The sequence below is a fragment of the Stutzerimonas stutzeri genome (assembly GCF_019090095.1).
GTDB classification, from domain to species: Bacteria; Pseudomonadota; Gammaproteobacteria; order Pseudomonadales; family Pseudomonadaceae; genus Stutzerimonas; species Stutzerimonas stutzeri_AN.
Genome location: NZ_JAGQFP010000001.1, coordinates 1,829,732 through 1,886,362, shown reverse-complemented (window position 1 = coordinate 1,886,362; position 56,631 = coordinate 1,829,732). Strand labels below are relative to the sequence as shown.

General features: G+C 62.5%; 51 protein-coding genes and 3 tRNA genes (2 of these 54 only partly in view). 24 read left to right on the top strand and 30 right to left on the bottom strand.

Annotation, left to right across the window (positions count from 1 at the left end; all coding sequences use genetic code 11):
- From mksF to mksB, 3 genes are all read right to left on the bottom strand, one after another.
- Positions 1-886: the 5' end (the start) of an Mks condensin complex protein MksF gene (gene mksF, locus KVO92_RS08205; protein ID WP_217475102.1), read on the bottom strand. 1,964 nt of this gene lie to the left of the window's left edge; the window shows 886 of its 2,850 coding nt (coding positions 1-886); it begins with the start codon at positions 884-886; its stop codon lies off the left edge, out of view.
- Positions 883-1,569, bottom strand: coding sequence for an Mks condensin complex protein MksE (gene mksE, locus KVO92_RS08200; RefSeq protein ID WP_217475101.1), 687 nt, complete (start codon positions 1,567-1,569; stop codon positions 883-885). Before mksE ends, mksF begins: the two co-directional genes overlap by 4 nt.
- 66 nt (positions 1,570-1,635) lie before the next feature.
- Positions 1,636-2,877, bottom strand: coding sequence for an Mks condensin complex protein MksB (mksB, locus tag KVO92_RS08195; protein ID WP_217475100.1), 1,242 nt, complete (start codon positions 2,875-2,877; stop codon positions 1,636-1,638).
- Positions 2,878-3,065: 188 nt separating this feature from the next.
- On the opposite strand from mksB, the gene KVO92_RS08190 reads away from it, so the two are divergent.
- Genes KVO92_RS08190 through rimI form a run of 3 tightly spaced genes read left to right on the top strand, consistent with a single transcriptional unit; the run spans position 3,066 to position 5,894 of the window.
- On the top strand, positions 3,066-4,613 hold the full coding sequence (locus tag KVO92_RS08190; protein WP_217475099.1) for a 2-isopropylmalate synthase: 1,548 nt from the start codon (positions 3,066-3,068) through the stop codon (positions 4,611-4,613).
- Positions 4,610-5,431: an energy transducer TonB gene (locus tag KVO92_RS08185; protein WP_217475098.1), complete on the top strand. Its 822-nt coding sequence runs from the start codon at positions 4,610-4,612 to the stop codon at positions 5,429-5,431. Before KVO92_RS08190 ends, KVO92_RS08185 begins: the two co-directional genes overlap by 4 nt.
- Before the next feature lie 10 nt (positions 5,432-5,441).
- Positions 5,442-5,894, top strand: a complete 453-nt coding sequence (rimI, locus tag KVO92_RS08180; protein ID WP_217475097.1) for a ribosomal protein S18-alanine N-acetyltransferase — start codon at positions 5,442-5,444, stop codon at positions 5,892-5,894.
- Between the two features lie 109 nt (positions 5,895-6,003).
- On the opposite strand, the gene KVO92_RS08175 is transcribed toward rimI, so the two are convergent.
- A complete protein-coding gene (locus tag KVO92_RS08175; protein ID WP_217475096.1) occupies positions 6,004-6,546 on the bottom strand; it encodes a hypothetical protein in 543 nt (180 codons plus the stop codon).
- Positions 6,547-6,732: 186 nt separating this feature from the next.
- On the opposite strand from KVO92_RS08175, the gene otsB reads away from it, so the two are divergent.
- From otsB to KVO92_RS08155, 4 genes are all read left to right on the top strand, one after another.
- Positions 6,733-7,509: a trehalose-phosphatase gene (gene otsB / locus KVO92_RS08170; RefSeq protein WP_217475095.1), complete on the top strand. Its 777-nt coding sequence runs from the start codon at positions 6,733-6,735 to the stop codon at positions 7,507-7,509.
- 15 nt (positions 7,510-7,524) lie between these two features.
- Positions 7,525-8,934, top strand: coding sequence for an alpha,alpha-trehalose-phosphate synthase (UDP-forming) (gene otsA / locus KVO92_RS08165; protein ID WP_217475094.1), 1,410 nt, complete (start codon positions 7,525-7,527; stop codon positions 8,932-8,934).
- Positions 8,935-9,013: 79 nt separating this feature from the next.
- The gene (can, locus tag KVO92_RS08160; protein ID WP_217475093.1) at positions 9,014-9,661 is read left to right on the top strand and encodes a carbonate dehydratase; all 648 of its coding nucleotides are present in this window, start codon (positions 9,014-9,016) and stop codon (positions 9,659-9,661) included.
- Positions 9,661-10,572: a DMT family transporter gene (locus KVO92_RS08155; RefSeq protein WP_217475092.1), complete on the top strand. Its 912-nt coding sequence runs from the start codon at positions 9,661-9,663 to the stop codon at positions 10,570-10,572. The genes can and KVO92_RS08155 overlap by 1 nt, the downstream gene beginning before the upstream one ends.
- 26 nt (positions 10,573-10,598) lie before the next feature.
- On the opposite strand, the gene KVO92_RS08150 is transcribed toward KVO92_RS08155, so the two are convergent.
- Entirely contained in the window at positions 10,599-11,525 is a 927-nt protein-coding gene (locus KVO92_RS08150; protein ID WP_217475091.1) for a LysR family transcriptional regulator, read from the bottom strand.
- Positions 11,526-11,727: 202 nt separating this feature from the next.
- Between KVO92_RS08150 and KVO92_RS08145 the strand changes: the two genes are divergently transcribed.
- Complete coding sequence (locus tag KVO92_RS08145) at positions 11,728-12,978, top strand: cation:dicarboxylate symporter family transporter (protein ID WP_217475090.1); 1,251 nt, start codon at positions 11,728-11,730, stop codon at positions 12,976-12,978.
- Positions 12,979-12,992: 14 nt separating this feature from the next.
- Here the strand turns inward: KVO92_RS08145 and KVO92_RS08140 are convergent, their stop codons facing one another.
- From KVO92_RS08140 to KVO92_RS08130, 3 genes are all read right to left on the bottom strand, one after another.
- Complete coding sequence (locus KVO92_RS08140) at positions 12,993-14,588, bottom strand: argininosuccinate lyase (protein WP_217475089.1); 1,596 nt, start codon at positions 14,586-14,588, stop codon at positions 12,993-12,995.
- 62 nt (positions 14,589-14,650) lie between these two features.
- Complete coding sequence (locus KVO92_RS08135; RefSeq protein ID WP_217475088.1) at positions 14,651-15,892, bottom strand: OprD family porin; 1,242 nt, start codon at positions 15,890-15,892, stop codon at positions 14,651-14,653.
- A gap of 153 nt (positions 15,893-16,045) precedes the next feature.
- On the bottom strand, positions 16,046-16,348 hold the full coding sequence (locus tag KVO92_RS08130) for a putative quinol monooxygenase (RefSeq protein WP_217475087.1): 303 nt from the start codon (positions 16,346-16,348) through the stop codon (positions 16,046-16,048).
- A gap of 58 nt (positions 16,349-16,406) precedes the next feature.
- On the opposite strand from KVO92_RS08130, the gene KVO92_RS08125 reads away from it, so the two are divergent.
- Complete coding sequence (locus KVO92_RS08125; protein ID WP_217475086.1) at positions 16,407-16,811, top strand: VOC family protein; 405 nt, start codon at positions 16,407-16,409, stop codon at positions 16,809-16,811.
- A 332-nt stretch (positions 16,812-17,143) separates the two neighbouring features.
- Here KVO92_RS08125 and KVO92_RS08120 read toward each other — a convergent pair whose 3' ends face one another.
- Entirely contained in the window at positions 17,144-17,560 is a 417-nt protein-coding gene (locus tag KVO92_RS08120; RefSeq protein WP_217475085.1) for a putative quinol monooxygenase, read from the bottom strand.
- Positions 17,561-17,690: 130 nt separating this feature from the next.
- Between KVO92_RS08120 and KVO92_RS08115 the strand changes: the two genes are divergently transcribed.
- Entirely contained in the window at positions 17,691-18,575 is an 885-nt protein-coding gene (locus KVO92_RS08115; RefSeq protein WP_217475084.1) for an AraC family transcriptional regulator, read from the top strand.
- Between the two features lie 676 nt (positions 18,576-19,251).
- Here the strand turns inward: KVO92_RS08115 and KVO92_RS08110 are convergent.
- The 7 genes from KVO92_RS08110 to KVO92_RS08080 all read right to left on the bottom strand — a co-directional run bounded on the left by KVO92_RS08110 (position 19,252) and on the right by KVO92_RS08080 (position 23,731).
- Positions 19,252-19,605: a DUF7079 family protein gene (locus KVO92_RS08110; protein ID WP_217475083.1), complete on the bottom strand. Its 354-nt coding sequence runs from the start codon at positions 19,603-19,605 to the stop codon at positions 19,252-19,254.
- Positions 19,602-20,384, bottom strand: a complete 783-nt coding sequence (locus tag KVO92_RS08105; RefSeq protein ID WP_217475082.1) for a hypothetical protein — start codon at positions 20,382-20,384, stop codon at positions 19,602-19,604. The genes KVO92_RS08110 and KVO92_RS08105 overlap by 4 nt, the downstream gene beginning before the upstream one ends.
- Positions 20,381-20,938 (bottom strand): PAAR domain-containing protein, encoded by a 558-nt coding sequence (locus tag KVO92_RS08100; RefSeq protein WP_217475081.1) that lies wholly within the window; start codon positions 20,936-20,938, stop codon positions 20,381-20,383. The genes KVO92_RS08105 and KVO92_RS08100 overlap by 4 nt, the downstream gene beginning before the upstream one ends.
- Before the next feature lie 244 nt (positions 20,939-21,182).
- On the bottom strand, positions 21,183-21,401 hold the full coding sequence (locus tag KVO92_RS08095) for a hypothetical protein (RefSeq protein WP_217475080.1): 219 nt from the start codon (positions 21,399-21,401) through the stop codon (positions 21,183-21,185).
- A 77-nt stretch (positions 21,402-21,478) separates the two neighbouring features.
- A tRNA-Met gene (locus KVO92_RS08090) sits at positions 21,479-21,555 on the bottom strand.
- Between the two features lie 117 nt (positions 21,556-21,672).
- A complete protein-coding gene (gene dkgB / locus KVO92_RS08085) occupies positions 21,673-22,473 on the bottom strand; it encodes a 2,5-didehydrogluconate reductase DkgB (protein ID WP_217475079.1) in 801 nt (266 codons plus the stop codon).
- A 34-nt stretch (positions 22,474-22,507) separates the two neighbouring features.
- Entirely contained in the window at positions 22,508-23,731 is a 1,224-nt protein-coding gene (locus KVO92_RS08080) for an MFS transporter (protein ID WP_254621310.1), read from the bottom strand.
- Between the two features lie 101 nt (positions 23,732-23,832).
- Between KVO92_RS08080 and KVO92_RS08075 the strand changes: the two genes are divergently transcribed.
- The 9 genes from KVO92_RS08075 to KVO92_RS08035 all read left to right on the top strand — a co-directional run bounded on the left by KVO92_RS08075 (position 23,833) and on the right by KVO92_RS08035 (position 33,213).
- Entirely contained in the window at positions 23,833-24,735 is a 903-nt protein-coding gene (locus KVO92_RS08075; RefSeq protein WP_217475078.1) for a LysR substrate-binding domain-containing protein, read from the top strand.
- 95 nt (positions 24,736-24,830) lie between these two features.
- Positions 24,831-25,025: a hypothetical protein gene (locus tag KVO92_RS08070; RefSeq protein WP_217475077.1), complete on the top strand. Its 195-nt coding sequence runs from the start codon at positions 24,831-24,833 to the stop codon at positions 25,023-25,025.
- A 281-nt stretch (positions 25,026-25,306) separates the two neighbouring features.
- Positions 25,307-26,422, top strand: coding sequence for a metallophosphoesterase (locus KVO92_RS08065; protein ID WP_217475076.1), 1,116 nt, complete (start codon positions 25,307-25,309; stop codon positions 26,420-26,422).
- 226 nt (positions 26,423-26,648) lie between these two features.
- A complete protein-coding gene (locus tag KVO92_RS08060) occupies positions 26,649-27,437 on the top strand; it encodes an efflux RND transporter periplasmic adaptor subunit (protein WP_217475075.1) in 789 nt (262 codons plus the stop codon).
- Positions 27,434-28,753, top strand: coding sequence for an efflux RND transporter periplasmic adaptor subunit (locus KVO92_RS08055; protein WP_217475074.1), 1,320 nt, complete (start codon positions 27,434-27,436; stop codon positions 28,751-28,753). The genes KVO92_RS08060 and KVO92_RS08055 overlap by 4 nt, the downstream gene beginning before the upstream one ends.
- Complete coding sequence (locus KVO92_RS08050) at positions 28,754-30,853, top strand: biotin/lipoyl-binding protein (RefSeq protein ID WP_217475073.1); 2,100 nt, start codon at positions 28,754-28,756, stop codon at positions 30,851-30,853.
- A gap of 53 nt (positions 30,854-30,906) precedes the next feature.
- The gene (locus KVO92_RS08045; RefSeq protein ID WP_217475072.1) at positions 30,907-31,707 is read left to right on the top strand and encodes an aspartyl/asparaginyl beta-hydroxylase domain-containing protein; all 801 of its coding nucleotides are present in this window, start codon (positions 30,907-30,909) and stop codon (positions 31,705-31,707) included.
- Complete coding sequence (locus KVO92_RS08040; RefSeq protein WP_217475071.1) at positions 31,695-32,687, top strand: sulfotransferase family protein; 993 nt, start codon at positions 31,695-31,697, stop codon at positions 32,685-32,687. Before KVO92_RS08045 ends, KVO92_RS08040 begins: the two co-directional genes overlap by 13 nt.
- A gap of 22 nt (positions 32,688-32,709) precedes the next feature.
- Positions 32,710-33,213 carry a GNAT family N-acetyltransferase gene (locus KVO92_RS08035; protein WP_217475070.1) on the top strand — a complete coding sequence of 168 codons (504 nt, stop codon included), beginning with the start codon at positions 32,710-32,712 and terminating at the stop codon, positions 33,211-33,213.
- On the opposite strand, the gene KVO92_RS08030 is transcribed toward KVO92_RS08035, so the two are convergent.
- The 3 genes from KVO92_RS08030 to cysC all read right to left on the bottom strand — a co-directional run bounded on the left by KVO92_RS08030 (position 33,206) and on the right by cysC (position 35,174).
- Positions 33,206-33,526 (bottom strand): DUF6916 family protein, encoded by a 321-nt coding sequence (locus tag KVO92_RS08030; protein ID WP_217475069.1) that lies wholly within the window; start codon positions 33,524-33,526, stop codon positions 33,206-33,208. The two genes, KVO92_RS08035 and KVO92_RS08030, sit on opposite strands and share 8 nt — an antisense overlap.
- Positions 33,527-33,757: 231 nt before the next feature.
- Positions 33,758-34,306 (bottom strand): phage tail protein, encoded by a 549-nt coding sequence (locus KVO92_RS08025; RefSeq protein WP_045163371.1) that lies wholly within the window; start codon positions 34,304-34,306, stop codon positions 33,758-33,760.
- 214 nt (positions 34,307-34,520) lie between these two features.
- A complete protein-coding gene (gene cysC / locus KVO92_RS08020; RefSeq protein ID WP_217475068.1) occupies positions 34,521-35,174 on the bottom strand; it encodes an adenylyl-sulfate kinase in 654 nt (217 codons plus the stop codon).
- Between the two features lie 157 nt (positions 35,175-35,331).
- Here cysC and KVO92_RS08015 point away from each other — a divergent pair, with 157 nt between their 5' ends.
- The 3 genes from KVO92_RS08015 (at position 35,332) to KVO92_RS08005 (ending at position 45,302) form a co-directional block, all read left to right on the top strand.
- Positions 35,332-36,168: a sulfotransferase family protein gene (locus KVO92_RS08015; RefSeq protein WP_217475067.1), complete on the top strand. Its 837-nt coding sequence runs from the start codon at positions 35,332-35,334 to the stop codon at positions 36,166-36,168.
- Between the two features lie 177 nt (positions 36,169-36,345).
- Positions 36,346-43,767: a DUF4347 domain-containing protein gene (locus tag KVO92_RS08010; RefSeq protein WP_217475066.1), complete on the top strand. Its 7,422-nt coding sequence runs from the start codon at positions 36,346-36,348 to the stop codon at positions 43,765-43,767.
- 47 nt (positions 43,768-43,814) lie between these two features.
- On the top strand, positions 43,815-45,302 hold the full coding sequence (locus tag KVO92_RS08005) for a TolC family protein (RefSeq protein ID WP_217475065.1): 1,488 nt from the start codon (positions 43,815-43,817) through the stop codon (positions 45,300-45,302).
- 169 nt (positions 45,303-45,471) lie between these two features.
- Here KVO92_RS08005 and KVO92_RS08000 read toward each other — a convergent pair whose 3' ends face one another.
- The 11 genes from KVO92_RS08000 to KVO92_RS07950 form a co-directional block, all read right to left on the bottom strand.
- Positions 45,472-46,170 (bottom strand): DNA-3-methyladenine glycosylase, encoded by a 699-nt coding sequence (locus tag KVO92_RS08000; protein ID WP_217475064.1) that lies wholly within the window; start codon positions 46,168-46,170, stop codon positions 45,472-45,474.
- A 198-nt stretch (positions 46,171-46,368) separates the two neighbouring features.
- A complete protein-coding gene (locus KVO92_RS07995) occupies positions 46,369-47,604 on the bottom strand; it encodes a hypothetical protein (RefSeq protein ID WP_217475063.1) in 1,236 nt (411 codons plus the stop codon).
- 203 nt (positions 47,605-47,807) lie between these two features.
- Positions 47,808-48,908 carry a redox-regulated ATPase YchF gene (gene ychF, locus KVO92_RS07990; RefSeq protein ID WP_217475062.1) on the bottom strand — a complete coding sequence of 367 codons (1,101 nt, stop codon included), beginning with the start codon at positions 48,906-48,908 and terminating at the stop codon, positions 47,808-47,810.
- Positions 48,909-49,044: 136 nt separating this feature from the next.
- The gene (gene pth, locus KVO92_RS07985) at positions 49,045-49,629 is read right to left on the bottom strand and encodes an aminoacyl-tRNA hydrolase (protein ID WP_217475061.1); all 585 of its coding nucleotides are present in this window, start codon (positions 49,627-49,629) and stop codon (positions 49,045-49,047) included.
- A gap of 34 nt (positions 49,630-49,663) precedes the next feature.
- The gene (locus tag KVO92_RS07980; protein WP_217475060.1) at positions 49,664-50,281 is read right to left on the bottom strand and encodes a 50S ribosomal protein L25/general stress protein Ctc; all 618 of its coding nucleotides are present in this window, start codon (positions 50,279-50,281) and stop codon (positions 49,664-49,666) included.
- 124 nt (positions 50,282-50,405) lie between these two features.
- Positions 50,406-51,347: a ribose-phosphate pyrophosphokinase gene (locus KVO92_RS07975; protein ID WP_181298903.1), complete on the bottom strand. Its 942-nt coding sequence runs from the start codon at positions 51,345-51,347 to the stop codon at positions 50,406-50,408.
- Between the two features lie 83 nt (positions 51,348-51,430).
- Positions 51,431-51,505: transfer RNA gene (locus tag KVO92_RS07970), tRNA-Gln, on the bottom strand.
- Between the two features lie 49 nt (positions 51,506-51,554).
- A tRNA-Gln gene (locus KVO92_RS07965) sits at positions 51,555-51,629 on the bottom strand.
- Between the two features lie 17 nt (positions 51,630-51,646).
- Positions 51,647-52,507, bottom strand: a complete 861-nt coding sequence (ispE, locus tag KVO92_RS07960; protein ID WP_217475059.1) for a 4-(cytidine 5'-diphospho)-2-C-methyl-D-erythritol kinase — start codon at positions 52,505-52,507, stop codon at positions 51,647-51,649.
- Entirely contained in the window at positions 52,507-53,127 is a 621-nt protein-coding gene (gene lolB / locus KVO92_RS07955) for a lipoprotein insertase outer membrane protein LolB (protein WP_217475058.1), read from the bottom strand. Before lolB ends, ispE begins: the two co-directional genes overlap by 1 nt.
- A gap of 3 nt (positions 53,128-53,130) precedes the next feature.
- The gene (locus KVO92_RS07950) at positions 53,131-54,858 is read right to left on the bottom strand and encodes a tetratricopeptide repeat protein (protein WP_217475057.1); all 1,728 of its coding nucleotides are present in this window, start codon (positions 54,856-54,858) and stop codon (positions 53,131-53,133) included.
- 184 nt (positions 54,859-55,042) lie between these two features.
- Here KVO92_RS07950 and hemA point away from each other — a divergent pair, with 184 nt between their 5' ends.
- A complete protein-coding gene (gene hemA, locus KVO92_RS07945) occupies positions 55,043-56,308 on the top strand; it encodes a glutamyl-tRNA reductase (RefSeq protein WP_217475056.1) in 1,266 nt (421 codons plus the stop codon).
- Positions 56,305-56,631, top strand: the start of a protein-coding gene (gene prfA / locus KVO92_RS07940) for a peptide chain release factor 1 (RefSeq protein ID WP_217475055.1). Its footprint extends 756 nt past the window's final position; only the first 327 of its 1,083 coding nucleotides appear in the window; its start codon is at positions 56,305-56,307; its stop codon lies beyond the right edge, outside the window. The genes hemA and prfA overlap by 4 nt, the downstream gene beginning before the upstream one ends.

Genomic DNA, 56,631 nt, shown 5'->3' with positions numbered 1-56,631 from the left:
AGTGCTCGGCCTGGATCACCAGCTCTTCCTTGCGAGCGCCGGCATAGTCCTGCCAAGTGCCGAGTAGCGAGTCGAGCAAGGGCGACAGGCGATGCAACTTACCGCGTAGCAATTCACGTTGTGCGACGCCAGCTGCCAGCGCCTCGACCAGCGGGCCGGCGGCGACCAGTGCCTGATAGTCCTGCTCCATGCGGCGCACGTCGCGGAAGGCTTCTTCGGTCGCGGCGATGTAATCGACGCTGCCGGAACGCAAACTGTGCTCGAAGGCGTCGAGGAACAGCTGCTTGAGTTTGGCGGCAGTGATCTCGCGCATATGCAGCAGGTTGATGAACAGCGCACGGAACGTCTTCAAGCTCTGTTCGCTGGTCGAGCGCAATGGGATTAGCGTCATGTCCAACGGAATGGCGGTGTGCCCACCCACCAGCAGGCGGCGCAGTTCATCCGGCTTGGCCTCGTAGGCCTTGATGCCGGCGCGCTCGAGGTTGGCGAACAGCTCACGTTGGCGTAGGCAGGTGCCGTTCTGCTGATAGTGATCGAGGTCCAGCGAGCCCTGATAGACGAAGAACTGATGGCCGAAGCCACCACCCGGTCCGCGGCCGGCTACGCCAATCACGTGCAGCCCATGGGGCAGGGCGACTTCGACGAGGATGTAGCTGGTGTCGCTGGCAAAGTAGAACTTGCGCGACTGTTCCAGGCTGTACTTGCCGAAACTCATGTCCGACATGCGCGCCAGAATGGGGAACTGCAGCGCGTTGATCGAGGCAGATTTGCCGAGGTTGTTGGCGCCGTAGACCGACAGCGGTGTTTCCAGCGGAAAGATGCCCAGGCTGTAGCCCGCGGTATTAAGCAGGGCAAAGCGGCGAATGCCGTAGCGTTCCTGGCTCATGCTTCAAGCTCCTTTTCTTCGGCGATGGCACGGGCGAGCGCTTCGTCCTCGGTTTCGTCGGGGTCGCGGTCGATCAGGATGATGTCGTCCTCTTCCTCCTCGGCAATGAGCTGCGGCGCTGGTAGTGACAGATCACTGCTGTGCAGGCTCGCTGCCAGGTCGCGGTCCTGCTGCACGGACAGGCATACATCGAGGAAGCGGTGCATGGGCGGCAGGAAACGGTAGATGCCGTTGCTGTCTTCGGCGAACCCCAGTTGCGTCAGGCGGCGGATGACCTTTTCTTCCAGCTCGTCCCCAGTGGTGACTTCGGCTTGCAGGAACAGGTCGCGGTACTTGTCCAGCAGCGCTGGCAGCTCGTCACGGCCGAGGGTGCCGCCATCCAGCACCGCGAGCGGATCGCGCCCCTGATCCGCCAGGTGTTCGACCAGAATGAAGGTGAACAACGCCAGGCGCTGGGCGGTCTTGTTGACCTGCGCGCCCATCTGCTCGGGGACGAAATAGTAGAAGCCGCGTGGATCGCAGACCAGCTCGAAGCCGAGCGCCTTGAACAGCGCACGGTACTGGTCCTGCATGTTGGATAACTGGGCATAGCACTCCGGCTCGCTGCGCGACAGGTGATAGCCCTTGAACAGCTCGCGGAAGATCGGCGCCAGCTGGGTCATTTCCTTGAGATCGATGTTCATTCAGGTCGCTCGGATATCGTCGGGGTGGTGGTGGACAAGCTGCGCGTTGTCCACCCTACGTAGGGCTCAACCATTGGCAATGGCCAGCAATGCAAATGAGCTCAGGCTGACCTGATGCTCGCGCGTCAGGTACTCGCGCCGCTCCAGGCGGTCGCGCTGGAAACGCGCATCGCGGGACAAGCGCGAGAACCAGTAGAGCAACTCATCGGTCGCACCCTCCGGTTCCTGTTCGAGCAGCCATTGCATCAGGTCTGGCAGGGGCAAGGCTTGTTCGCAGCGGTCGAGCATTTCACGCGCCGTCAGCGGCGATCGCGGTGCGTCGGTCTTGCGTTTGCTGCCCGCCCGCGGGAATTGCGCCGGCTTCGGCTCGAAACGGGCCAGGGCATAGACATAGGCTTCGACCTGGCTGGCCGAGCCGAGAAACGTGCTTTGCGGCCGGGTGAACAGCGGCAGCGACGCTTGCGGCACGGCGTCGAGCCCCTTCTTGCGGATGGCCGACAGCGCCAGCGCCGCACCACGGGTCACCGCGTTGTGTCGACGGGCTTCCTCGCGCAAAGGCAATAGCAGCTCGCGGGCGTGACGCAAGGTCAGCTGAGCGGTGCTCTGCATTTCCAGGATCCGCGCATGCGTGCGCAGCAACAGGTCGTCATCGACCAGGTGGCCGAGGCGTTGTTGCTCACCGAGCAGCTTCATCAGCACCTGCTCGACGCGATAGACGCCTTGCTCGAAGGCACCATCGGCCGCGACCAGCTGAATCATCGGCTCGACATACTCGTCCCAGGTCGCCAGCACCTCGGCGTAACGCTGCCGCAGCGGAATCTGCCGGTCGCTGGTCTTCGCCCGATCGGCCACGCCGATCAGCGCCTGCTCGTCGTTGGCGAGCTTTTTCAGCACGTCGCGCACGCGCATATCGAGCAGGCGCAGCTGGCGCGCGAGATCCTGGCCGTCGCGGATCTCGAAGGCGTCCTGGATATGCCCGGCCAGGCGTTCCAGATGGCGCAGGTAGGCTTCAATTTCCAGGCACAGGCCGAGGCGATGCTCGCGGCGCAGATAGGCGAGGAAGTCATGAATCTGCGCGTTCAGCTCGAAGCGATTCGGGCTCTTTGCCACCGGGACGAGAATGTCTAGGCGAATCCACTGATCGAGCAGGGCGGTGATGTCGGTGGGGGTGCCTTCAGGTAGCTGCGCGGCCAATTGATGGCGAAGTTCGATCAGGCTCAGCGTGCCGGCATCGAAGCGTTCGCACAGCGGCTCGAGCAACGCCCAGTGTTCGGCAAGGGCACGCAGTACGCGCTTGGGTTCGATCATCTGAATCGGTTCTGTCGGCTGCGAAAATAGTCGGCGATTGTACTGCCTGACCCGGGTGCAAATCAGCCCAAACCGATCGTTGGAAGATCGCAATGAGGCGTCCGGCCTTCCCGCTTTGCTGGTTTCCGGCCACAATTCACACTTGAGGCGCCGCCTGAGTCCGCATGGCTGGCCAAGAGGAGTTCGACATGAGCAGCAACGACCGCGTCATCATCTTCGATACCACCTTGCGAGACGGCGAACAGAGCCCCGGCGCGTCCATGACCGGCGAAGAAAAACTGCGTATCGCCAAGGCGCTCGAGCGGCTGAAGGTGGACGTGATCGAGGCCGGTTTCGCCATCGCCAGTCCGGGCGATTTCGCCGCGGTCAAAGCCGTGGCCGACCACATCAAGGACAGCACCGTGTGCAGCCTGGCTCGCGCCGTCGACGCCGATATCGAACGCGCCGCCGAAGCCCTGGCCGGGGCCAATGCCGGACGCATTCATACCTTTATCGCCACCAGCCCGATCCATATGCAGTACAAGCTGCGCATGCAGCCGGACCAGGTGATCGAGCAGGCCGTACGCGCCGTGACCAAGGCGCGCAGCCTCTGCGCCGATGTGGAGTTTTCCTGCGAGGACGCCGGGCGTTCGGATATCGATTTCCTCTGCCGCATCATCGAGGCGGCGATCGATGCGGGTGCACGCACGATTAACATTCCGGACACGGTCGGCTACGCCATTCCTCACCAGTACGCCGACACCATTCGCCAGTTGCTGGAGCGTATTCCCAACGCCGACAAGGCCGTGTTCTCCGTGCATTGCCACAACGACCTGGGGCTGGCTGTCGCGAACTCGCTGGCCGCGGTCGTGGCGGGCGCGCGGCAGGTCGAGTGCACCATCAATGGCCTGGGTGAACGCGCCGGTAACGCCGCGCTGGAAGAGATCGTCATGGCGATCAAGACCCGTCAGGACCTGCTCGACGTGCACACCCGCATCGAGACCGAGCATATCCTCAGCGCCTCACGCCTGGTTTCCGGTATCACCGGTTTTCCGGTGCAGCCGAACAAGGCCATCGTCGGTGCCAACGCCTTTGCCCATGAGTCGGGCATCCACCAGGACGGCGTGCTCAAGCACCGCGAAACCTACGAGATCATGTCCGCGCAGTCGGTGGGTTGGAACGCCAACAAGATGGTCATGGGCAAGCATTCCGGGCGTGCAGCCTTTCGCTCGCGGCTCGAGGAGCTGGGTATCGTCCTGCCGGGCGAGGGCGAGCTGAACGCGGCCTTCGCCCGCTTCAAGGAGCTGGCCGACAAGAAGCACGAGATCTTCGACGAAGACTTGCAGGCCCTCGTGTCCGATACGCTGGCCGAAGATGTGCAAGAGCACTTCAAACTGGTCACGCTTGAGGTGGCGAGCAAGACCGGCGAGGTGCCGGACGCGAAGCTCGTGGTGAGCGTGGACGGCAACGAGCGGTCCGCCTCGGCACAAGGCTCAGGACCGGTGGACGCGACCTTCAAGGCCATCGAGTCGGTCGCCAACTCCGGCGCCACGCTGCAGCTCTATTCAGTCAATGCCATCACCAAGGGCACCGACTCGCAAGGCGAGGTCACGGTGCGGCTGGAGAAGGGCGGGCGCATCGTCAACGGCAACGGCGCCGATACCGATATCGTCGTGGCCTCGGCGAAGGCCTACCTCAATGCGCTGAACCTGATGCAGGTCGGCGCCAAGGCGCATCCGCAGGTGGTCGGGGTTTGATTACCGAAAGCCGGCGTCGGGCCTTCCTCGACGCCATGCAGATTACCTCCTGGTTGCCGCGCACGGAGCTGCCTTTCGCCGCGCCTTCGCGCCCGGCGCTGTTGCAACGGGTAGAAGCCGAACCGGCACCCGCCATCGAAGCCGAGCGGCCAACGCCGCAACCGGCTCCCGTGACGGCCCAGCCCGCTGCGGTGACGCCCGTTGCCACGACCAGTCCTGCCGCCGATGCGGTTCGTGCGGCCATGCCGCGCATCGCGGTGCCCGAGCCGAAACGGTCGGCCACGAAACCCCGCGACGAGCAGCCCGTTGCGCCCGAACAGACGCTCAGCGTGCCGCCGCCGCGTTTTGCCTTGCAATTGCTGCGCGCCGGGAACTGCCTGCTGCTGGTCGAACTGCCCACCGGTGAATCGTTCCAGAGCCGCGATCCGGCCTACCTGCTGCTCAAGGATCTGCTTCGCGCCGCCAGACTGCCGGACAGCCCGCAGCAGGTCGGCGACGGTGAACCGATCCGTTGGCCACTGCTGCACCGCGGCAGTCTCGATCAAGGCGCCGAAGCAGCGCGGGACTATGTGCAAGGCGTGGTAGCCGCCGAGCTGGAAGGCATGGGCTGCGCCTGCCTCTGGCTGATAGGCCTGCCGGCGCTGCGTTTTGCCGGGGAAGTGGACGCCGAGGCCTGCTACCGCGAGCTGCATATCGAGGGTATCGGCCATGCACTGGCGATGCCCGGCCTCGAACAGTTGATGGAGCAGCCCGGCAGCAAGGCCGCGCTCTGGAAAGCGATGCGCCGCAGCATGGCGCGCTGGGTTACGGGTCTATGAGTAGTACTTGATGAGTGATGCAGTCAGCTTCCGCCGCATGACCGCGGCGGACATCGAAACAGTCCTAAAAATCGAATACGCCGCCTTCAGCCATCCCTGGACCCGCGGGATCTTCACCGACGCCCTGACCGCCTACGAATGCTGGCTCATGTTCGAAGGCGAGCAGCAAGTGGGGCATGGCGTGATCAATGTCATCCTCGACGAGGCCCACCTGCTCAACATCACGGTCAAGCCGCAGAGCCAGGGGCGTGGCCTGGGCTTACGCCTGCTCGAGCACCTGATGCAGCGTGCCCACCAGCGAGGTGGCCGCGAATGCTTTCTCGAGGTGCGCGCCAGCAATACGTCAGCCTATCGGCTCTACGAGCGTTACGGCTTCAACGAAGTGGGACGGCGCCGTGGCTATTACCCCTCCGCTGACGGGCGCGAAGATGCGCTGGTGATGGCCTGCACGTTGATCGACTGAGCCGTCTGACCTGAAGACGACCGAGGCCGCGTGGGCAGCCGTAGCATGGGGAAACCCATCGAGTCGAATGATGGGTTTCACCCATCCTACTTAAGGCGGCGCGGCTCGGTCACTGCCCCGGCGCCTTGTCCCGCCCGGAATCCAGCGGTGCGTCGCCTTCCAGCTCATCGTCGTCCAGCACCTGATCGTTCTCATGCAGCACGGCATCGCCGCCGCTGAGGCCGGTATCCCGGCCGCCCTCCGCCGGGCCGTCCCAGGGTTTGCCATCGAGCGGGTCACGGCGCGCCTGTTCTGCCTCATCGAGATCCACATCGGCACCGATGCGGTGTTCGGAGACTTCACTCAGATCCTGGTCAGCCGGGCCGCCGTGGCCGCGTTCGTTCGGCGAGCGCGAGCCGTCTTCGCGGATCAGCGTTTCCGGTGCCAGATCGTCCATCGTGGTGTCGCCATCGGGCACTTCGCCAGTGGTCATGCCGGCTTCGGCGACGCGCTCCGGCGGGAACTCGTCTTCTATTTCTTCGGCAGGCACTTCATCGCCAATGCGGCCCTTGCGATCGTCGCGGTGCTGGTCGAAATCGAGCTGCTCTATCGAGCCCATGCGGTCCTCGGTGTCGTCGATTTCCGTGGGCGTGTAAGGCTTGCGATCGTTCATGACAACCTCCTGAATGAGCTCTGGTCTTGCAGGTGTGACCTGGCACCGGGATGAAGATTCAGGCTGGCTGCTGGCCGGTTCGGGCTTCATGCACCAAGCTGCTGGGGGCAGCTGTTGCGCCGGCGAGCCTCAACGGTGGCGCAAAAAAATGCGAACCACCCTTAACGTTCCGGAGTCTCAAGGACTATGAACAATCCCAATGAACGGCCCGGGCTAGAGGTCCGACGCTGTGCTTTTTTCTTCGACGTCGACGGCACGCTGGCGGACATTCAGCCCCGTCCAGAGCTGGTATCCATTCCACCTCGCTCCCTTGCGGCGCTGGAGCACCTGCATGTCAGCGAGATTCCCGTCGCGGTGATCTCCGGTCGCCCGCTCAGCCAGCTCGACGCATTGCTCTCACCTCTGAACCTACCGGCCGCGGGCGTACATGGCGCCGAACGTCGCACCGCAGACGGGCAAGTGCGCAACCTGGCCTTCGATCCCCGCGTTTTCAACGCGATCGAACAGGAGCTGGCGCAAGCCTGCGCGGAGCATCCGGGCCTGGTGCTGGAAAACAAGACGGTCGCCTTCGCGCTGCACTTTCGCCTGGCGCCCGAGCTGGAAGACGCGGCTCGCGCGTTGGCCGAACGGTTCGTCCAACGTTACCAAGAGGTGCTGACGCTACAGCCGGGCAAGTGCGTGTTCGAACTCAAGCCGCGCGGTGCCAGCAAGGGCGAGGTGATCCGCGCGTTCATGCAGGAGCCGCCATTCAAGGGGCGGCTACCGGTCTTCGTCGGAGACGACCTGACCGACGAGGCGGGCTTTCGGGTGGTGAACGAGTTGGGCGGGGTGGCAATCAAGGTCGGCGCGGGCGCGACGGAAGCCACGCAGCGTCTGGAGTCGGTGGAAGCCGTCGGCGCCTGGCTGGAAAGCCTGCTCAGTGCCTTGTCCGAACAGCCGGAAAAACCAATAAAACCAGACTGAAGCGAGAACGAGCTCATGAGCCGACTAGTAGTGGTTTCCAACCGGGTAGCACCGATCAAGCCGGGGAAGGTCGCTGCTGGCGGGCTTGCAGTTGGCGTTTATGACGCGTTACGCCAGGCCGGAGGCATCTGGTTTGGCTGGAGCGGCGACGTAAGCAGCACCCCGCAGACCAACACCGAGACCATCGGCAATATCACCTACGTGACGATGGGCCTGACCAAGCAGGATTACGATCAGTACTATCGCGGCTTCTCCAACGCGACGCTCTGGCCGATCTTTCACTACCGGATCGATCTGGCCCGTTACAACCGCCAGGAATATGAAGGCTACCGGCGGGTCAACGCCATGCTGGCCGAAAAGCTCAAGCCGCTGCTCAAGCCCGACGACATCATCTGGATCCACGACTACCACCTGATCCCCTTCGCCGAGGCGTGCCGCCAGCTGGGCATTCGCAACCGCATCGGCTTCTTCCTGCACATTCCCTTTCCGCCGCCGGAAATCCTCACCGTTATCCCGCCGCACAACGAACTGCTCAAGACGCTGTGCTTTTATGACCTCATCGGCTTCCAGACCGAAACCGATCGCTTGGCCTTCCAGGACTACATGACCCGTGAAGTGCGCGGAGTACTCGAGAGCGATGGCAGCCTGACCGCTTACGGGCAGAACTTCCGGGCCGGGGTCTACCCGATCGGTGTGGTGCCGGACGAGATCCAGGAGCTGGCCGAGACCTCGAGGGTGCGGCCACGGCCTCAGCGGCGCACGACCGACGTGGCGCGCAAGAAGATCATCAGCGTCGACCGGCTCGACTATTCCAAGGGGCTGCTGGAGCGTTTTCGCGCGTACCAGGCGTTTCTCGAGCGCTACCCCGAGCACCGCCGCGCCGTCGAATTCATCCAGATCGCGCCCACCTCGCGCTCCGACGTCAAGACCTACCAGACCATCCGCCAACAGCTCGAAAGCCTGACCGGGCATATCAATGGCTGGCTCTCGGACCTGGACTGGACGCCGCTGCACTACCTCAACAAGAGCCATGATCGCCGGGCACTGATGGGCCTGTTTCGCCAGGCGGACATCGGCTTCGTCACGCCGCTGCGCGATGGGATGAACCTCGTCGCCAAGGAATACGTCGCCTCGCAGGACCCGGAAGACCCCGGCGTGCTGGTTCTCTCCCGCTTCGCCGGTGCGGCGCGCGAACTGACCTCCGCGCTGATCATCAACCCTTACGACTGCATCGGCATGGCCGAGGCGCTCGACCGGGCGATGCGCATGTCATTGACCGAACGTAAGGATCGCTACGAGCACATGATGCGAGCGATCCGGGCAGCGGACCTCAACGCCTGGCGCGACAACTTCCTGCGCGATCTGCGAGCGTTCTCCTCCCGCCCGCGCGCGGAAGTCCCGTCGAACCCGTTGTTTGCCGTCTGAAGCTGTGACGCGCCGGTCCGTGTGCCTGTCATAATGCCGACCGGTTCGTAACGCTTCGGAATAAGAAAGGTAGACGATGATGAGCAACGATCTTCAGCAGTTAATCGACAATAACGCGCGTTGGGCCGAAGCCATCCTCGAGGAAGATCCTGACTTCTTTACCAAGCTGGCCAAGCAGCAGGTCCCCGAATACCTCTGGATCGGTTGCTCGGACGCCCGCGTGCCCGCCAACGAAATCGTCGGCATGTTGCCGGGCGATCTGTTCGTTCACCGCAACGTCGCCAACGTCGTCCTGCACACCGACCTCAATTGCCTGTCGGTGATCCAGTACGCGGTGGACGTGCTCAAGGTCAAACACATCCTCGTCACCGGTCACTATGGCTGTGGTGGTGTACGCGCCTCGATGCGCGACGACCAGCTCGGCCTGATCGACGGTTGGCTGCGCACCATTCGCGACCTGTACTACGAGCATCGCGAGCATATCGCCAGTTTCCCGACGGAGGAGGCGCAGGTTGACCGTCTGTGCGAGCTCAACGTGATCCAGCAGGTGGCCAACGTCAGTCACACCACGATCGTCCAGAACGCCTGGCACCGGGGCCAACCGCTGTCGGTGCATGGCTGCATCTACGGCATCAAGGACGGCATCTGGAAAAACCTCAACGTCACCATCAGTGGCCTGGACCAACTGCCGCCGCAATACCGCCTGCGCCCGTTCCGGCCGGTCTGATGCCGACGCGTAACGCTTGGGCCTTTGGCGGCCTGCTGCTCGCCGTGCTCTGCTGGAGCGGCAACGCCCTGGTGGCGCGGGCCTTTCACAACGCCATTCCGCCGCTGACCCTGTCGTTCTGGCGCTGGGTGCTTGCCACGTGCCTGTTGCTGCCGTTCGTGGCGCGGTCCATCTGGACGCATCGGGCAGCCTTGCGCGCGGCGGGCTGGCGGCTGCCCATCGTCGCGGCGCTGGGGATCAGCAGCTACAACTCGCTGTTGTACTCCGCCGCGCAAAGCACCGAAGCCATCAACCTGACGTTGGTAAATACCTGTCTGCCGTTGTTCACCTTTATTGGTGGCGGGCTGCTGCTGGGCGAGTGGCCGGCGCGGCGTGCCTGGTTCGGCATGGCCATCGCCGCGGGTGGCCTGGTCTACCTGATCAGCCGTGGCAGTTGGGCGGCATTCAGCAGCCTGTCGTTCCAGGCGGGCGACCTGATCATGCTGGTGGCGGTGCTGGTCTGGGCGCTCTACACCCTGTCTCTGCGGCGCTGGGCCCATTTCCTCCAAGTGCCGCCCTTGACCCTGCTGGGTGTACTGATGCTGCTGGGCACACCGCTGATACTGCCGTTCTATCTGTTCGAATTTAGCCATGTCGGTGGCTTCACTCCCACTCTGACCAACCTCAGCGTGATTGCCTACACCGCGATTTTCGCCTCGCTGGTCGCCTATCTGTCCTGGAACCACGGCGTCAAAACCGTTGGCGCGGCGAAGGCGGCGATGGCGACGTACCTGATGCCGGTGTTCACCGCGATACTCGGCTGGCTGCTGCTGGGCGAGGGCCTACAGACCTTCCACTGGATCGGTGGCGGGCTGATCTTTGCCGGCCTGCTGTTGGCGACCCGACCTGCCACGCGAATGGCTAGTCGCTAGAACGAACCTCAACAGGGTTCGGCAGATCATTCCCGTAGCGCCTGGGCTCGGTATCCCTTGGCCAGTTGCCGCGCCAGCGCAATGAAGTTCTGCAGCGCCGGCGACTGATTGAATTCGCGGCACACCAGGGTAAGCGGCGCGACCAGCCGTGGGCGGGCACCGACAATGCGTCGGTAGACCACGCTTTCCCGGTGGATGTCGCGCATGGAGGCCGGCACCACCGAGATCCCTTCGCCGGCAGCGACCAGGCTGACGTTGGTCAGCATTCGCTCCACCTCGAAGGCCACGCGCGGCTCGAAGCCGGCTGCCTGGCAGGCGTGCAACAGATTGGCGTACATACCCGGCGCGCCGGGACGGCGCACGAGGATGAAGGACTCGTCACGTATCGCCAGCAAATCCACGGCGTCAGGATAGTCAGTCAACACGGGGTGCCCGATCGGCAACACCAATAGCAGCTCTTCCACCAGCAGACGATGGAACTCGATACCCGCGGGACGACTGACGGGCGCGCGGACGATCCCGACCTCCAACTGACCGGCACTGGCGCGCTCGGTCAGGCGGCCGGCGTTGCCTTCGTCCAGGGTGATGGCTACCGCCGGATACTGCTCGCGGTAGGCGCGGATGATCCGTGGGATCAACGGATGCGCCGCTGCCGACGAGGTGAAGCCGATGTTCAGCGTGCCCTCAACCCCGCTGGCGACACGAGCGGCCCGGCGCGTGCCGTCCTGCACCCGCGCCAGGATCGCCTTGGCTTCTTCGAGGAACACCGCGCCACCGGTGGTCAGGTCCACACCTTTAGGATGGCGCTTGAACAGCTCGAAGCCGAGTTCGTCCTCCAGGGCCCGAATCTGCTGGCTCAGCGGCGGCTGTTGCATGTTCAGGCGTGCAGCCGCGCGGGTGAAATGCCTCTCCTCGGCGACCATCACGAAATAGCGGAGGTGGCGAAGTTCCATATGACGGCGTCCTGCTCGGCGCTCGCCAGTGCGTTCGACTGACGAGCCGCCTTAATGGGGTAGGATACGGGCACTGAAGCGACTCGCAGCCTGTTGAAAAACTGCCTACGTTGGCAATTCGTCGTTAAAAGCAGCCTCGTCTTGCCTGCCTCGTCTTCGTTTTCCAGCAGCCTGCCAAAACAACAACATCGCTCGGCGGCCCATGATTCTAGCCAAGCTGTACCGCAACGACACCGCTCTCATCCTGATCGCGATTGCCCTGGGCCTGTCGCTCGGCATCCTGCGGCCGGAGCTTGCGGTCCAGATGAAGCCGCTCAGCGACGCCTTCCTTGGCGTGATCGGTCACGCGGTGCCCCTGGTGATGTTCGTGCTGGTCGCTTCGGCGGTATCGGCGTTCGGTGAACGCGGGCAGCACACGCGCTGTGCCGGTCGCGTGGTGGTTTATTTCTTGATGATGGCTATCATCTCGCTGATCACCGGTGCGGCTGTAGGCATGCTCTTGGCGCCAGGTGTCGAGGACTTGCCCGCGGCCGCCTCGACCGTGCACGCCATGAGCGATCTGCCGACCGCCGTGCTGACCAGCCTGGCGCAGGTCATCGGTCATACGTTCATCCTTCCGGTGTTGTTCGCCGCGTTGCTGTTCGGCCTCGGGCTGGGCTGGGCGGGCGAGGCGGGCGAGCCGCTGCGGCGCCGGCTGGATACCGCGGTAGCCTGGCTGCTCAAGGCGCTGCGCATGGTGCTGCGATTCGCACCCTTGGCCGCATTCGGCGCGATGGCCTACACCGTTGGCCGCTACGGGCCGGCCTCCGCCTGGCCGTTGCTCAAATTCGTCGGCACTGTCTACTTCGCCTGCGGTTTGTTCCTTGCCGTTGTCCTGGGCGTCGTCGCCCGGCTGGCCGGCGTCGGCTTGTTCCGACTCGTCGCCTACATCAGGGACGAGCTCTGTCTGGTCGCGTTCACCGGTGCGTCGGTGGCTGCGGTGCCGGGCCTGATCGAAAAACTCGAGCATGCGGGATGCGCCCGGCGGGTGGTGCGGCTGGTGCTCAGCACCGGCTACACCTTCAATCTGGCGGGTTCGAACATCTATGTGGCCTGCGCGGCAGTATTCCTGGCACAGCTCGTCGGTGTCCCCCTGGACAGTGCGCATGTGTTGAGCCTGTTGCTGGTGGCGCTGCTGACGTCGCTGGGCTCGACCAGCGCGGCGGGCTCGGCCTTCCTGACGCTGACCGCCACGGTTGCCGGCCTGAATCTGGTGCCGCTGGAAGCGCTCGGCCTGTTGCTTGGCGTCGAGCGGTTGATGAAGTGTCGCTCGCTGACCAATGTGATCGGCAATGCGTTGGCCTGCGTGGTGATTTCAGCCTGGAGCGGTGCGCTGGATCGCACCGCGTTGCGCGAGGCGCTGATGCCCCGTCGGCAGGCAGCGTTTCCCGGCGCGGTGGTCGGGAAACGCTGAGGGCTTGCGGACTCTTAGTTCTTCAACAGCGCATTGAAGGCCTTGTCCAGCTCGGTTTCGGCCTTGCTGATGCGGTCACGACGCACCTTGGTCCAGTGCTGGTCACCAGCCAGCGCCTGGTTGGCCTCCTGGAGCATGCGCTTCACCTCGGCCGGCTGCGGGCCGCCGGTGCCGACGCGGGTCTTGACCATGTTCTGCGGCGACAGCGTGGCGCGGAACGCCGACTCGCTCAGTGGCAGCTCGCGGGTTTTCCACTCGTATTTCTCTGCCGCCTTGGTGAACAGCCGCTGCGCCTCGGCGTAGGGGAAGTTAGCCGGCACGAAGCCTTCCTTGCGCGCATGGCCGACTACCGCCGAGGCGAAGCTGTGACCGATACGGAAGGGCACCTTGTGCTCGCGCTCCAGGGTGTCGGCCAGTTCCATCGAAGTGGTCCATTCCGCTTCCAGCTCCTCCAGCGCGCGCTCGGGATTGATCACCAGCGCATCCATCACTTTGCCGGTGCGGACAAACATCTCGTGAGCGCTGTCGAACAGCCCGAGGCCGTCGAAGGCGAACTTGTAGTCGGTCATCCCGGTGGTCACGTTATGGGCACGCAGCGTGACGGTATGGGCCAGACCGACGACGTCCGAGGCCGATTCCCGCGCCCGCATGATCAGGCCGGGATTGCGCTTCTGCGGCATGGCGCTGCTGGTGTAGGTGGCGCCTTCCTCGAGCAGCATCCACGGGCGGATCTGGTGGTACTGCGTGTGGATGTCGCCGAGCATCGCGCCGATACGGATCGCCGACGACGAGGCGATGCCCGCCGCCTCGATGGGAATGTCGTAGGTCGACACCTGTCCGGCGTCCAGCGAGTTCTCGCGTACATCATCGAAGCCGAGCAGCTCGGACAAGCGCTCGCGGTTGAGCGGCCAGCCGGAGTTGGCCAGCACCGCCGTGCCCATGGGGCTGCGGTTCAGGCGGTCGTACAGCTCACGGATGCGCTGGGCATCGCGCTCGAAAGCCGCCTCATAGGCCAACAGGTAATGCGCATAGGTGATCGGCTGCGCCTGCACGCCATTGGTGTACGCCGGGATCAGCGTATCGACGTTGTCTTTCGCCAGCTCCAGCAGCCGGGCGCGGGTGGCGTTCATCGCGTCGGTGTAGTCGAGCAACTGGCTGCGCAGCGTGGCGAGCCGGTAAGTCGCGTACATGTCCTGGCGGCTGCGGCCGGAGTGGATCAGCGACGCCTGCGGGCCGATCTTGTCGATCATGATGCGCTCGATCTGCAGCACGTCACTGGGCTTCTTGCCGTCTGGCTTGCCGGCCTGGTCGATCACGTACTGCACGCCGCTGGCGATTTCGCGGCCTTGCTTGCGGCTGACGATCCCTTCCTCGGTCAGCATCACGATGGACGCCTTGTTGATCCGGTTGACCCAGGTGAACTGATCGTCGTGCTTGCCGGATTTGGCACCGGAGCGATCGACCGTGGCGCCGATCTTCGCCGCCTCGGCCGCGCATTCGGCGGTGGTGCGGCAGGGCAGGTCGGCCGTATCCGCCGCCTGAACGCTCAGGTGGCTGGTGGTCAGGGCGAAGGCCACGGCGAGCGATAGCAGCGTCTTTTGCATGGTCATGGTGAATCTCCTGTTCAGCGACACCGTCGCCCGTGCGGGCGACGGGAAGGCGAGGGCGGCTATTACAGCAGCGGCAAGGTGTAACTGAGGATGAAACGGGTCTGATCGATGTCATTGCCCGTGCTTCGGTAGGTACCGTTACGCAGCTTCACGCCGAAGTTCTTCAGCGCGCCCTGCTGGAACACGTAACCGATGTCGGTATCGCGCTCCCACTCACGGCCGTTGCGGCCACCTGGGCCGTCGAAACCGTCACCGCGCAGGTAGCGCGTCATGAAACTCAGGCCGGGAATACCCATGGCCGCGAAATCGTAGTCGTAGCGCAGCTGCCAGGACTTCTCGCCGGGGCTGGCGAAGTCCGCCGAGATCATCACGTAGTTCACCAAGTAGGAATTGGTGCCGTTGATATGCGGGAAGCCGGTTTCGCCGCTCATCTTCTGATACGCCGCACCGAACGCGTGTCCGCCCAGCTCGTAGGTGAACTTGGCGCCGAAGGCATCGTTGTCGACGTTGGTGTTGCCCGCCTCGGTAGAGCGCGCGAAACGCAGATCGCTCTTGATCGCCTGGTCCTCGCCCAGTGGCAGCACGTGGGCCAGATTGACGATGTGCTGCTTGTAGTTCTGATCCAGATGGCCGTAGTGGTAGCCCGTGGTCAGGTTCTTGTTCCAGCGATAGCTGGCGCTGGCGAAATCGAACTTGTCGCTGTCCTGCCCACCGCTGATGCCCTTGCCGGACACCTGCATGTCGTCATTGGCGGCGGAGTTGCGCAGGCTGTTCTGCGTCAGACGCCCCGCGCTAAGCGTGAGCCCATCGATCTCCTTGGACGTCAGCATGCCGCCTCGAAAGGTCTGCGGCAGTAGGCGGGAATCGTTCGGCAGTACCGTTGGCAGCTTCGGCAGCAGGGTGCCGGCACGCAGCGTGGTCTTCGAGTAGCGCAGCTTGGCCGCCGCGCCGAGTTGGCTGTACTCGTCCGGTGCTTTGTCATCACCGACCGGCAACAGTCCGGAGTTTTGCCGCTCCGGGCCGGAATCCAACTTAACCCCCAGCAACCCGATGGCATCGACCCCGAAACCCACCGGCCCCTCGGTGAAACCCGACTCGTAGTTGAGCAGAAAGCCCTGCGCCCACTCGTCGCGCTTCGACTGCTTGGCCCCTTCCTGACGATAGTCGGCATTGAAATAGAAATTGCGCAGTTCCAGCGTCGCCTTGCTGTCCGCAAGGAATTCCGCCATGACCACACCCGGCAAACCCGCACCCAGCGCGGCAACCGCAATCGCCGCAGCAAGCGGCTTCGGTGACTTGAGCATCACTGTCTCCTGTTTATTGTTATTGGAGTCAGACGCAGCCGGCACCAGGCCGGGCGTCTGCAGTGATGCTAATCAGCGAGTTAAAAGATTAAAAATATATAGATAGTCTTAAATGGATATCTTTTGGATATCTTATGCGCGGCGGCGTGTTTGTCAGCGCTTGCTGTTGCCGCACACCATATGGCCCTTCATGGCCTCCTGCTTGACGATGAATTTGCCCACCAGCGGGCGGCTCTGCAGATAGTGCTCGGTGGACTTGTGGTGCACGAAAGCCGCTTCGTCGCGGTACAACTCGTAGAGATAGACGAGGTCGGGATCCGCCAGATCCTGGATGACGTCGAACACCAGGCAATCCGGCTCGTGCTCCACCGAAGCGGCGGCATTGACGCGCATCGCCTCCATGAACTGATCGAACGAGCCCGGCACGAGTTGGGTTTTCAAGATAAGACAGTACATGAGTGCTCCATTTTGTATTACTGTGAGCACTTAATTGTATACAAGAAAGGGGAGAGCAATGCCACAGCGTCCCGGCCGCCTGAATGGCTTGCGTCATCTGGCGCTCACCGTGCCGAATCTCGAAGAATGCGAACGTTTCTATGTCGACGTGCTGGGCATGGAGGTCCTCAACCGCGCCAGCAAAGATCTCGTCTACCTGACCTGCGGTAACGACAACCTCTCCCTGGGCCGCGCCCGGGAAAAAAGCAGCGGCGTCCAGGCGATGGATCACTACGGCTTTATCGTCGACAGCCTGGACGAACTGCACGCCTGGTACGAATACCTGAAAGCCCAAGGTGTGACCCTGTTGGACCGCCCCTTCGCTCACAGCGACGGCGCGCATAGCTTTCATCTGCTTGATCCCGCAGGGAATACGGTGCAGCCGCTTTACCATCCGGCGATATCGGGGCAGCGTTTGCGTTGATGTGAACGACGGTCGTGTTGCAGCGAAGTCGCGTTTTGGGGTGGATCTTGATGCCCAATCACCGTCGGTGGCATCGAATCGTACAGTCGTTTTCTTTACGCACAATTGGCGGCTAGGGATAGCAGCGAAGTTACATGAAGTCCGATGGTGTTTGGTGATGCAGTAGGGCAGAAGCAGCTTGTAAGAAGGCTGCTTTCGGCCAGGAGCGGACGGACTTTTTGAAGGGTCGGCCTGCTCTACTCAAGCCATTTAGATGGAGCGATTTCTAGCATGCTAGGTGTCGTGGCGCGATGCGAGTGCTTTACGGGCGTTCCCGCAATCGCAGAGCAGTCTCAGCGCGCGAACACCTCTTTGCTCATGAGTATGTCTAATCGATAGACATGAGCCGGATAGGCGAGTATCGAATTCATCCGCGTTATGTCTCTGAATATTTTTCCACCGCCACCTTCCACGTGGGCCTGCCTTCCTGCCAGATTCGGGAACGCTTCGAATACGCCGAACGTCGTCTGGGAGTACCGCACGCCATACCAAGGCCCGGTTGCCGGCTCCTGCTCAACCCAGGCAAGAATGTCCCTTAGCATCTGCACGACCTGATCCTCGCAGCCAGGGATGGCTTCAATGTGAATGTAGAAGGCTTTGCGACCGTCATCGCCCTGTTCGCCACTAACCTGGACGCCGTGGTGAGGTTGTACTGGTGTGGGCGGAGCCGGGAATGGAACGGGGCCTGGTAGGGTTGTGTTGTCAGTCATGATCACCTCCTATCGAGAGGCTTTAAATATAGAATCGGCATGGCTGGGCGGAGCGCTGGATTCATCCGTTTTCTAGCCTGATCATCCAGAATCAACTTACGTCGCTCAGTCCTTGTGGCAGGATCAGGATATGGCCGAGACGCTACTTGAAATTGTTCGCCGCCATACCGAAGGCGCGTGTGCACGTGACGGTGTTGCATCTACCGCTTGCGGGCTTATTGCTATTCGCAAAACCGCGACTACATCGTTGGAGCATACGCTGCCACGGCCGCTGTTGTGCCTGGTGCTGCAGGGCAGCAAGCGAGTTTTCATTGGTAGCCAACAGCTGGATTACGCTGCTGGCGACTCCATGCTGATCACTGCCAACCAGCCAATGGTCAGCCAGATCATGCAGGCGAGTCCGAGCACGCCTTATCTGTCGCTCGCACTTGATCTGGACCTTTGCATAATCGCCGATCTGGTGCTGGAAATGCAGGCGCAGGCGTTAAGCGTCAAACCTCATGAACATACTTCAACATACCAGCAAGTCGCCGACACAGCGTTGCGTTTGATGCAGCTGCTTGACCGTCCGGCCGCATTGGCCCTGCTACATCAGCAATTGCTGCGCGAAATCCACTACTGGCTACTCACGGGTATACACGGCGCAGCGATACGCCAACTCGGCACGCCTGACAGTCATGTTCATCGCATAGCCCGCTCCGTTGCGGTACTGCGAGCCGAGTACGCCAACGCGCTGCCGGCCGAACGGCTGGCTGCCGTAGCGGGTATGAGCCGCTCTTCGTTTCACCAACATTTCAGGGCGGTCACTTCACTCACACCGCTGCAGTTCCAGAAGCAATTACGACTGATCGAGGCGCGGCGCTTGATCGTGTCTGAAGGCAGGTCATCCAGTAGCGCAGCGTTCGAGGTTGGTTATGAAGGTGCTTCACACTTTGCAAGAGACTACCTACGCATGTTTGGCATATTGCCTGGCAAGGATCGGCTAGAAACCAGCAGACCGCGTCGCCAAAAATAACGCCAATGGTCGCTAGATACAGGAACGACGCCTCCACCATCTGCCGCTTTTGCCGATGAGCCAGGCCAGCACTCAATGGCCACAAAAAGTCAGCAAGCACTATTCAGAATGCTTTCTTCCGCGCCAGGGCTACAGCCTATCGTGGCGGCTTCATTTGATGATTACGAAGCGGTTTTTAAAGAGTCTACGGACGGTGTCAAATTTAAATATATTCACCTTGGTGAAAAATGCATAACACCTAGCAAACCGACTACAACCGAGTAAAACGAAATTGACTGGCCAGCGATGCTCGCCTAAATCGTAGTAGGTTCGTACTTTCCTGGCTTCCTGACCAAAAAGGACAGGTTTATCTACGGGTCTAATGTCGTCCGCTTTTGGCCCAGGCTGTGTAAAAACTCCGACACGCTATCGAAGTTCGCGCTCGTGCTTAAATTCTGAAAAAGATCGGCTGGTGTGTAGACCTAGAATTTACGGAGCGACGCGTTTTTCTGCTCGTTTTTTAGTCACCGCGTCGGAGCCCGAGGTTTTTACACAGCCTCGGCCGGAAGCAGCCAGGTGCTCTTGTGATCACCTCGTTGGGTTAGCGGTGAAAGCCTTCAGGGGCGAGACGGCCTGGGGCGGCTCGATGCGCAGCGCGTCAGTGCTGTCATACAGACCTAAGCTAGTCTTCTGCACATCATGTCCTTTCCAGTTCTCGCTCGATTCGACTCCACTCCCCACGAAGTCGAAAACGCAGGTAGGCGACCAGAACATGGTCGCGCATGCGGCGTAACCTGGAAGCCCGACGAGCCTGCAGGTTGCTGTCGATGGTATCGGCAAGCCAGGTACTGTCAAATGCCGTCCATATGGGGGGGATGGGCGCCTGCAGGTTAGAGTGACAGACTGGCGCCACCTCCTCGAAGAAGGCTGCCTTTACCGCAGTACGGTCGTATCCTGCCAGCTGTCGCGCTATTGCTGGATAGTCGATATCGTTGTCGACGAAGGCGTCCGACAGCGCCGACCATAACCGAACGCGGTCGTCGTGAGTCAAAACACTTCCCACTTAGAGAACTCCTCGAGTTCGTCATCCAGGGCGTCGGCAGCTAGGCTGCCTGCAATCCCGCCAGCCGCACTGCCTGCCAACACCATGGCAATGGCACAGAAAGGAGCGCCTGGGCCGCAGACGAGCGAGACGCCAAGGCCTGCGAGAAACCCGCCAGCAGCGCCGCCGCCGATGATCATGCCTTGGCGTGCAGTCTCCTTTACCTTGTTGTCGGCATTGAGAATTTCGTAGGTAGCAAATGCCGCAGTGACCAAAATGCCTACTTTGCCCATGATGCGGAGGCGATCCGAGCCCTTTGTGAACTTGGCGTTGTCGCGGCCGGAAGATTCAATCACTTCATAGTGAATCTGCCGCTTCTGCTCGATCGTGAGCGTCTCGTAGGGTTTACTGAACTTGCTGGTGGCGTACTTTTCGAACAGTCGAGGGAGGGTTAATGGCGTTTTTTTGTGCTGCTGTGCCTTGGCGAGCCCGGTAACCGAAGTAATCTTGCGGTGCTCCACCATAATCTTGTTGCGCATCTCGTGGCAGAACCCGACCCCTACCTGGCTGCTTATCCTGCCGGCTGCCACGTCCGCCCGTACCTGGGCGGACATCCGCTTGATATTGGCGGCGTAGCTGGCGCGTGTCTGTGCGTCGCTGATGGCATCAAGCGAAAACCTTGTCGCCGCGCCTTCCATGCTTGCGAGAGCCTCGTCGAGTGGCGAGCGGGGCAGGGTATGTCTGCTCTGCGTCTGGTATTGGCCAAGCACCTCAATGCTCCCGGTCATTCTTGGCTAATCCCCATGATGATGGCGAGCAGCTTGTCCGTTACGCTGGGCTGCTCGCCAACCTCTGGTACGGGAATCTCAATACGGGTACAGATTGATCCCGAGGGATTGCTAAAGACCACTCGGTTGTCGCTTCCGAAGGCGCCATCAAGGCTAGATCCGTCATCGAAGTGGGCTACGCACCTCCAGCCGGTGTAACGCTCGGTTGCCGGAATCTGGAAGCCGATCCACTTGTCCGTCGCCAGAAATGACGGAGCGGTGAAGGGCGCCGTGATAACCGCATCGCCGATCAACACGTCTCCCGATCCGCCGATTACGACTCCGCCATGGCTCAACGTGCTGTCCAGCATCGCGGCATTCTTACCGTTGATAAATACGGTGGAGGAGAAAGCGCCGGATATGGTTTGGCCGCAGCCAGCAACATCTCCTAGACGCGCAGCGGGGAGGTTATTGAACAGCACATCCGGGGAGCCGGACTCGATGGCCGGTGTGCCATGTCCGGGGATCGGGCAGGAGGTTGGGTCGCTCAGGCGAGCGGCGGGTTTGCCTGACATGAGAGTCCTTCTCATAGTTCGTCCGGAAATGGATCAGTTGGATCACGGCAGGCCACTGTAGCGGACGGATTAGAGCGTTGCGGTGATCTTCATCGCGCATCGGCTATCAAGGCCAGCCCCATTGAGCTGCTATTCACCATGGAGTTGGAAGCCTGAATCGCATGGTTTTGTAGATGCTCATGACCGCTTGTGGCCGAGAGCTGCCCGTTGAGCAGCCCGTTCCAACCGCGGCATAGATTGATTGCTACTTGCCCGCCCACGGCGCAACGATCTGCACATCCCCAACCAGCAGATGCGCCACCACCATCCAGACCACCACACCAATCAACCCCAACGACAGATGCCCGACCACGATGCCGATGGCGATCTGTTTCCAGAGCCCGGCATGCTGGTTGGCTTGGGTAGCGGCGGGGCGGTAGGGCGTTTCGCGCTCGGCGCGGATGTTGTCGAAGTCGTCTCTCATGGTGCGCTCTCGGTGCGGTTGGCTAAACGGCGGGCACAAAAAAAGGGTTCAGCTTTCGCTGAACCCTTTCTTGAATTTGGTGGCTACGCAGGGACTTGAACCCCGGACCCCAGCATTATGAATGCTATGCTCTAACCAACTGAGCTACGTAGCCAAGTGGCGCGCATTATTCGCGTCGCGCGGTTGTGTGTCAACCCTCCTGATGCGCTTTTTCTACCTGCTTTTTCAAATGCTTATGCCGCCGGTCCGACGACAGCCGGTGCGCTGTCGCTCAATCCCATTTTGGCGCGAATCCGGGGTTGGCCAGGCGCTCGTTGCGGTCCAGCGTGGCGATCTGGTGCATCTCCGCATCAGTCAGTCGCAGCGCTTGTGCTTTGAGGTTGGCGGCGAGGTTTTCGCGCTTGGTGGAGGAGGGGATTACGGCGAAGCCCTGTTGCAGCAGCCAGGCAAGGGCGACCTGTGCAGGGCTGGCGTTGTGGGCTTCGGCGATGCGTTGCAGCACCTCGTCCTGCATCACCTTGCCGTAGGCGAGCGGCATATACGCAGTGATGTGGATGCCGTGGCGGCGGGCAAACTCGATGACCTTGCGGTTCTGCAGGAAGGGATGCACCTCGACCTGATTGGTGGCGATGTGCTCGGCGCCGATGGCGTCGATGGCCTGTTGCATATGGCTGATGGCGAAGTTGGAGATGCCGATGGCGCGGGTCAGGCCTCGCTGCTTGGCGTCCATCATCCGGGCCAGGTAATCGGCGACTGCCAATTCATCGTTGGGCGAGGGCCAATGCACGAGGGTGAGGTCCACCTGTTTCATGCGCAGTTTGCTCAGGCTTTCTTCCAGGCTGGGAATCAGGCGGTCGGCGCCGAGATTGCTGGTCCAGACCTTGGTGGTCACGAACAGTTCGTCACGCGGGACGCCGCTCTCGGCAATGGCCTGACCGACTTCCGCTTCGTTGTCGTAGATCTGCGCGGTGTCGATGTGGCGATAGCCGAGCTCGAGGCCCATCTTCACCGAGTCGATGACTTGCTGATCCTTGAGGCGAAAGGTGCCGAGGCCGAATGCGGGGATGGTCATTAAGGGTTCTCCTTTGGGGTTCTCTAGGGTGAGTTCAATGCGAGGCAGTAAGTACCGGCTCGTGGGTGTGGGTGCCTGGGGTATGGGCTGGTGCTTTACCGGCGTTGCGATCCAGCTGGCCGCTCCAGTAGGTGAGCGCCAGGGCGACCAGCACCACCAGCGAGCCGATCCAGGCGGTATGGATGAGACCCATGGAAGCGACGATATGTCCGCCGAGCCATGCGCCCCCGGCAATGCCAAGGTTGAAGGCAGCGATGTTCAGGCCCGAGGCGACGTCCACCGCCTTCGGCGTGTAGTGCTCGGCCTGGCGCACCACGTAGACCTGCAAGCCGGGCACGTTGCCGAAGGCCACGGCGCCCCAGAGCAGCACGGTGGCCAGTGCCAACCAGGGATTACCGGCGGTGAAGGTGAGGGCGAACAGCACGACCGCCAGGAGCGTGAAGATCAGCTTGAGCGCGCCGATCGGCCCGCGGCGGTCGGCCAGTTTGCCGCCCCAGATGTTGCCCACGGCCACCGAGACACCATAAACGAGCAGAACCAGGCTCACCGCGCCTTCACCGAAGCCGCTGATCTCTTGCAGGATCGGCGCAAGAAAGGTGAACGCGATAAAGGTGCCGCCGTAGCCGATCGCGGTCATGGCGTAGACCAGGAGCAGGCGGGGCTGCTTCAGTACGGCCAGCTGCTGGACGAGGGAAGCGGGTTTGCTGTGCTGAATGTTGCGCGGCACGAAGAGCAGGCTGCCAATAAAGGCGATCACGCCGAGCAGCGACACCGCGAGAAAGGTCTCCCGCCAGCCGAACTGTTGGCCAATGAAGGTGCCGAGCGGTACGCCGGTGACCAGCGCGACAGTGAGCCCGGTAAACATGATGGCAATGGCGCTCGCGGCTTTCTCCTTCGAGACCAGGCTGGTGGCGATGGTCGAGCCGATGGAGAAGAACACGCCATGGGCGAGGCCGGTGACGATGCGCGCCAGTATCAATGACTCGTACCCCGGCGCCTGCCAGGCCAACAAGTTGCCGGTGGTGAACAGCACCATCAACGACAGCAGCAACAACTTGCGCGGGACCTTGCCGGTCAGCGCGGTGAGCAACGGGGCGCCGACCGCAACGCCCAGCGCGTAGAGGCTGACCAGCAGCCCGGCCGAGGGCAGGCTGACCCCGAGGTCTCCCGCAATGGTTGGGATGAGGCCGACGATGACGAACTCCGTCGTGCCGATGGCGAATGCGCTGAGGGTCAGCGCGAGCAAAGCGATGGGCATGGGATGAAACTCCGGTTGGATTGCATGGCGCGCAGTGTCTACCGCAGACTCATGCGGAAAAACCGGGTCTCAGGCCAAACATAATTGACTGCGAGTCACAGATGAAAACCACGCTCGACGAATTGCAGGCCTTCACGGCCGTCATCGATACCGGCTCAATCTCCAGTGCGGCGATACAGCTGGGGCAGACGGCCTCTGGCGTCAGCCGGGCCCTGAGCCGGCTCGAAACCAAGCTCGCGACCACGCTGTTGCGCCGCACGACTCGGCGCCTGGAACTGACGGAGGAGGGGGCGGCCTTTCTGATTCAGGCCAGGCGGATTCTCGAAGCGGTGGAAGAGGCCGAAGAGCAGATGTCGCGCCGGCTGCAGCGCCCAGCCGGGCGGCTGCGGGTGAATGCGTCCGCGCCTTTCATGTTGCATGTGCTGGTGCCGCTGATTGGCGGCTTCCGCGAGCGCTACCCGGACATCGAGCTGGAACTGCACAGCAGCGACCAGATCATCGATCTGCTCGAGCACCGTACCGACCTGGCGCTGCGCCACGGGCCGCTGCGCGATTCCACCCTTCATGCAAGGCCGCTGGGGCGCAGCCGGATTCGGGCCGTGGCCAGCCCGGACTATCTGGCGCAGCGCGGCATGCCGCAGCAGGTCGAGGACCTGGCGATGCACAGCCTGATCGGCTTCACCCAGCCGGAGAGCCTCAATCATTGGCCACTGCGCCATCCGCTGGGCGAGAGCTGGCCCATCGTGCCGAGCCTGTGGGCATCGAGCGGCGAGACTGTGCGCCATCTGGCGCTGGCCGGGCAGGGCATCGCCTGTCTGTCGGACCTCATGACCGCACGCGATCGCGCCGAGGGGACGCTGGTCGAGGTGCTGGCCGCGGCGAATACCGAGGTGCTGCAGCCGATCCACGCGGTGTACTACCGCAACACTGCGCTGGCCGCGCGCATCACCTGTTTTCTCGACTACCTGAGCGAGTGTCTGAGCGAGCAGACCTGGGTGCGCTAGGCGGGCGGGCGCGCTAAACCGGCAAGGGACGACCGGGGCGAACCATGCCCGCCGCGGCCTGCCTAACCAACTGGCACACCTGCGAGGAGGTCCCCATGCTCAGTACAACCCTACCCAGTGATCCGCCGCTGTATCCCTGGTTGGCAGACGAATCCCCGCTGAACGACCTGGATGACGCCGAAAGCGATACCGAGCTGGACGACGGCGATACGCTGCCCGACGAGGTGCTCGAAAATCTGGAGAAGGAGCCACCGCCCCCGGATCCGATACCCGACCCTGGCGTGATGTAGCGGCCAGTACGCGTCGGCTGCACGGCGGCCGACGCGCTCGACCTGTTGCTACTGTCGAAGACATCTTGTAACCGCATCCCGGAATGACTGCTCGTGGAGGCGTCAAGCGTGCAGTGGATATGAGTCAAGCCGCTGCAGCGTCGGCTGGTTTGTGTGCCATCATCGCGGCGCACCAACGCTCCACCCGGTGCCGTCACCTGCATACCCTGCGCGCCCCTCGCCATCGTGGTTGACCGGGCAGTGCACGGGTTTTTCCCTTTCTGAAAAAAGAGACGTCGTGCATGAACAGGCGCTTACTGGCCGGGCTGCTGTTGATCGGCCTGCATGTGTTCGTTGGCATAACGCTGATACCCGCGCTTGCGCTCGGCCCACTTGGCAGTGCGCTGGCCTGGGCCTATCTGGTGCTGTCGGCTGTGCTGATGCGCTATGGCGTGCTGGTGCGAGGCGCGGGTAATGCGCTGCTGGCGTGGTCCGGCTTGCTGGCCATGGGGATCTTTTCCAGCCTGGCGGTGTTCTCGCTGCTGCGTGCATTTGCGTTGGTCGTGGCGTCGTTGCTGGGCTGGGAGTCGGCAGCGGTGACGCGGGGGTCGGCGCTGGCGGTTGTCGCCGCCGTGCTGGCGGTGACGCTGTTCGGGCTGATCAATGCACGCAGAACCGCTCGGCTGGTCGAGCGCGTTATCGCCGTGCGAGCGCTGCCGGCCGGCCTGGACGGATTCAGCATCGTGCAGCTCAGCGATATCCACGTCGGCCCGACGATCAAGCAGGGCTATATCGATGCGATCACCCGACGGGTCAACGGCCTCTCGCCGGATCTGATCGTGATCACGGGCGACCTGGTGGACGGCAGCGTCGCCGAGCTGGCTGATGACATCGCCCCGCTTGGCCGCCTGAGTTCGGTTCATGGCACCTACGTGGTCACTGGCAACCACGAGTATTACTCCGGTGCCGATAGCTGGATCGCCGAGTTCGAGCGGTTGGGCATGCAAGTGTTGCTCAACCGCCATGTCCTGCTCGAGCATGGTGACGCCCGGCTGGTACTGGCAGGCATCGCCGACTACTCGGCTGAACTGTTCCGGCCGAGCCATCGAAGCGACCCAGCCGCCGCGTTCGCCGGCGCGCCCGTCGACGTGCCGCGCATCCTGCTGGCGCACCAGCCACGTTCGGCAACGGCGGCAGTGGAGGTGGGCTGCGACCTGCAACTGTCGGGGCATACGCACGGCGGCCAGTTCTGGCCCTGGATGCATTTCGTGCGCTGGCAGCAACCGTGGGTGGCCGGGCTGCAGCGCCTCGGCGACATGCAGATCTACATCAGTCGCGGCACCGGCTATTGGGGACCGCCGCTGCGCTTCGGCGCACCGTCGGAGATCACGCGGATTCGTCTGGTCAGGGCCACCTAGCTATCTCCCGGCGCCCTGCGAGCCGGGGTCGCCTGGCCTGCGGCTTGCGCCATAGCGGGTCGTTGCCTCAGCTTCTTTATTGCGCGCGAGCTTTACTCGCGCGCCGAGCGGTTCGCTGCTGCTCGTGCGCGATGCCATGGGACGATCGCGCCTGCTCGGCTTTGGCCGATTCTTTCAGGCGCGCTTCTGGCTTAGACTGCCTCGACCACCATGCAAGGAGTGCACTATGCGGCGCAAGTCAGTGCGTTTTCGCCGTTCCCTACTGACGCTGGTCGTGCTGGCCTGCGCTACGTCATTGCGGGCCGAAGAGCCGTTGCTGTCGACAGATATCGATGCGCCCGCGATCGCGGCTGAACGCCAGGCACGCGGAGTGCTGCGCGCGCGCGATCAGGCGGTGTTGGCCAGTGAACTGGCGGGGCGGATCATCGAGATGCCCTTTGCCGAGGGGCAGCCATTTCACAAAGGTGACGTGCTGGTGCGTTTCGACTGTAGCGCCTACCAGGCGCAGCTCAACGCCATGCAGGCCGCGGCGCGGGCGGCGAGCGAGGAGCTGGCGCACAAGAAGCAACTGGCAGCGCTGAATTCGGTCGGTCGCTTCGAGGTCAGTCTGGCCGAGGCACGCCGAGCACAGGCCGAGGCCGAGGCGCAGGTCTATCGCGTCCAGGTCAAGCGTTGCAGCGTCGCGGCGCCGTTCGACGGCCAGGTGGTGCAGCGTCGCGTGCAGCCCCACGAAAGCGTGGCCAGCGGGACGCCGATGTTGGAAGTCGTGGATAACCGCACGCTGGAAATCCATCTGCTGGTGCCGTCGCGCTGGCTGGCCACGCTCAAACCCGGGCAGCGTTTCATCTTCGTCCCGGATGAGACCGGGAAGCCGTTGCAGGCCGAGGTCAAGCGCCTGGGGGCACGCATCGATGAGGGCAGCCAGACATTGCTGCTGATCGCGGCGTTGCCTGCGGATGCCAGCGGTCTGTTGGCGGGAATGAGCGGTAGCGCGCAGTTCGAGGGGGCGCCATGACGGCTGCTCAGCAACACCCGACCGAGCGGCTATTCGCCGAATTTCTCAGCCTTGAGCGGCAGGCCCGTGCGGCGCGTGATATCGATGGCCTGGCCTACGCCCTGGTCAACGACGCCCAAGCGTTGTTCGGCTACCGCCATGCGGCATTGCTGATCGCCGGGCGAGTACGGGCGCTGACGGCGGTCAGCGTGGTCGAGCCTCATGCGCCCTTCGTCGCCTTTGTCGAGAACGCCACCGGCCAGTTGCTCGCCCAGGGGCGCCTGGACAAACCGCAAGTGGTAACCGCCGACACGTTGAATGCGCAGGTTCAGTCCGACTGGCGAAGCCTGTCGGCGGAGGCGGTGTTCTGGTTGCCCCTGGTCGACCATCAGCAAAAGCCCTACGGCGGCTTGTGGATTGCCCGCGAGCGGCCCTGGAGCGGCGCGGAACAGGCGCTGCTGGTGCAGCTCGGCGATTGTTACAGCCATGCCTGGCAATCGCTGCAACCACGCAAGCCCTGGCGGCTGCGCTGGCCGCGGCGCAAGGTCGCGATGGCGGTGGCGGCGGTTCTGGCGCTGTTGCTGCTACCGGTGCGCCAGTCCGTACTGGCGCCGGCCGAAGTGGTGCCCCTCGACGGTCAGGTGGTCGCCGCGCCGCTCGATGGCGTGATCGCCGAGTTTCTGGTCAAACCCAATCAGGCGGTGAAGCAGGGCGACGTACTGGTGCGTTTCGATGCCACCAGCATCAAGGCGCAGGCGGACGTCGCCGAGCGCAGCTTGCAGGTTGCCGAGGCAGAGTTGCGTGCCAATGCGCAGCGGGCATTCAGCGACGCCGAGTCGGGGGCGCGCATCGATCTGTTCACCGCCCGCGTGGCGCAGAAACGCGCCGAGCGCGACTATGCCCGCGAGCTGCTGGCACGCACCGAGGTCAAGGCCGAGCGCGACGGCATCGCGGTATTCGCCGATGCCCAGCGTTGGACCGGTTTGCCGGTGCAGACCGGCGAACGGCTGATGGTGGTGGCCGATCCAAAGCAGGCCGAGCTTCGTATCGATCTGGCCGTGGCGGATGTGCTGGCCTTCGAGCCGGGCGGTGAGGTTGCCTTGTTTCTCGACAGCGATCCCCTGCACCGGCATAGCGCCCGGCTGCAGCGCCTGGCCTATGAGCCGCAGGCCGTAGCCGGCGGCCACCTGGCCTATCGTCTGGACGCCGAATTCGAGCGGGCGCCACCGCGCATTGGCCTGCGCGGCACGGCGAAGTTGTATGGAGAGCGGGGCCCGTTGGCCCTCTATCTGCTGCGCCGACCATTGGCGGCGTTGCGCCAGACAGTGGGGCTGTAGATGCAGTTACCGGCGTTGCGTCCCGATCTGCAATTGTCCACGGCCGCTCCGGCGCGCGACGGTGCGCCGCAATGGACCTTGGCCGACCCGCTGCGCGGGCGTTACTTCAAACTGGGCGCTAGTGCGATGCGGCTGTTGCGCCATTGGACGCTGGGCGACGCCGGGCAAGTATTGCGTGCCGCCAACCTCGATGCTGGCGAACCCCTGGACGCGTCGGACTTGGAGGAAATGCTGCGCTTCCTGCGTGGCCATGACCTGATCGTCGCTCAGGATGCCGAGCAGCGCGGCAGCTTTGCGTCGAAGGCGGCGTCGCAGCGTCAGGGCTTCTGGAAAAGCCTGCTGCACCAATACCTGTTCTTTCGTATTCCGCTGTGGCGACCGGATGCCTTTCTCGACCGGACCTGGCCCTGGCTCAGGCGTTACGGCCCAGGTCTGTTGCGCTATGGTCTTCCCGTGTTGCTGGCCTTCGGGGTGTTCCTGGTTGCGCGCGACTGGCAGCGGTTCATCGCCACCTTTCCGCATCTGTTCAGCCTGGGCGGCGCGCTGGCCTTCGGCGTAGCGCTGGTGTTCGCCAAACTCTGCCACGAGTTCGGCCATGCCTATATGGCCAAGCGCGCCGGATGTCGCGTGCAGAGCATGGGCCTGGCGTTCATGGTGATGTTCCCGCTGTTCTACACCGATGTCAGCGATGCCTGGCGGGTCAACGATCGCCGTTCCCGGTTGCTCATCGGTGCCGGCGGTGTGCTGGCCGAGCTGCTGTTGGCCTGTGTCGCGTTGCTGGCCTGGTCATTGTTGCCGGACGGAGCGCTGCGTAGCGCTGTGTTCATGCTCGCCAGCGCCACCTGGATCACCACGGTGGCGGTCAACCTCAACCCTTTTATGCGTTTCGATGGCTATTTCCTGCTCAGCGATCTCTGGGATGTGGAGAACTTGCAGGCACGTGCGTTCGCCCTGTGCCGCTGGCGGCTGCGCGAAGCCTTTTTCGGCTACGGCGAGCCGGCGCCGGAATCCTGGCCGCCCGCGCTGCGGCGCAAGCTACTGATTTGGGGCTATGGCGCCTGGTTATGGCGGGCGGCTTTGTTCCTGGGTATCGCCCTGGCCGTGTACCACATGTTCTTCAAACTATTGGGCGTGTTCCTCATGCTGGTAGAGCTGACCTGGTTCATCGGCCTGCCGATCTGGCGCGAGCTGCAGGAGTGGTGGCGGCGACGCGCGCAGGCGCAACCGGCACGCGCGCTGCTCGTCGGAGCTGCACTGCTGGGCGTGCTGGTGGTGTTGCTGGTGCCCTGGCGGAGCACCGTGGAAATCCCTGCGATGCTCGAGGCGAGCCGGGTCAGCGCGCTGCACGCGCCGCTCCCTGCGCGGCTGAAGCAGCTCCATGTACACGACGGCCAGACGGTGCGCAGTGGCGACCTGCTGCTGGAGCTGGAGTCGCCGGATCTCGATTCGCGTCAGCAGATCGTGCGCAGCGAGATCGACATTCTGCAATTGCAGTTACGGCGTCAGGCGGGGCGTAGCGAGACGGTGGCAGACAGCGCCATCCTCGAGCAGCATCTGGCCGAAGCGGTGGCCGAATACCGTGGCTTGGCTGCGCAGCGTGAGCGTTTGCAGCTGCGCGCCTCGCACGACGGCGTGGTGCGAGACCTGCCGGCGGACTTGGCGGCGGGTCGCTGGTTGTCGCCGCAGCAAACGCTGGTGCGGGTGGTCGAGGAGCGAACGCGCTTGCGCGGCTACTTGGCCGAGGAGTCGCTATGGCGCATCGAGGCAGGCGCGCAGGGGCGGTTCATCGCCAGTGCCGATCCCTGGTTACCTGGCGTGCCGGTGCGTTTGACCGAGGTGGATGTGACCGGCTCCGCTTATCTGGATCAGCCAGCCCTGGCTTCGGATCAGGGCGGTCCCATTGCGGTGCGCCGCGATGCCCAGCAACGGCCCGAGCCGCAGCAGGCGCAATATGGCGTACGCCTGGTGCCGCGGAACGAGCGGGCGGCGCCACGGCAATCGCTGTTGGGCGTGGTGGTGCTGGAGGGGAGGGGAGAATCCATCCTGGGCGCCATTTGGCGTCGGATGGCGGCGCTGGGGGTGAGGGAAAGTGGGTTCTAGATCGGATCGGTCGGCGGCGCTGCTGCCGATACCACTCAACCAAGGAAACTGGCATGGCTGACAGCCCGCTACCGCTCTGTTCGCGCTTGTCCCTTCGCTGCGAGATGCCGCCGCTGCTCGAAGCGTTGCAGCGGATACCGGTTGATGCCTGGCAAGCGCATTTCAACAGCACCTACTATCAGGGCGACTGGAGCGGAGTGGCGTTGATCAGCCCCGAGGATGCGCCCCTGCCGCTCGCGCCTGGGCGTGGCGCCCCACGTCGCAGTGCCTGGTGGCGGGATGAGCCCGCTTGGCACGAGGTGCTCGGCCACTTTCAAGCTTCGCTGCGCAGCGCGCGCCTGCTACGCCTGGGGCCGGGGTCGGCGATCCAGGAACATTGTGACCACGATCTGGGCCTGCCCGGCAGCGATCTTCGTCTGCATATCCCGCTGCTCAGCCCAACGGGGGTCGAGTTTCTGCTCGACGGCCTGCAGGTACCGATGCGGCCAGGTGAGTGCTGGTTTCTCGATCTGTCCCGCCCGCATCGTGTGACCAACCCCAGCGACTCGCCACGCGTTCACCTGGTGCTCGACTGTTTGCCGCAGGCATGGCTGTTGCGAGCAATCGTCGAGGGCCAGGCAACCACACCCGTGCTGCAACCCAGTGCGGCGATGCAGGCATTCGCACGCTTGCGCCGAATCATCGCGCGCGATGCCGATCTGGCGCAGCGCCTGCGTACCCTGACCGACAAGGGGGAATTCATCGAGGCGACACTTAAGCTGGGGGCGGAGTTGGGGTTGGAGTTTTCTGCGGCTGACGTTCGTGCGGCGATGCGTCAGGGCAGGAGCGAGTGGGCTGCGTTATGGCGAGCCTGACGGTTGCTCCGCAGGCGGTCGACGAGATGCACGGCTGGTTGCCGATCAGGGCCTGGCCAGGCGACGGCGAATGGCGTGTCGACTGGTGCTGGTTTGGCGAGCAGCAATTGACCCAGCCGTTCTATCGCGATGAGGTGGATCTGGCGCTGCGATTGCCGTTCAATCAGGCGTTTCGTCGCGATACGCCATTGGCGGCGCTTCTCGACTGGCAGGCGGCGAGCCCGGGTCTGATGCCCACTGCGTTCGTCTTTCACGCGTCGCGCTGTGGCTCGACCCTGCTGGCGCAGATGCTGGCGCGGCTCGATACACACATCGTGCTGTCCGAACCGCCGCCGCTGGATCAGTTGCTGCGCGCGCATTACCGCAGCGAGCTGCAGGGTGCTGAGCAGCACGCGGCTGTTCGCGCCATGCTCTCGGCGCTGGGCCAGCGTCGTAATGCTCGAGCGTCACACCTGGTGGTCAAGCTGGATGCCTGGAATCTTTATGAGCTGCCGCTGCTCCGTCGCTGCTTTCCCGATACGCCCTGGTTGTTCCTCTACCGCGACCCGCTGGAAATCGCGGCCTCGCATTGGCAACAGCCGGGCATGCATATGGTGCCTGGCTTGATTGGCGAGTCGCCGCTGAACCTGGCGGGCGAACCATCGACGCCGCGCGAGGCCTTCATTGCTCGTCGCCTCGGTCGGCTCCTGCAAACCGCTGTCGATCTGCATCGTCAATATGGCGGTCTGCTACTCAATTACAACGAGCTGCCAATGGCGCTGGACGGCAGGTTGCGCACGCTGTTCGGACTCGATGCCGCTCAGGTCGCCGCGGCCCTGGCGAGCAGTGGGCAAAACGCCAAACGGCCGGAGCAGGTCTTTGTCGCGGATGGCCAGGGTAAGCGTGACGGCGCTTGTGCGTCGTTGCGTGAGGCGGTCAGTCGCTGGGCTGCGGAGCCCTATCAGGACCTCGAGGCGCTGCGTCTGCGGCAGCTGGGTTAAGCGCGCTAATAAGGAGTGTTGCATGAGCGATCTTTCATCCCTGGCGGACGGTATCGGTATGCGTCCGGCCAGGCCGAGCGATGAGCCTTTTCTACAACGCCTGTATCAATCGAGCCGGGCGGATTTGCAATGGATCGATGGCGAAGCCGAACTGATTGATACCGTGGTCGCCAACCAATATCAGGTGCAGCAAGCGGGAATGGGCGCCCATTACCCCAATGCCATGCATTTGGTTATCGAAAAAGCCGGCTCGACGATTGGCGCGGTAACGGTCGATTTCGGTCATAACGAGGTGCGCCTGATCTACCTCGCGCTGATTCCCGCCGTGCGCGGGCGGGGTTACGGGAAGATCGTCCTGCGGGGCGTACAGCGCGCGGCGCAACAAGTCGCCAGCCCGGTTGCGGTCGTGGTGTGGCGCAACAATGTGGAGGCCAGGCGGCTATATCTGGAGTTGGGCTTCCGGGTCGAGGAGACCCAGCCGGTGGCCGACCGCCTGGTCTGGTATCCCTCGGTTGCGCTCAGTTGAACAGAATCTGGAAATAGTGCTGCGTGGGGTCACGATCCAGCGCCGCTTCGCGCAACACCATCAACTGCGAGACTCGGCCCAGTTGCGGCAGCTCTACCGTGCAGCTGCCGTCCATGAATCCGGTTGGCTGCATGGCAGTCAGCCCGACCGAGAACGGCACGCGCGTTTCCGCCGAGGCACTGGGCATGCGGGCGTTGGGCTTCAGATTGACCGAGTCTACCCGGAGCAACAGTGTTTCACCCGTATCCGCGGCGAACTCGCAGACCTGGCCTTGCAGTTGGAGAAAATGCTCCGCGCTGATGAGGTTCAGCATCTTTTTTTCCTTCAGACGTTCGGTGGTGATGGACGGCGCAAGACGCCGCGTCAGTCCATTCAGGCGAGTCAGCTCGGCCGGCTTGGCAGTCCGCCGAACGGCGTAGCCGTGAGCCGAGATGACAGAGCGGCCCCGCAACAGTGGGCTAAGCAGCGACCTGCTCGCACAGGAGCCTGTCCTAACGCCTCTCGCTTTAAGAAGGGCCGCGCAGGTCGATTTTTGACCGCCTGCTTAATTGCGCGAAGGGAATATTCCCAGAATGGCGATGCTGAAGTTCAATGCCAGGTAGGGGTTCATGATATCCACCGGCTGGCTGTTGCCGGCCAGACCAGCCTGTGCGCCACCCATGGTGACCGGCGAGGATAGGGTGTCCGACCAGATGGCTGCAGCCGCCGGGGAACCGCCGATAGAGGCGCCGAGAAATTGATTGGTCGCGCTGGGGGCGAGAGCGGGATTGGACGCCGCGCCGCCCACTTGTACCTGCACGGCGTGGGTGTGCGTAGGTAGCTGACCGCTGGTCAGCACCGTCGAGGGCGAGCCCGAGGCCTCACCGATGTTATGGAGCGGCAACCCTGGCCCCTGGCCCATGCCGATGGGCATACGCCCTTGCAGGTCGGGCAGGTTGAAGGTGGTTTGCCCGTTGCCACCATAGATGGTCCCCAGCAGCGAGAACATCGCGGTGTTTTGGGCAATCGACATGGTCTGGCCGTTACACAATGCCCAGCCGCGTGGTGCGAAGTTGAAGGCGAAGGGTTGAATGGTGCCGATAAATACTTCCATGAATCTACTCCTGGTTCTGGATGGTCACCTGCATGAAGGGCGACATCTCCCGCGGCCATCGTAGTGGCACACTGAAGCGACGCTCGGAGAGTTTTAGTTGAAATGTCGAAGAAGTAAACGTTCGGCTAAAGCCCGGTGCTTGTTACGGCGAAGCGTGCTGGGGTTGCGCGGGCCGTGCGGGATCTTCGTAGGGCTTCGCTATTGCGCTGTTCGGCTAGCCTTCGCAGATGCGCTTCGCACCGTCCCTGTCAAAACTGGCGCCATCGCGTGGCTGCATGAGCGAGCCGAGTAGTCCTTCGCTGGTCATCCACTGCAGCAGCCGCTCGACATTGTCCGCCACACTGCACTTGTCGCAATCGAGTGTCAGTGCCGGGGCTTGCGGTGGTTCATACGGGGCAGAGATGCCGGTAAAACCCGGGAGTTTCCCGGCCCTGGCCAGGGCGTAGTGGCCCTTGGGGTCGCGGTGCTCACAGTTGCGCAGCGAGGCGCAGCACCAGACCTCGCGGTAATCGGCGCCCAGCCGCTCGGCCAAGAGCTGCCGATGCCTCGCCAGTGGGGCGATCATGGCCATAACCACGATCATCCCCGCATTTACCAGCAGGGCGGCTACTTCCGCGGCGCGGCGCAGGTTCTCTTCACGCTCGTTTTCGCTGAAACCCAGGTCGCGACTGAGCCCGGCGCGCAGTTGGTCGCCATCGAGCACCAGACACTGCCCGCCATGCGCGAAAAGCCGTGCTTCCAAGGCATGGGCCAGCGTCGATTTACCGGCAGCGGGCAATCCGGTCAGCAAGATGGCGCTCCCGCGATGACCGTGACGTGCTTCGCGTTGCTGACGGTCGGGAGCGTTGGACGGTCCATCCAATGACATAGCAAAGGGTCTCGTGCTGGGGACGATGGCGGACTACCTGAAGACCGGGCAGTCGATTTATTTTTTTTCCGAGACGGAACTTATCTCTATGCGCTGGTAAGTATCAAATACCGCGGCTACGATTAGGCGATTAATGGAATAAGAAAGAGAGCAGGTAGTGCCGACGTTTCATTTCATCTCGGGTTTACCCCGGTCAGGCTCTACGCTGCTGGCCGCGCTGTTGAGGCAGAATCCGCGCTTTCATGCCGGCATGACCAGCCCCGTCGGAGCGCTGTTTTCAGGGATGCTCAATCAGTTCAGCGCCGGCAGCGAGTTCGGTCCCGTTATCACCCAGGCGCAGCGCAAGCGTTTGCTGACAGGGTTGTTCAGCAATTACTACGCCGAGCAGGCTGATAGGGGTATCGTCTTCGACACCAACCGCCAATGGTGCGCCAAGCTCCCCGCGTTGATGGATCTGTTCCCTCAGGCCAAGGTGATCGCATGCGTGCGTAATGTCGCCTGGGTGATGGATAGCATCGAGCGGCTCTATCGCGCCAATCCCTACGAACATACCAAGCTGTTCGGCGACGATGTCGAGCGCAATACCGTCTATAGCCGCGTCGATACCCTGGCCCAGCGCAACCGCCTGGTCGGGTTCGCCTGGGCGGCGTTGAAGGATGCTTATTACGGCGAGCACGCCAAGTCGTTGCTGCTGGTGGAGTACGACCTGCTGGCGGCGACGCCCGAGAAGGTGTTGCGCCTGGTCTACGATTTCCTCGGAGAGCCCTGGTTCGAGCATGACTTCGATCATATCGAGTACGACGCGCCCGAATTCGACCAAGCCCTCGGTTTGAGAGGGCTGCACAAGGTGCGGCCGAAGGTGGAAGCGGAGGCGCGCCGCACCATTCTGCCGCCCGACCTGTTCGAACAATACGCCGGGCTCGACTTCTGGAAGGACCCGCGTAGCAGTGAAGCCAATGTGATCAGGGTCGCGGAAAGCGCAAAGCATCCATAGCAAGCACGCTTGACCGGCTAAAGGTTCGGTCTGGACACCATTATTTCGAGGGACAGAATCATGTGGTGGGGTAAATCCAAGCAGGCCGAGGCACCTAAGAGCTCTCAGTCGTCCGAGTCGTCGAATGCGCATCGGCTGTCGCGCCCACATCCGCTGATGAGTGCACTCGAACCGCGCATGATGTTTGACGGAGCCATTGCCGCCACCGTGGCCAGCGATGTTCCGAGCGCCGATGACTCCGCGGACAACAGTCATGGCGATGCCACCAGCACGGTAACGAGCCAGGATGCCAGTGACAGCTCTCATGCCGGCCTGGTGCCGGATACGGATGGCGGCCGTAAGGAAATCGTCTTCGTCGACACGCGTGTGCCGGATTACCAGGCCCTGCTGCAGTCCGTTTCGCCGGATGCCGAAGTGGTGTTGCTGAGCACGGATCAGAATGGGGTGCAGCAGATCGCCGATGCCCTGGCAGGCCGTAGCGGTATCGACGCCATCCATATCATTTCCCACGGCGACGCCGGGGTGCTGTTGTTGGGTAACGCGCCACTGTTCGAAGGCAATCTCGGCGATTACAGCAGCCAACTGCAGAGCATCGGCGAGGCCCTGACCACGGATGGCGACATCCTGCTCTACGGTTGCGAAGTGGGTGCGGGCAGCGAAGGGCAGGCTTTTTTATCGCAGCTGGCCAGCATGACGGGGGCCGATATCGCTGCGTCCGATGACGGAACTGGTGGTAGCGCCAAAGGCGCAGATTGGGACTTGGAAATCACCACCGGTGACGTAGCGGCCAGTTATGCGCTGAACCTTTCCCAGCTCGACAGCTACGATCACGTACTGGTGACTACCAGCGTTAACAGCGTCGCCGGGCTCAAGGCAGCGATCGCCACGGGCAACACCGATGGCATTGATGACCTGATCACCCTCACCGGCAATATCACCTTCGCTTCAGCGGCTGACACCCTGTCGATCAACGTTACCGACGGCCATACCATGAGCATCGTCGGCGGCGGCTTCACCCTGAGCGGCAACAATCTGGCGCGCGTGCTGAGTGTCGCTACCTCGGGCGCTGGCTCTGCTGTGGCCATTGATAACCTGACGATTTCCAATGGATTGATCATCGGCAACGGTGCTAATGAAACCGCAAACGCCGTTGATAGCTTGGGTGCAGGCATCTACAACAGCGGTGTGCTGACCATCAGCAATAGCACGATCATCGGCAACAAGGCCTCGGGTGGTGGCGGCGGTGGTGGTGACGTTGGCGGTAACTATGCTGGCGGCGGCGGTGGTGGCGGTGGTTTTGGCTCTACCGCGGGCGGTACGGGCGGTGGCAGCCCAGGAACCGCCTTTGGAGCCACAGCACCCTCGGGTATTACCGGTGGTAGCGGTGCGGGTGGGTCGAGTTTTGCGGGTGGTAGAGGCGGGAACGCCAGTGGCGGTAGTGGCGGCAGTTATAGCGGAGGAGGTAACACCGCCGGTTACACGGCGGGTGGCGCGGGTGGCACCGCCAGCAATGGCAGCACCAGTATCGGCGGCGGCGGTGGTGGTATGGGAGCCTCGGCGGCTGGTGGCAGGGGAGCGGCAGCTACGGGCGGTATCTACAACACCAGCACCGGTCTCCTGACGATTACCAGTTCCACTATCACCAACAACCTTGGGGCGGGCGGTGGCGGTGGCGGCGGGGTATCCAGCTATCAGGCTGGTTATGGGCGCACCGGTAATGGCGGCAATGGTGGTGCGGGTGTCGGCGCCATCTGGAACGCCGGCGGTACGGTGCAGCTGGATAGCTCAACGGTCTCCAGCTTGTCCGGTAACGTTGGTGCTGGCGGTGCTGGCGGTGCTGCTGCCGTTTCCGGAGGCATGAACGGATCCGCAGGGACGGCGATTTCCACCATTCTCACCACGGCCGGTGGTACTACCGATACCAACTACATCCCGAACTCCCCCCCCACGGCTACCAACCTGAACCAGACCGTTACCTATACCGAGGATCCCGGTGGCAGCGTGGCGATCGGCGATATCGTGGTTAGCGATGCCGATGGGGGCGACACCATTACCGCGACGCTGACACTAAACAATACATCGGCCGGCTCCTTGACCACCGGCACCTTCGGCTCGGCCATCTCCTCCTACAACGCCGGCACTGGCGTGTGGTCGGTCACCGGCTCGGTGGCCGACGTGAACGCGGCGCTGGCAGCCGTTGCTTTCACGCCGGTGGCGAACTGGGATCAGGATGTCGCCATCGCCACGCGCATTCGCGACGCTGCCAATACCGGCCCGGCCGATGGCACCATCACGCTGGATGTCACGCCGGTGAACGACGCGCCGACCGCCACCAATCTCACCCAGAGCAAGGCCGCGACCGAAGGCGGCAGTGTGGTAGCGCTGGACGATATCGTGGTGACCGACGTGGACACCGGCGACACCATCACCGCCACGCTCACGCTGTCCGATCCCGCAGCGGGCTCGTTGTCCACCGGCACCTTCGGTTCGGCCACCTCCACCTACAACGCCGGCACGGGCGTATGGACAGTCACCGGCTCGGTGGCCGATGTGAACGCGGCGCTGGCCGCCGTGGCGCTGGCCCCTTCGGCCAACAACGACCAGAACTTCATCATCACCACGCGCATCCGCGATGCCGCCAACACCGGCCCGGCCGACGGCACCATCTCGGTAACCGTTACCGCCGTGAACGATGCACCCGTGGTCACAACGTCCGGCGGTACCAGCGCGTTCACGGAAGATGGCAGCGCCACGGTGATCGACAGCGGCCTGACGCTAAGCGATGTGGACAACACCACGTCAGCCAGTGCCACCGTGGCCATCACGGGCAGCTTCGCCAGCGGCCAAGATGTGCTCGCCTTCGTCAACGACGGCAGCACCATGGGCAACATCAGCGCCAGCTATAACGCTGGCACCGGCGTGCTGACCCTGACGTCGGCTGGCGGCACTGCCATGCTTGCTCAATGGCAGGCCGCGTTGCGCAGCGTCACCTACAGCAACAGCTCGGATACGCCCGGCACCGCCAACCGCACCATCAGCTTCACGGTCAATGACGGCAGCGATAGCAGCAATACGGCGACCAAGCAGGTCAGCGTTATCGCAGTCAACGACGCACCTGTGGCCAGCGTGCCGGCGAATATCCTCGTGACCGAGGATGCGGCCAGCGCGTTGACCGGCATCAGCTTCAGCGATACCGATGCTGGCGGTGGCACCGTCACCGCCACTTTCTCGGTGGCCAGCGGTACGCTCAGCGCAACCAGCGGCGGCGGTGTGACTGTCGGTGGCACCAGCAGCGCGCTGACCTTGACCGGCACGGTTGCCAACATCAATGCCTTCATCGCGGGTAACAACCTGGCCTTCACCACGGAGGCCAATGCTACGGCCAACGTGATCCTGACCGTGGCAATCGACGATGGCGGCAACACGGGCAGCGGCGGAGCCCAGACCGACAGCGACACCGTCACGTTGCAGGTCGCGGCGGTCAACGATGCGCCGGTCATTACTGCGCCGGTTTCCATCGGTGTGGCGGAAGATGTCAGCGCTGCCCTCACCGGCATCAGCTTCGCTGACGTCGATGCCGGCAGCAGCATTGTCGTTGGGACCTTCTCGGTGGCTTCCGGTACCCTATCGGCCAGCAGCGGATCGGGTGTGACGGTGGCGGGATCGGGCTCGGGCAGCCTGACCCTGACGGGTACCGTCGCCGATATCAATGCGTTCATTGCTGCCAGCGGGGTGAGCTTCCAGACCGCACTCAACGCCACCAGCAACGTAGTACTCACGGTGGGCATCAACGACGGTGGCAATGCTGGCAGCGGCGGGGCCCAGAGCGATTCCACCACGGTCACGCTGACGGTCACCGCGGTGAACGATTCACCGGTCAACAGTATTCCCGCAGCCCAATCGACGGACCAAGACAGCCTATTGGTCTTCTCCAGCGGTAATGGCAACCAGGTATCCATCAGCGATGTGGACGTCGGTGGTGGCATCGTTCGGGTGATGCTCACCGCTAGCAATGGCCTGATCACCCTGTCGGGTACTGCCGGGCTGAGTTTCATCACGGGCAGTGGTACTGCCAATAGCGTTATGACCTTCGAAGGGAGCGTGGCCGACATCAACCTGGCGTTGAATGGCATGGTCTTCAGCCCCACTGGCGGATACAACGGCCCGGCTTCACTGCAGATAGCGACTAATGATCTAGGGTTGTCCGGCTCGGGTGGTAACCAGACGGATACCGACACCATCGCGATCAGCGTGAACAGCCTGAACCCGGTCGTCACCTCGGTGAACGTCAGCAACCCAGATGGTGGCTACAAAATCGGTGATGTCATCACCGTGACCATGACCTTCGACCAGGCGGTTACGGTGATTACCGCCGGTGGCTCGCCGACGCTCTTGCTGGAGACCGGCGCTACTGATCGTCAGGCGACCTATGTTTCCGGTTCCGGCAGCAACACGCTGAGCTTCAGCTATACCGTGCAGGCCGAGGACTTGACCGCCGACCTCGACTATCAATCGACTGGCGCGCTGTCGCTGAACGGCGCGACCATCCGCAGTGCGACCAACGACGATGCGGTCTTGACCTTGCCAGTCACTGGCGGGGCCAGTTCGATTGCCGGTCAGCACGATATTATCGTCGACGGCGTAGCACCTACCGCCGGCTCCGTCAGTGTACCTGCCAACGGCACTTACGTAGCCGGGCAGAACCTGGACTTCATCATCAACTACAGTGAGGCGGTTTTAGTCGATACCAGCGGCGGTACGCCGCGTCTGGCTATTACCCTGGACACCGGCGGCACCGTCTACGCCAGTTATGTCTCCGGTTCGGGCACCAGCGCCTTGGTGTTCCGCTACACGGTGCAGAGCGGCCAGCTGGATAGCAACGGCATATCCGTGGGCGGCACCACGCTCGATACCAACGGTGGCACGCTGCGCGATGCGGTGGGCAATGGGGCTAGCACTACGCTCAACGGCGTCGGTTCGACCAGTGGGGTGTTGGTCGATGCGGTCACGCCGACCGTGGCGTCGGTATCGGTTCCGGCCAGTGGCGCCTACAACGCTGGCGATGTGTTGAACTTCACCGTCAATGCCAGCGAGGCCGTGCTGGTCAATACTGGCGGCGGTACTCCGCGACTGGCATTGGATATCGGCGGCGTGACCCGTTACGCGACGTACGTGTCCGGCTCCGGCAGCACGGCGCTGGTCTTCCAGTACAGCGTGCAGGCGGGCGATACCGACGGCGATGGCATCGCCGTGAGTGCTCTTGACCTCAACGGCGGAACGACCCGCGACGCAGCCGGCAATGGCCTCGATCTCACCTTGAATTCGGTAGGCGCAACCAGCGGTGTGTTGGTGGATACCACGGCGCCGATGGCCAGCGGTATCGTGCGCATCGACGCCAATCCAAGCAATGCGGGCTCGCTCAATTTCAAAGTGACCTTCGATGAAGATGTCTCCGGTGTGGATGCCTCTGACTTCAGCTTGGTGCTTGGCGGCTCGGCCGGCGGCAGCATCACCTCCGTTACACAGATTGATGGCCGGACGTATGCCGTGCTGGTCAGTGGCGTGAGCGGTACCGGCAGCATTGGGCTCGACCTCAATAACAGCGGTACCGGGATCGTTGACACTGCCGATAACGCAATCGGCGGCGGTTTGGCTGGCGAGGCTTACAGCGTTGACCGCGACGTGCCGTCGGTTGGCAGTGTATCCGTTCCGGCCAACGGCACTTACGTAGCCGGGCAGAACCTGGACTTCATCATCAACTACAGTGAGGCGGTTTTAGTCGATACCAGCGGCGGTACGCCGCGTCTGGCCATTACCCTGGACACCGGCGGCACCGTCTACGCCAGTTATGTCTCTGGTTCGGGCACCAGCGCCTTGGTGTTCCGCTACACGGTGCAGAGCGGCCAGTTGGACAGCAACGGCATATCCGTGGGCGGCACGCTCGATACCAACGGTGGCACGCTGCGCGATGCGGTAGGCAACGGGGCCGGCACTACGCTCAACGGCGTCGGTTCGACCAGTGGGGTGTTGGTCGATGCGGTCACGCCGACCGTGGCGTCGGTATCGGTTCCGGCCAGTGGCGCCTACAACGCTGGCGATGTGTTGAACTTCACCGTCAATGCCAGCGAGGCCGTGCTGGTCGATACTGGCGGCGGTACTCCGCGACTGGCATTGGATATCGGCGGCGTGACCCGTTACGCGACGTACGTGTCCGGCTCCGGCAGCACCGCGTTGGTCTTCCAGTACAGCGTGCAGGCGGGCGACACCGACGGCGATGGCATCGCCGTGAGTGCTCTGGACCTCAACGGCGGAACGACCCGAGACGCAGCCGGCAATGGTCTCGATCTCACCTTGAATGCGGTAGGCGCAACCAGCGGTGTGTTGGTGGATACCACGGCGCCGATCGCTTCGGGTTTGATACGGGTCGATACGACGCCAACCTCCGCCAACTCCGTCCGCTATACGCTGCACTTCAACGAAGCGGTGACCGGTGTCGACGCGGCCGACTTTACGCTGGTCGGCACCGGTACGGTCGCGGGGGCCGTCCAGTCAGTCGTACGGATCGATGCGCAGACCTATGAGGTGACCGTCGGGTCGATTACCGGAGACGGCACCTTGCGGCTCGACTTGAATAGCTCAGGGACCGGCATCACGGATCAGGCGGGCAACAACCTGACCTCCGGCCTCAGCGGGGAAACCTACGCGCCGGATAATACCGGCCCGGCGGTCGCTGCGGTCAGGGTGCCAAGTAATGGGACCTATCTGGCGGGGCAGACGCTTGAGTTCGCCGTTACCTTCGACGACGCGGTGGTGGTTGATGCCAACGGTGGTACGCCGCGTATCGCCATTACGCTCGATACCGGCGGGACAGTATTCGCCGAATATGTGTCGGGCTCCGGCGGCAATACCCTGATTTTCAGCTACACCGTTGCTCCGGGACAGGTCGACCTGACCGGCGTCGCGGTAGCGACGACCATTCAAAGCAACGGCGGCAGCCTCAGCGATACGCTCGGCAACGATGCCAACTTGGCCCTGGCCGGCATACCCAGCACGGCTGGCGTACAGATCAGAGCGGGTTTGGATGCGGGCGACCCGGAATTCCGCGTCGCGACGCCGTCCGCTCCGGTCATCACCCCGTCGGTTTCGTCGCCGCCACCCCTCTCGGTGCCGCCACCACCGGCGCTGATGCCGCCGCTGGTACCGCCTTCGTTATTCGAAGCACCAAGTCTGGGTGGGGGAATTCCGCCAATCGGTAACATATTTCTGCAGAACCAGGCGCTGGCGCCTAGCTATCTGGCCCAGATATTCAGTTCCTCGGCGTTCGGCGATGGGACCGGGGTCGGCTTCCTGGGGTTCGGCGGCGGTGATGGCGGCGTGTTCGGTAACAGCACATTGTCATCTGCGTTCGGCAACCTGGTCCCTCGGCAAGGGGAGGGGGACCTCTTTGGCAGAGATGGGGTAGAGATAGAGGAGAAAGGCTTTCTGGGAGCTCCAAGTCTGGGGCAGCAACTCGAAACCTTGCATGAAAACGAGCGGCAGCGCATCGATCAACTGGCCAAGGCCCTTGGCGAATGGGCTGACAAGGTTCCCGCGGCCTGAATCAACCGATTACAAGAACACAAGCCGCGATTGGGGGCGGCCCACGGATGAAAAAAGAATACAAGGTACTGGCGGTGTGTGTGCTTGCTGCGGCCATGGGGGGATGCGCTGTGACCAGTCAGCCGATCGAGCGTGCTGCCAGCGAGCAGCGTGCTCAGGCTGATCTGGCCAGCATGTTCAGTGGGCAGGAACCACTGACCGCGCCTTTGACGTTGCACCAGGCTATGGCTCGCGCGGTCAAGTACAACCTGGAAGCGCGCCTGAAAGTCATGGAAGAGGCCATGGCTGAACGCCAGGTCGATTTGTCTCGTCTCGACATGCTGCCACGCATGGCGCTGAACGCCGGCTATGCCGGGCGCAACAACGTCAGCGCATCCAGCAGCCGCAGTATTCGCACCGGTACCCAGTCGCTGGAACCCTCGACCTCTCAGGACCGCGACCGTGAGGTCGGCGACCTTACGATGGTCTGGAACGTGCTCGACTTCGGCGTCAGCTACGTCAGTGCCAAACAGCAGGGCGATCAACGTCTGATCGTCCAGGAGCGTCGGCGAAAAGTGCTGCATACCATCATCCAGGACGTGCGTTCGGCATATTGGCGCGCCATGGCCGCCGATCGCCTTCTGGCTCAAATCGACCAGCAAATGGCACGCGTCGATCAAGCCAGGCAGGACAGTGCGCGCATGAGCGAGCAGCGTATTGGCGATCCGGTCCAGTCACTCGGCTACCAGCGTTCCCTGATCGAAGCGACTCGTCAGTTGGAACAGCAGCGGCGAGCCTTATCTCTGGCCAAGACGGAACTGGCTGCGCTGATCAATCTACCGATGGGGGCGCAGTTCGAGCTAGCGCCAGCCGCCGCCGATTACCCCATGCCGAAGCTGGCGACGGACATGACGGTGCTCGAGCAGGAGGCGCTGGTCAACCGGCCTGAGCTGCGTGAGCAGGACTACCAGGCGCGCATTGGTGCGGCAGAAACGCGCAAGGCGATGCTGCGCATGTTGCCTGGCCTGGAGTTCTCGCTGGGTGGGCACTATGACAGCAACTCGTTTCTGGTTAATCAGAGCTGGGCCGATTACGGTGTGAAAGTTACCTGGAACCTGTTCAATGTGCTCTCGGCGCCCGCTGCTATCGACGTGGCCAAGGCCAGCGAGGACGTGGTGACGATGCGCCGACAGGCGATGTCGATGGCTATCCTGGCGCAGCTTTATGTGGCCAATGCAAACTTCCAGGAGGCTCAGCGTGAATTCACCACGAGCCAGCAACTGGCGGCACTGGATCAGCAGATAGCCGAGCAGCTACGCAATCGCCACAAAGCTCAAGGGATCGGCGAGCTGGAATTGATTCAGGGCGAATTGAATTTGTTGCAAGCGAACTTGCGCCGCGATCTGGCGTATGCCGATCTACGCAATGCCTATGGCCAGGTGTTCGCCAGCGTAGGCTCGGATCCGCTGCCGGATGCGCTGGAGTCCCACGATGTCGATGCCATCGCTCAGGCCTTGGCTAATCGCGAAGCGGAGTGGCAGGGCGGTATGCTTTAAGCCGTCTGGACAGGCCCAAAAGGGCCACTATCGTGGCCCTGATGTCGACCTTCAGGCTGGTCGGCATCAGGCACGTCACTGGCGCCAGGCGAGTACCGCTACGCAACCTGCGAGCAGGCGAATTCGCCTTGGCGTTGCACGACAAGATCCGACAGGGTGCAGCGGTGTCTCAACTGGCGAGCAGTTCGCGGCGCAGCAAATGATAGTCCTGTCCTTCCAGCTGGCCACGGCGCAGCGGATTACGCGTGCAGTGCGCGGCGAAGCCTGCATCGACGAAGCGGTAGGGCAGGTGCTCGTCGCGGCCGGTTGGAATGCCCAAGCGCGTCGTCTGGATGATGTCAGGGCGCGCGCCGATGTCATCCACGCGCAGGCGGGTCGGGTCCATGCGTTGCGCGTTCCATTGGGTAACCGTCAGTCCCAGCGCCTTGCACAGCAGCGTCTGGCCCGAGCACAGGCGGGTCAGGGGGCGAGGGCCGCCGGCGGCGGCTGGGCTGTTGCTGCGCATGCGCTCGATGGAAGCCTCGCACGACAGCGAATCGACCCAAGGGTAGCCGGCCTTGATGCAGACCGCGTTGCCTTCGCCCTGTACGCTGAAGTTGAGTGAGTCGCCGCCACGTGAGTAATAGAGGTACAGATGGCCGGCGGGCATGAACATGGCGCGTCGCGACGGACTGTAGCCCAGTGATGAGTGGCTGGCCTTCTCGTCGACGTAATAGGCCTCGGTCTCGATGATGCGCGCCGACAACCACATCCCATCGACGCAGTGCCGAATCACGGTGCCTAGGAGATCCTGGGCGACGATTTGCGCGTCCCGGTCGAAAAAGGTGTCGTCGAGATGCTGAATCAAGGGTTCGGTGAGGCTGTTCATCACGGCTCCGGCGTCGGCAAGTCTGCCTGTTCCGACCGCATAAGCGGGGCGAATATTCCCCACTGGATGGCTTGATTGCGTGCCGGTCGTCAGACAAATGGCTGAGGCTCGGCGCTGGCATGGCGTTTCAGCGCGTCGGGCTGATCCTCAACAGGCCTTGACGCCGAGAGTGGACGCGGCTGATGGCGACAAGCTGCTCTAGCGCTGCAGCACTTGCGCCGCGTTAGAGGCGCCGCTCTGGAGAATGCGGGCATGGTCTCCGGCGCCCTGCTGCGAAACGTCCGAGGTATTTGAAGTGCCGGTTTGGCTGATGAGCGCGTAGTTGCCCTCATTGGTTTGCGAGGCCTGGATGATGTTGCTGTCCCCGTTCTGCTCAAGGTCCAGTTCGTTTATCTCGCCCGCCCCAACCTGAACGGTCAGGATGCTGTTGTCATTCCCGGCCGTCACCGCACTCAATTCGTTTCCAATGCCGTGCTGCGAGAGGCTCGCCGTGTTGAGGTCGCCGGTTTGCGCTACCGCAATACTGCTGTCCCTGCCTGCTTGGGTCAGCTCGATAACATTGTCATTGCCGGCCTGTGATGCAGCCGCTGTGTTCTGTCGGCCGCCTTGGCTCGCTGCGAGCCGGTTCCGGTCGCCACGCTGCTCGCTCGTTAATTTCATCAAGATGTCGGACTGGGTAACCGTCGTACTGTTATCGTTGCCAGCGCTTTCAACGGTGGCATTCGAGGCGATGGCAGATAACTGAATCACGGTCGCCGAGTTGCCTGCACCGAAGGACAGAATCGTGGCATCGGAAACGCTACCCGTGTCCTGTCTGATAGTGGCGATGTTGGCGGTGCCGTCCTGCCAAACATAGGCCGTGTCACCTAAGGTGTCGTTCTGGAGGGTGGTGCTTACGTTTTCGCGACCGTACTGGCTACTGCTGGATTTGGCTTCGGCGTTTGACTGGTTCGCGATGGCAGCGTTTGTATCGCCTACCTGCAGCTGGTAGATCTCTGCATTGGTCGAGCCTGATTGTGTGCCCTCCGCTACGTTCGAGGTGCCATGTTGGCCTTGGGATATGACACTTGCGGTTGAGTCAGCCTGACGGGCAGTTGCGATATTGCCGCTACCCTCTGCCTGGTGCTGCAGGATCCTATTGCTGGTGATGGCGCCCGCCATGGTGGTGGTCGACTGACGCGCTTCGCTGTAGTTGGAGCTGCTCTGTTGATACTGATTAATAGAGTCTCCCAAGCCGCTTAGCTGGTGTGAAACCGCTTCGTTTGCCGCGCCACTCTGGACGATCGAAATCGTGTTGTCAGCGCCTCCGGTTTGCGTGACCGTAGCCGTTAGCGAGACACCGGACTGATCGACGTCGATGGAATTCTGGTCTGCGATGACGGGCAGGGATATGGCAGCAACTACAGCTAGGGCAAGCGGATCGAGGTTGCGCATGACGATCTCCGATGAATGCCTTCCTGATTGGAGGGCCACTCCGGTTATGAGCGTCCGTGCTATCGAGGGCTGTGATTGATTATGGCCCGGTTCTCTTGCCCTGCCTGATCAAGCGCGCTGAAAACGAAAAGGCCGCGCATTAGCACGGCCTTTCGATGTTTCGTCTTTGGAGTGCTCGCGCTGTGCTGAGCCGTCCGCGTTGCTTAAACGTTGAAGCGGAAGTGCATCACGTCGCCGTCCTTGATGATGTAGTCCTTGCCTTCCAGGCGCCATTTGCCGGCTTCCTTGGCGCCCGCTTCACCCTTGTACTGGATGAAGTCGTTATAGGCGATCACCTCGGCGCGGATGAAGCCTTTCTCGAAGTCCGTGTGGATGACACCAGCGCCCTGGGGTGCCGTGGCACCGACCTTCACGGTCCAGGCGCGAACTTCCTTCACGCCAGCGGTGAAGTACGTCTGCAGGTTGAGCAGCTCGTAACCGGCGCGGATCACGCGATTCAAGCCGGGCTCTTCGAGACCGAGGGACTCGAGGAACATGTCCTTCTCCTCGCCATCATCCAGCTCGGCGATTTCCGCTTCGATCTTGTTGCACACCGGGACCACCACGGCGCCTTCCTCGGCGGCGATGGCCTTGACGACGTCCAGGTGCGGATTGTCTTCGAAGCCATCCTCGGCAACGTTGGCGATGTACATCACCGGCTTGCTGGTCAGCAAGTGGAAACCCTTGGCCAGTTGGGTTTCATCGTCGCCGATTTTTTTCAGCAGCGTGCGGGCCGGTTTGCCTTCGGTGAAATGCGGGATCAGTTTTTCCAGCAGCGCCTTCTGGGCAACGGCTTCCTTGTCGCCGCCTTTAGCGTTGCGGGCCACGCGCTGCAGTTGCTTCTCGCAGCTGTCGAGATCGGCAAAGATCAGCTCGAGCTCGATGATTTCGATGTCGCGCTTGGGGTCGACCGAGTTGGAAACATGGATGACGTTGTCATCTTCGAAGCAACGCACGACGTGAGCGATCGCATCGGTCTCGCGGATGTTGGCGAGAAACTTGTTGCCCAGGCCTTCACCCTTGGAGGCGCCTTCAACCAGACCGGCAATATCGACGAATTCCATGGTCGTTGGCAGGATGCGCTCGGGCTTGACGATCTCAGCCAGAGCCTGCAGGCGCGGATCAGGCATCGGTACGATGCCGCTGTTCGGCTCGATGGTGCAGAAGGGGAAGTTTTCCGCAGCGATACCGGATTTGGTCAGCGCGTTGAACAGGGTGGATTTGCCGACGTTGGGCAGACCGACGATGCCGCAATTGAATCCCATGGTGTCTTTGCCTCGGTGTTGGCTGGCAGCTCTGCGCTGCCTGCGTTGCCAAACTGCGTTTAAACGGCTTCGTGATGCGCTATATGCAGTCCCCGCTTAGCCGTTGCCTTGTCTTGCGTTTCTGCGTCGAGCTCGATCAGGCCTTCTGGCTGTGCAGACGCTGCATCGCGCGCGTCCAGTCCCCGGCGAGAATGTCGGGTAGCACGTCGAGGGTGAAATCGATGCTGGCGTCCAGCTTGTCGCGCTCGGCTTGAGGTGCGCGGCCCAGTACATAACCGGTCACCAGGCTGCTGTGGCCCGGATGGCCGATGCCCAGACGCAGGCGGTAGAAATTGGCCTGATTGCCAAGCTTGGCGATGATGTCGCGAAGCCCGTTATGCCCGCCATGGCCGCCGCCCTGCTTGAGCTTGGCGATGCCGGGGGGCATGTCGAGTTCATCGTGGGCGGCCAGGATGGACTCGGGAGGAATACGGAAGAATCCGGCCAGTGCCGCCACCGCTTGACCGCTGCGGTTCATATAGGTGGTGGGAATCAACAGGCGGACGTCCTCGTCCTGATGGCGAAATTTGCCGACCAGGCCGAAATACTTGCGATCTACGCTGAGATTGACGCCCTTGTGGGCAGCCAGACGCTCAACGAAAAGGGCCCCTGCGTTATGCCGGGTCTGGTCGTATTCAGGGCCTGGATTACCCAGGCCGACGATCAGTTTGACGGCAGTCACGACAGAGGCCCTTCCTCAGGTGATGACGAGTGGATTACTCGGCAGCGCCTTCTTCTTTCGGAGTGTCTTCCTTGTTCACGCGAGGCGCGTGAACGTTGGCAACCGGCAGGTCACTGCCGTGTGCCAGCGAGACCAGCTGAACGCCTTTCGGCAGTTTCAGGTCGGTCATGTGCACTACCTGGCCGATCTCGACATTGGCCATGTCGACTTCGATGAACTCAGGCAGATCCTGCGGCATGCAGGTCACTTCGACTTCGTTGATGTTGTGCAGGATTTCGCCACCCTGCTGCTTCACGCCAACCGAGGTTTCCTGGTTGATGAAGTGCAGCGGAACGGTAGCGGTCAGCTTGTGGCCTTCAACGACGCGGACGAAGTCGGCGTGCAGGACGAAGCTCTTGGCCGGATGGCGCTGCAGCGCCTTGATCAGAACGGATTCGTTCTGGCCGTCGACGTTCAGGGTCAGCACGTGGCTGAAAGAGGCTTCGTTTTCCAGCATCTTGGCCAGGTCTTTGGCCAGCAGGCTGATGGATTGCGGGGCCTTGTCGCCACCGTAGATGACGGCCGGGACGAGGCTAGCGTTACGACGCAGGCGGCGGCTCGCACCTTTCCCCAGGTCGGAACGCACTTGGGCATTCAGGGTGAAATCAGTCATTGTGTTTCTCCAGGATAACAACGCACCCGAAACGCTCGCGACCAGCGCTACCGGGCGGTTGGGCAAAAAGCCCCGCACGAGGCGGGGCACATTTTCGTTCTGCGCGAAGGGCTAAGCGCTGGGCTTAGCGGAACATCGCACTGATCGATTCAGCATTGCTGATGCGGCGAACCGCTTCAGCCACCATTGGCGCGATGTCCAACTGGCGAATACGTGTACAAGCTTGGGCCGCTGCGGACAGCGGAATGGTATTGGTCACCACCAGCTCGTCGAGGACCGAGCCGTCGATGTTCTCGATGGCGCGGCCGGACAGGATGGGGTGTGTGCAATACGCATAGACCTTGGCAGCGCCATGGTCTTTCAGAGCCGTGGCGGCGTGGCACAGGGTACCGGCGGTATCGACCATGTCATCGACGAGGATGCAGGTACGGCCTTCGATATCACCGATGATGTGCATCACTTCGGACTGGTTGGCCTTCGGACGACGCTTGTCGATGATCGCCAGATCCACACCCAGCGACTTGGCGACGGCGCGAGCACGCACCACACCACCGATGTCGGGGGAGACGATCATCAGGTTCTCGAAGCGTTGAGCCTGGATGTCATCGACCAGGACCGGCGAGCCGTAGATGTTGTCCACGGGCATGTCGAAGAAGCCCTGGATCTGATCGGCGTGCAGATCGACCGTGAGAACGCGGTTGACGCCCACCACATCGAGCATGTCGGCCACGACTTTGGCGCTGATCGGCACACGTGCGGAGCGCGGACGGCGATCCTGACGGGCGTAGCCAAAGTACGGAATGACGGCTGTGATACGGGTGGCGGAGGACCGGCGGAAGGCGTCTGCCATCACAACCAGTTCCATCAGATTGTCGTTGGTGGGGGCACAGGTCGGTTGAATCAGAAAGACGTCCTTGCCGCGAACGTTCTCGTTGATTTCGACACTGATCTCGCCGTCGGAGAATTTGCCGACGTAGGCGTCACCGAGAGGGATGTGCAGCTGACGTACGACACGCCGGGCCAGGTCGGGGTTGGCGTTCCCCGTGAAGACCATCATCTTGGACACGCGCAGTACCTGCCTGAGGGTGGATCCGATGAAACAAAAAGCTGTTCAAAAGGCCAGGCATTTTGAACAGCTCTCGTGATGTTTGGCAGGGGCGGCTGGATTCGAACCAACGCATGGCAGGATCAAAACCTGCTGCCTTACCGCTTGGCGACGCCCCTGTAGAGTCAATCTCAATGTGCTTGCTGTTGTACTAACCTCGAGAGGTTATGGCAGGGGCGGCTGGATTCGAACCAACGCATGGCAGGATCAAAACCTGCTGCCTTACCGCTTGGCGACGCCCCTGTAATGTACAACCTGATCTAGCTACTCACTTCCTGCGCCAGTTGCGCGAGCCTTCGGTGCAGCATCGAAATGTTGCGGCCTTGAGCTACGAAAGCTGGTAAATCGGCTGGAAGTTGGCGGCAAACTTTATCAGCCTCACCTTTGTTTGGGAAGCTCCCAAACACACAAGCTCCAGTGCCGGTCATTCTTGCTGGAACAAAATTGTTCAACAAGCTCAAAGCGTTACGGACTTCCGGATAACGCTTCTCGACCACCGGCTGACAGTCGTTACGACCGCCCCCTGCAAGAAGGCTGCGAACTGTAATGGCCGGGGTATTGCGTGTCAACTCTGGGTCGGAAAATATTTCCGCTGTACTAACAGAGACTTGCGGAGCGATTACGAGGAACCAGGGCTCGCTGAGTTCGACCGGTTGCAGGCGTTCGCCGACGCCTTCGGCGAAGGCCGCACGGCCGCGGACGAAGACCGGGACATCTGCGCCCAGCGACAGGCCGATCTCGGCCAGCCGCTCCTCGCCAAGGTGGGTTTGCCAGAGATGATCGAGCCCCAGCAAGGTCGTGGCTGCGTCGGAGCTGCCGCCACCGATGCCGCCGCCCATGGGCAGGCGCTTGATCAGCTCGATATCGGCACCCAGCGCGCAGCCGCTATGGCGTTGCAGCAGGCGAGCGGCGCGCACGATCAGGTTGCTGTCGTGATCGACGCCAGGCAAATCGGTATGCAGCTGGATCTTCCCGTCGGTGCGCGGCGCGAAGCTGAGCTCGTCACCATGGTCGAGAAACTGGAACAGCGTCTGCAGGTCGTGGTAGCCATCGTCGCGACGGCCGAGGATGTGCAGCATCAGATTGAGTTTCGCCGGGGCCGGCAAGGTCAGGCTGCGCATCAGTGGCCGAGCCGGCGTGGTTGCCAGTCCTTGACCACCAGCGTGATCTGCAGGTCGCGGCCTGCCAGTTTGATGCGCGATGGCAGGGCGAAGCCGTTCTCATCGCTGTAGCCAAGGTACTGCACGTCCCAGCCGTCCTGCTGGAGATGGGCGAGACGGCCGTTGCCATCCAGGGCGACTCGGCTACGGCTGTCCGGGGCGGGCAGGCCACGTATCCACCAGAGCAGGTTCGAAACCGGCAATTGCCAGCCGAGCTGGCTTTCCACCAGGGCTTCCGGTGACTCGGCCTCGAAGCGCCCCTGGCCTGCCACTTCCAGCGCGACCGCATCGGGGCGACCGGTCAGGCGCGTGGCGCCACGCCCCAGCGGGCCGGAGAGACGAATGTCGAAATAATCCTGGCGCTGCAACCAGAACAGGGTGCCGCTGCCCGAATCCTGCGGGGCGCGAATGCCGATCTTGCCGTTGATCTGCCAGCCGTCGATCTCGCTGATCTGTGCTTTGTGCGTTTTCCAGTCCTGGGCGTTACCCGGGCCCTCAACGGTCTCCTGGGGAGCGAGGCCGGCACAGCCAGCCAGTAGCACGGCGAGGGTGGGCGCCAGCAGGTTGCGCATCAGCTTCATGGGTCAGGGTTTCTCCGAGCCGGTCAGGCGTTTGATGGTTTCTCGCAGGACCTCGCTATCCGGTTGCTGCTTGAGCGCTTCGCTCCAGATGCGACGCGCTTCGCGCTGTTCGCCAGCGGCCCAGAGCACCTCGCCGAGGTGAGCGGCAATCTCGTGATCGGCAAAGCGCTGGTAGGCCTTGCGTAGTTGGGTTTCGGCCTCCTGCAAATTGCCCAGGCGATAATTGACCCAGCCCAGGCTGTCGAGGATGGCGGCATCATCGGGATTGATCTGGTAGGCCTGCTCGATGAGCGCCAGAGCCTCATCGTATCGGTCGGTGCGGTCAGCCAAGGTGTAGCCCAGCGCATTGATCGCCATGGCATTGTCGGGCTCGCGTTCGATGATGAATCTGAGGTCTTGTTCCAATTGCGCCAGGTCGCCACGCTTTTCGGCGATCATCGCCCGGGTATAGAGCAGGTTGAGGTCCTCGGGGAACTGCTCCAGCGCCTGCTCTGACCGCTGCCACGCGGCTTCGGTCTGTCCCTGGTTGGATAGTGCTTCGATCTCGATGAGATAAAGCTGGATCGCGTAATCGGGCTGCTCTTCGCGGGCGCTGGTCAGCAACTGCGATGCCTCCTGGTTGCGCTGCAGGGAAAACAGCAGCTCGGCCTGCATCAGCTTTGCCGGAAGATATTCGTTACCCGGGCCGACCTTGGCGAATGCGGCGAGCGCCTTTTCATGCTGGCCCAGCTCGCGGTAGGCGCGGCCGAGATTGAAGTTCGCGGCGTCAAGGTGACTGCCGCGCTCGATCAGCTCTTCCAGGTATACGATCGCTTCGCGCCAGGCCTGTGCTTCGAGGCACACCAGTGCCATCGAGAAGCGCAGGTCGTCGTCGCCCGGATGCTGCTGAACCAGTGTGGCGAACTCGCCCATGGCCTCGTCGAGACGGTCCTGCTCGACCAGTAGACGGGCATAAGTCAGCCGCAGGCGCTTGTCTTCGGGGTGCTGGCGCAGGCTTTTCTCGAGCAGGGGCAGGGCTTCCTTGCTGCGCTCGAGCATCTGCAGCAGCCGAGCCTGCAGCAGGATCGACGGAATCTCCTGTTCCCGTGCCGGTTGCTCTTCGAGTAGCGCTAGTGCTTCCTCTGGATGGCCATCCTGTTGCAGCAGCACGGCCTTGCCGAATTTGAGCTGAGGGTTGTCCGGATGCTTGGCCAACAGCTGATCGAAGCTCTTGAGCAAGCCGGTTCGCGTGTCCGGATCGGTTTCGGCCGCCGAGAGGGCCAGAAAGTCGAAGTGCGTGTCGCCTTGTCCCTGGAGAACCTTCTCCATGAACGCCAGCGATTCCTCGTAGCGGCCGGCGCGCGCCAGCTGCACGGCGGCGGCACGCTGGGCGTCGAGGTTGTCCGGTGCGTTGTTCGCCCAGATCAGCGCCGTGTCCAGTGCCGCTTGGTCGGCACCAAGGTATTCGGCAATACGGAAGCCGCGCTCGGCCACCCCCGCGTCCTGGGTTGCATTGGCCTGCTGGACATAATTGCCCAAGGCGATATCGAAGCGATTGCGCTGTCCCGCGAGTTCAGCCACCAGCAAAGCGTAAAGCGTGTCGCCGCTGAACGAGCCGTACTCGCTGGGGCCGCTTTTGGCCGTTTCCGGCGTAGCCTCCTCGACGGGCGGGCCGCTGTCGGGAGCGCTCTGCATGAAGCTTTGGCAGCCACCGAGAAGCAGCACGGCGCTGAAGACGAGGAGTTTTTTCATAGGGAATATAAGGCTGTCTGCGGTCGCGGCATGATGACACAAGCTATCAGGCAAGCCCATGGGGGTGGCATTGCGATGCGGATAGATCACTTGATCAGGGTACAGACAATGACCGGCAACGGTTGTTCTGGAGCAGGCGAAGTAGGAGAATCGCGCGCTCCGTTTTTCGAATCAGCGACCCTGCATGGCTTTCATCGCGCTTGGCATTAATCACAAGACCGCATCGGTGGATGTGCGCGAGCGTGTTGCCTTCACGCCCGAGCAAATGGTCGAAGCGCTGCAGCAGTTGTGTCGTGTTACGCCGACGCGCGAAGCGGCGATCCTGTCGACCTGCAACCGCAGCGAGCTGTACCTGGAGCAGGAGCAGATCGAGGCCGACGCGGTACTGGCCTGGTTGGCCAACTACCACCGGCTGAGCTTGGACGACCTCAAGGCCTGCGCCTACGTGCATATCGATGAGCAGGCCGTGCAGCACATGATGCGTGTGGCTTCGGGGTTGGACTCGATGGTGTTGGGCGAGCCGCAGATCCTTGGGCAGATGAAGTCCGCTTACGCCGTGGCGCGGGAGGCCGGCAGCGTCGGCCCGCTGTTGGGGCGGCTGTTTCAGGCAACGTTCAGCACGGCCAAGACCGTCCGCACTGATACGGCGATCGGCGAAAACCCGGTTTCGGTGGCCTTTGCCGCGGTCAGCCTGGCCAAGCAAATCTTCGCCAACCTGCATCGCAGCCAGGCCTTGCTGATCGGGGCCGGGGAAACCATCACGCTGGTCGCTCGCCATCTGCACGAGCAGGGCGTCAAGCGCATCGTGGTCGCCAACCGTACGCTCGAGCGTGCCAGCGCGCTGGCCGAGCAGTTCGGTGCTCATGCGATCCTGCTTGCCGACATCCCGCACGAGCTCTACAGCAGCGACATCGTCATCAGTTCGACGGCCAGCCAGTTGCCGATCCTCGGCAAGGGGGCGGTCGAGCAGGCGCTGAAAAAGCGCAAGCACAAGCCGATGTTCATGGTCGACATCGCCGTGCCGCGCGACATCGAGGCGCAGGTCGGAGAACTGGACGACGTCTACCTCTATACGGTGGATGATCTGCATGAAGTCGTCGCGGAAAACCTCAAGAGCCGCCAGGGCGCGGCGCAGGCGGCCGAAGAGCTGGTCGCTGCCGGTACCGACGAATTCATGGCGCGCTTGCGCGAGCTCGCGGCGGTGGACGTGCTCAAGGCTTATCGTCAACAAGCCGAGCGGATCCGCGATGAGGAGATTCTCAAGGCCCAGCGGTTGCTGGCCAATGGTGGGACCGCCGAGGATGCACTGGCTCAGTTGGCCCGCGGACTGACCAACAAACTGCTACACGCACCCAGCGTTCAGCTGAAAAAACTTTCCGCCGAAGGGCGCATAGAAGCCCTGGGCATCGTTCAGGAGCTGTTCGCCTTGGACAGTACGGACAAAACATGAAAGCGTCTCTGCTCAACAAACTCGATATCCTGCAGGACCGCTTCGAAGAACTGACGGCGCTGCTCGGCGATGCCGAGGTCATCAGCGACCAGACGCGTTTCCGCGCGTATTCGCGCGAATACGCCGAGGTTGAACCAGTCATCGCCACCTACCGCGAATTCCTCAAGCTGCAATCCGATCTGGAAGGTGCGCAGGCTTTGCTCAAGGACAGTGACCCGGACGTTCGCGAAATGGCGGAGGAAGAGGTCGCTGAAACCCGCACGAAGCTCGAAGAGATCGAGGCTCGGCTGCAGCGCATGCTGCTGCCCAAGGATCCCAAGGAC

Excerpts from the sequence above, each read along its gene's own strand:
- mksE (WP_217475101.1), bottom strand. The coding sequence starts at position 1,569 with ATGAACATCGATCTCAAGGAAATGACCCAGCTGGCGCCGATCTTCCGC.
- mksB (WP_217475100.1), bottom strand. The coding sequence starts at position 2,877 with ATGATCGAACCCAAGCGCGTACTGCGTGCCCTTGCCGAACACTGGGCG.
- KVO92_RS08190 (WP_217475099.1), top strand. The coding sequence starts at position 3,066 with ATGAGCAGCAACGACCGCGTCATCATCTTCGATACCACCTTGCGAGAC.
- rimI (WP_217475097.1), top strand. The coding sequence starts at position 5,442 with ATGAGTGATGCAGTCAGCTTCCGCCGCATGACCGCGGCGGACATCGAA.
- KVO92_RS08175 (WP_217475096.1), bottom strand. The coding sequence starts at position 6,546 with ATGAACGATCGCAAGCCTTACACGCCCACGGAAATCGACGACACCGAG.
- otsB (WP_217475095.1), top strand. The coding sequence starts at position 6,733 with ATGAACAATCCCAATGAACGGCCCGGGCTAGAGGTCCGACGCTGTGCT.
- otsA (WP_217475094.1), top strand. The coding sequence starts at position 7,525 with ATGAGCCGACTAGTAGTGGTTTCCAACCGGGTAGCACCGATCAAGCCG.
- can (WP_217475093.1), top strand. The coding sequence starts at position 9,014 with ATGAGCAACGATCTTCAGCAGTTAATCGACAATAACGCGCGTTGGGCC.
- KVO92_RS08155 (WP_217475092.1), top strand. The coding sequence starts at position 9,661 with ATGCCGACGCGTAACGCTTGGGCCTTTGGCGGCCTGCTGCTCGCCGTG.
- KVO92_RS08150 (WP_217475091.1), bottom strand. The coding sequence starts at position 11,525 with ATGGAACTTCGCCACCTCCGCTATTTCGTGATGGTCGCCGAGGAGAGG.
- KVO92_RS08145 (WP_217475090.1), top strand. The coding sequence starts at position 11,728 with ATGATTCTAGCCAAGCTGTACCGCAACGACACCGCTCTCATCCTGATC.
- KVO92_RS08140 (WP_217475089.1), bottom strand. The coding sequence starts at position 14,588 with ATGACCATGCAAAAGACGCTGCTATCGCTCGCCGTGGCCTTCGCCCTG.
- KVO92_RS08135 (WP_217475088.1), bottom strand. The coding sequence starts at position 15,892 with ATGCTCAAGTCACCGAAGCCGCTTGCTGCGGCGATTGCGGTTGCCGCG.
- KVO92_RS08130 (WP_217475087.1), bottom strand. The coding sequence starts at position 16,348 with ATGTACTGTCTTATCTTGAAAACCCAACTCGTGCCGGGCTCGTTCGAT.
- KVO92_RS08125 (WP_217475086.1), top strand. The coding sequence starts at position 16,407 with ATGCCACAGCGTCCCGGCCGCCTGAATGGCTTGCGTCATCTGGCGCTC.
- KVO92_RS08120 (WP_217475085.1), bottom strand. The coding sequence starts at position 17,560 with ATGACTGACAACACAACCCTACCAGGCCCCGTTCCATTCCCGGCTCCG.
- KVO92_RS08115 (WP_217475084.1), top strand. The coding sequence starts at position 17,691 with ATGGCCGAGACGCTACTTGAAATTGTTCGCCGCCATACCGAAGGCGCG.
- KVO92_RS08105 (WP_217475082.1), bottom strand. The coding sequence starts at position 20,384 with ATGACCGGGAGCATTGAGGTGCTTGGCCAATACCAGACGCAGAGCAGA.
- KVO92_RS08100 (WP_217475081.1), bottom strand. The coding sequence starts at position 20,938 with ATGTCAGGCAAACCCGCCGCTCGCCTGAGCGACCCAACCTCCTGCCCG.
- KVO92_RS08095 (WP_217475080.1), bottom strand. The coding sequence starts at position 21,401 with ATGAGAGACGACTTCGACAACATCCGCGCCGAGCGCGAAACGCCCTAC.
- dkgB (WP_217475079.1), bottom strand. The coding sequence starts at position 22,473 with ATGACCATCCCCGCATTCGGCCTCGGCACCTTTCGCCTCAAGGATCAG.
- KVO92_RS08080 (WP_254621310.1), bottom strand. The coding sequence starts at position 23,731 with ATGCCCATCGCTTTGCTCGCGCTGACCCTCAGCGCATTCGCCATCGGC.
- KVO92_RS08075 (WP_217475078.1), top strand. The coding sequence starts at position 23,833 with ATGAAAACCACGCTCGACGAATTGCAGGCCTTCACGGCCGTCATCGAT.
- KVO92_RS08070 (WP_217475077.1), top strand. The coding sequence starts at position 24,831 with ATGCTCAGTACAACCCTACCCAGTGATCCGCCGCTGTATCCCTGGTTG.
- KVO92_RS08065 (WP_217475076.1), top strand. The coding sequence starts at position 25,307 with ATGAACAGGCGCTTACTGGCCGGGCTGCTGTTGATCGGCCTGCATGTG.
- KVO92_RS08060 (WP_217475075.1), top strand. The coding sequence starts at position 26,649 with ATGCGGCGCAAGTCAGTGCGTTTTCGCCGTTCCCTACTGACGCTGGTC.
- KVO92_RS08055 (WP_217475074.1), top strand. The coding sequence starts at position 27,434 with ATGACGGCTGCTCAGCAACACCCGACCGAGCGGCTATTCGCCGAATTT.
- KVO92_RS08050 (WP_217475073.1), top strand. The coding sequence starts at position 28,754 with ATGCAGTTACCGGCGTTGCGTCCCGATCTGCAATTGTCCACGGCCGCT.
- KVO92_RS08045 (WP_217475072.1), top strand. The coding sequence starts at position 30,907 with ATGGCTGACAGCCCGCTACCGCTCTGTTCGCGCTTGTCCCTTCGCTGC.
- KVO92_RS08040 (WP_217475071.1), top strand. The coding sequence starts at position 31,695 with ATGGCGAGCCTGACGGTTGCTCCGCAGGCGGTCGACGAGATGCACGGC.
- KVO92_RS08035 (WP_217475070.1), top strand. The coding sequence starts at position 32,710 with ATGAGCGATCTTTCATCCCTGGCGGACGGTATCGGTATGCGTCCGGCC.
- KVO92_RS08030 (WP_217475069.1), bottom strand. The coding sequence starts at position 33,526 with ATGCTGAACCTCATCAGCGCGGAGCATTTTCTCCAACTGCAAGGCCAG.
- KVO92_RS08025 (WP_045163371.1), bottom strand. The coding sequence starts at position 34,306 with ATGGAAGTATTTATCGGCACCATTCAACCCTTCGCCTTCAACTTCGCA.
- cysC (WP_217475068.1), bottom strand. The coding sequence starts at position 35,174 with ATGTCATTGGATGGACCGTCCAACGCTCCCGACCGTCAGCAACGCGAA.
- KVO92_RS08010 (WP_217475066.1), top strand. The coding sequence starts at position 36,346 with ATGATGTTTGACGGAGCCATTGCCGCCACCGTGGCCAGCGATGTTCCG.
- KVO92_RS08005 (WP_217475065.1), top strand. The coding sequence starts at position 43,815 with ATGAAAAAAGAATACAAGGTACTGGCGGTGTGTGTGCTTGCTGCGGCC.
- KVO92_RS08000 (WP_217475064.1), bottom strand. The coding sequence starts at position 46,170 with ATGAACAGCCTCACCGAACCCTTGATTCAGCATCTCGACGACACCTTT.
- KVO92_RS07995 (WP_217475063.1), bottom strand. The coding sequence starts at position 47,604 with ATGCGCAACCTCGATCCGCTTGCCCTAGCTGTAGTTGCTGCCATATCC.
- ychF (WP_217475062.1), bottom strand. The coding sequence starts at position 48,908 with ATGGGATTCAATTGCGGCATCGTCGGTCTGCCCAACGTCGGCAAATCC.
- KVO92_RS07980 (WP_217475060.1), bottom strand. The coding sequence starts at position 50,281 with ATGACTGATTTCACCCTGAATGCCCAAGTGCGTTCCGACCTGGGGAAA.
- ispE (WP_217475059.1), bottom strand. The coding sequence starts at position 52,507 with ATGCGCAGCCTGACCTTGCCGGCCCCGGCGAAACTCAATCTGATGCTG.
- lolB (WP_217475058.1), bottom strand. The coding sequence starts at position 53,127 with ATGAAGCTGATGCGCAACCTGCTGGCGCCCACCCTCGCCGTGCTACTG.
- KVO92_RS07950 (WP_217475057.1), bottom strand. The coding sequence starts at position 54,858 with ATGAAAAAACTCCTCGTCTTCAGCGCCGTGCTGCTTCTCGGTGGCTGC.
- hemA (WP_217475056.1), top strand. The coding sequence starts at position 55,043 with ATGGCTTTCATCGCGCTTGGCATTAATCACAAGACCGCATCGGTGGAT.